The 57,671-nt window shown below is 51.8% G+C and carries 46 protein-coding genes, 1 pseudogene and 1 CRISPR repeat array (2 of these 48 running past the window's edge); of the genes and pseudogenes, 20 read left to right on the top strand and 27 right to left on the bottom strand.

All coding sequences use genetic code 11. The features are described 5' to 3' along the window. The 5 genes in view from cas6e to casA are tightly spaced (at most 22 nt apart) and all read right to left on the bottom strand, a layout consistent with a single transcriptional unit that may run on beyond the window. On the bottom strand, positions 1-485 hold the 5' portion of the coding sequence (gene cas6e, locus EOS98_RS04800; RefSeq protein WP_000281412.1) for a type I-E CRISPR-associated protein Cas6/Cse3/CasE. Its footprint begins 220 nt before the window's first position; the window shows 485 of its 705 coding nt (coding positions 1-485); its start codon is at positions 483-485; the stop codon falls past the left edge of the window. Beyond that, complete coding sequence (gene cas5e / locus EOS98_RS04795; protein ID WP_000666424.1) at positions 485-1,210, bottom strand: type I-E CRISPR-associated protein Cas5/CasD; 726 nt, start codon at positions 1,208-1,210, stop codon at positions 485-487. The genes cas6e and cas5e overlap by 1 nt, the downstream gene beginning before the upstream one ends. A gap of 9 nt (positions 1,211-1,219) precedes the next feature. After that, the gene (gene cas7e, locus EOS98_RS04790) at positions 1,220-2,278 is read right to left on the bottom strand and encodes a type I-E CRISPR-associated protein Cas7/Cse4/CasC (protein WP_164550766.1); all 1,059 of its coding nucleotides are present in this window, start codon (positions 2,276-2,278) and stop codon (positions 1,220-1,222) included. Positions 2,279-2,300: 22 nt separating this feature from the next. Next, positions 2,301-2,903, bottom strand: coding sequence for a type I-E CRISPR-associated protein Cse2/CasB (casB, locus tag EOS98_RS04785; RefSeq protein WP_126523872.1), 603 nt, complete (start codon positions 2,901-2,903; stop codon positions 2,301-2,303). Positions 2,904-2,919: 16 nt separating this feature from the next. Next, positions 2,920-4,455 (bottom strand): type I-E CRISPR-associated protein Cse1/CasA, encoded by a 1,536-nt coding sequence (gene casA / locus EOS98_RS04780; protein WP_126523871.1) that lies wholly within the window; start codon positions 4,453-4,455, stop codon positions 2,920-2,922. A gap of 357 nt (positions 4,456-4,812) precedes the next feature. On the opposite strand from casA, the gene cas3 reads away from it, so the two are divergent. Next, positions 4,813-7,512 (top strand): CRISPR-associated helicase Cas3', encoded by a 2,700-nt coding sequence (gene cas3 / locus EOS98_RS04775; protein ID WP_126523870.1) that lies wholly within the window; start codon positions 4,813-4,815, stop codon positions 7,510-7,512. Between the two features lie 383 nt (positions 7,513-7,895). Next, a complete protein-coding gene (gene sopD / locus EOS98_RS04770) occupies positions 7,896-8,849 on the top strand; it encodes an SPI-1 type III secretion system effector SopD (RefSeq protein WP_127821143.1) in 954 nt (317 codons plus the stop codon). 87 nt (positions 8,850-8,936) lie between these two features. Here sopD and cysH read toward each other — a convergent pair whose 3' ends face one another. The 3 genes from cysH to cysJ all read right to left on the bottom strand — a co-directional run bounded on the left by cysH (position 8,937) and on the right by cysJ (position 13,284). After that, positions 8,937-9,671: a phosphoadenosine phosphosulfate reductase gene (cysH, locus tag EOS98_RS04765; protein ID WP_126523869.1), complete on the bottom strand. Its 735-nt coding sequence runs from the start codon at positions 9,669-9,671 to the stop codon at positions 8,937-8,939. Between the two features lie 101 nt (positions 9,672-9,772). Beyond that, positions 9,773-11,485 (bottom strand): assimilatory sulfite reductase (NADPH) hemoprotein subunit, encoded by a 1,713-nt coding sequence (gene cysI, locus EOS98_RS04755; RefSeq protein ID WP_126523867.1) that lies wholly within the window; start codon positions 11,483-11,485, stop codon positions 9,773-9,775. Next, the gene (gene cysJ, locus EOS98_RS04750; RefSeq protein WP_126523866.1) at positions 11,485-13,284 is read right to left on the bottom strand and encodes an NADPH-dependent assimilatory sulfite reductase flavoprotein subunit; all 1,800 of its coding nucleotides are present in this window, start codon (positions 13,282-13,284) and stop codon (positions 11,485-11,487) included. The genes cysI and cysJ overlap by 1 nt, the downstream gene beginning before the upstream one ends. A gap of 435 nt (positions 13,285-13,719) precedes the next feature. Between cysJ and queD the strand changes: the two genes are divergently transcribed. Next, complete coding sequence (gene queD / locus EOS98_RS04740; RefSeq protein WP_000108313.1) at positions 13,720-14,082, top strand: 6-carboxytetrahydropterin synthase QueD; 363 nt, start codon at positions 13,720-13,722, stop codon at positions 14,080-14,082. A gap of 87 nt (positions 14,083-14,169) precedes the next feature. On the opposite strand, the gene EOS98_RS04735 is transcribed toward queD, so the two are convergent. The 5 genes from EOS98_RS04735 to mazG all read right to left on the bottom strand — a co-directional run bounded on the left by EOS98_RS04735 (position 14,170) and on the right by mazG (position 21,953). Beyond that, positions 14,170-14,967 (bottom strand): MBL fold metallo-hydrolase, encoded by a 798-nt coding sequence (locus tag EOS98_RS04735; RefSeq protein WP_126523865.1) that lies wholly within the window; start codon positions 14,965-14,967, stop codon positions 14,170-14,172. A gap of 158 nt (positions 14,968-15,125) precedes the next feature. Then, a CRISPR array of direct repeats spans positions 15,126-16,803; the repeat unit is 29 nt; unit sequence CGGTTTATCCCCGCTGGCGCGGGGAACAC. A gap of 296 nt (positions 16,804-17,099) precedes the next feature. Beyond that, positions 17,100-17,771, bottom strand: coding sequence for a 7-carboxy-7-deazaguanine synthase QueE (gene queE, locus EOS98_RS04730; RefSeq protein WP_001199961.1), 672 nt, complete (start codon positions 17,769-17,771; stop codon positions 17,100-17,102). A gap of 135 nt (positions 17,772-17,906) precedes the next feature. After that, positions 17,907-19,205 carry a phosphopyruvate hydratase gene (eno, locus tag EOS98_RS04725; protein WP_000036734.1) on the bottom strand — a complete coding sequence of 433 codons (1,299 nt, stop codon included), beginning with the start codon at positions 19,203-19,205 and terminating at the stop codon, positions 17,907-17,909. 82 nt (positions 19,206-19,287) lie between these two features. Beyond that, complete coding sequence (gene pyrG / locus EOS98_RS04720; protein WP_000210863.1) at positions 19,288-20,925, bottom strand: glutamine hydrolyzing CTP synthase; 1,638 nt, start codon at positions 20,923-20,925, stop codon at positions 19,288-19,290. 227 nt (positions 20,926-21,152) lie between these two features. Then, positions 21,153-21,953 (bottom strand): nucleoside triphosphate pyrophosphohydrolase, encoded by an 801-nt coding sequence (mazG, locus tag EOS98_RS04715; protein WP_000210454.1) that lies wholly within the window; start codon positions 21,951-21,953, stop codon positions 21,153-21,155. A gap of 605 nt (positions 21,954-22,558) precedes the next feature. On the opposite strand from mazG, the gene EOS98_RS04710 reads away from it, so the two are divergent. The 8 genes from EOS98_RS04710 (at position 22,559) to EOS98_RS04675 (ending at position 30,430) form a co-directional block, all read left to right on the top strand. Continuing rightward, on the top strand, positions 22,559-23,146 hold the full coding sequence (locus EOS98_RS04710; RefSeq protein ID WP_000842512.1) for a fimbrial protein: 588 nt from the start codon (positions 22,559-22,561) through the stop codon (positions 23,144-23,146). 82 nt (positions 23,147-23,228) lie between these two features. Then, positions 23,229-25,925 (top strand): fimbrial biogenesis outer membrane usher protein, encoded by a 2,697-nt coding sequence (locus EOS98_RS04705; protein ID WP_225872847.1) that lies wholly within the window; start codon positions 23,229-23,231, stop codon positions 25,923-25,925. 12 nt (positions 25,926-25,937) lie between these two features. Next, positions 25,938-26,711, top strand: coding sequence for a fimbria/pilus periplasmic chaperone (locus EOS98_RS04700; protein ID WP_001044459.1), 774 nt, complete (start codon positions 25,938-25,940; stop codon positions 26,709-26,711). Positions 26,712-26,730: 19 nt separating this feature from the next. Next, complete coding sequence (locus tag EOS98_RS04695) at positions 26,731-27,237, top strand: fimbrial protein (RefSeq protein WP_000178267.1); 507 nt, start codon at positions 26,731-26,733, stop codon at positions 27,235-27,237. Between the two features lie 14 nt (positions 27,238-27,251). Next, entirely contained in the window at positions 27,252-27,722 is a 471-nt protein-coding gene (locus EOS98_RS04690) for a fimbrial protein (protein WP_000832396.1), read from the top strand. Beyond that, the gene (locus tag EOS98_RS04685; RefSeq protein ID WP_126523863.1) at positions 27,719-28,255 is read left to right on the top strand and encodes a fimbrial protein; all 537 of its coding nucleotides are present in this window, start codon (positions 27,719-27,721) and stop codon (positions 28,253-28,255) included. Before EOS98_RS04690 ends, EOS98_RS04685 begins: the two co-directional genes overlap by 4 nt. Positions 28,256-28,283: 28 nt before the next feature. After that, positions 28,284-29,369, top strand: coding sequence for a hypothetical protein (locus EOS98_RS04680; RefSeq protein ID WP_023250491.1), 1,086 nt, complete (start codon positions 28,284-28,286; stop codon positions 29,367-29,369). An 11-nt stretch (positions 29,370-29,380) separates the two neighbouring features. Next, positions 29,381-30,430: a hypothetical protein gene (locus EOS98_RS04675; RefSeq protein WP_225872846.1), complete on the top strand. Its 1,050-nt coding sequence runs from the start codon at positions 29,381-29,383 to the stop codon at positions 30,428-30,430. A gap of 119 nt (positions 30,431-30,549) precedes the next feature. Here the strand turns inward: EOS98_RS04675 and EOS98_RS04670 are convergent. The 4 genes and pseudogenes from EOS98_RS04670 to rlmD form a co-directional block, all read right to left on the bottom strand. Further along, positions 30,550-30,669, bottom strand: a pseudogene (locus tag EOS98_RS04670) (type II toxin-antitoxin system RelE/ParE family toxin); the annotation flags it as partial. Then, on the bottom strand, positions 30,635-30,991 hold the full coding sequence (locus tag EOS98_RS04665) for a type II toxin-antitoxin system ParD family antitoxin (RefSeq protein ID WP_074182566.1): 357 nt from the start codon (positions 30,989-30,991) through the stop codon (positions 30,635-30,637). The pseudogene EOS98_RS04670 and the gene EOS98_RS04665, both read right to left, overlap by 35 nt. An 84-nt stretch (positions 30,992-31,075) precedes the next feature. Further along, on the bottom strand, positions 31,076-33,310 hold the full coding sequence (relA, locus tag EOS98_RS04660) for a GTP diphosphokinase (protein WP_000226841.1): 2,235 nt from the start codon (positions 33,308-33,310) through the stop codon (positions 31,076-31,078). 51 nt (positions 33,311-33,361) lie between these two features. Next, positions 33,362-34,657, bottom strand: coding sequence for a 23S rRNA (uracil(1939)-C(5))-methyltransferase RlmD (gene rlmD / locus EOS98_RS04655; protein ID WP_061424623.1), 1,296 nt, complete (start codon positions 34,655-34,657; stop codon positions 33,362-33,364). Between the two features lie 57 nt (positions 34,658-34,714). Here rlmD and barA point away from each other — a divergent pair, with 57 nt between their 5' ends. After that, positions 34,715-37,471, top strand: coding sequence for a two-component sensor histidine kinase BarA (gene barA, locus EOS98_RS04650; RefSeq protein ID WP_000186400.1), 2,757 nt, complete (start codon positions 34,715-34,717; stop codon positions 37,469-37,471). Positions 37,472-37,514: 43 nt separating this feature from the next. Here the strand turns inward: barA and EOS98_RS04645 are convergent, their stop codons facing one another. From EOS98_RS04645 to gudP, 4 genes are all read right to left on the bottom strand, one after another. Further along, positions 37,515-38,657 carry a glycerate kinase gene (locus tag EOS98_RS04645; protein WP_000706477.1) on the bottom strand — a complete coding sequence of 381 codons (1,143 nt, stop codon included), beginning with the start codon at positions 38,655-38,657 and terminating at the stop codon, positions 37,515-37,517. 77 nt (positions 38,658-38,734) lie between these two features. Beyond that, on the bottom strand, positions 38,735-40,075 hold the full coding sequence (gudD, locus tag EOS98_RS04640) for a glucarate dehydratase (RefSeq protein WP_000107113.1): 1,341 nt from the start codon (positions 40,073-40,075) through the stop codon (positions 38,735-38,737). 20 nt (positions 40,076-40,095) lie between these two features. After that, on the bottom strand, positions 40,096-41,436 hold the full coding sequence (locus EOS98_RS04635) for an enolase C-terminal domain-like protein (RefSeq protein ID WP_000211801.1): 1,341 nt from the start codon (positions 41,434-41,436) through the stop codon (positions 40,096-40,098). Next, positions 41,433-42,791 (bottom strand): galactarate/glucarate/glycerate transporter GudP, encoded by a 1,359-nt coding sequence (gene gudP, locus EOS98_RS04630; protein ID WP_000097015.1) that lies wholly within the window; start codon positions 42,789-42,791, stop codon positions 41,433-41,435. Before gudP ends, EOS98_RS04635 begins: the two co-directional genes overlap by 4 nt. 82 nt (positions 42,792-42,873) lie before the next feature. On the opposite strand from gudP, the gene EOS98_RS04625 reads away from it, so the two are divergent. Beyond that, complete coding sequence (locus EOS98_RS04625) at positions 42,874-43,122, top strand: hypothetical protein (protein ID WP_001531815.1); 249 nt, start codon at positions 42,874-42,876, stop codon at positions 43,120-43,122. A 148-nt stretch (positions 43,123-43,270) separates the two neighbouring features. Here the strand turns inward: EOS98_RS04625 and EOS98_RS04620 are convergent, their stop codons facing one another. The 4 genes from EOS98_RS04620 to syd all read right to left on the bottom strand — a co-directional run bounded on the left by EOS98_RS04620 (position 43,271) and on the right by syd (position 46,007). After that, a complete protein-coding gene (locus EOS98_RS04620; RefSeq protein ID WP_000807738.1) occupies positions 43,271-43,720 on the bottom strand; it encodes a flavodoxin in 450 nt (149 codons plus the stop codon). An 18-nt stretch (positions 43,721-43,738) separates the two neighbouring features. Next, complete coding sequence (gene truC, locus EOS98_RS04615; RefSeq protein WP_080231998.1) at positions 43,739-44,521, bottom strand: tRNA pseudouridine(65) synthase TruC; 783 nt, start codon at positions 44,519-44,521, stop codon at positions 43,739-43,741. After that, the gene (locus EOS98_RS04610) at positions 44,521-44,850 is read right to left on the bottom strand and encodes a YqcC family protein (protein WP_001804977.1); all 330 of its coding nucleotides are present in this window, start codon (positions 44,848-44,850) and stop codon (positions 44,521-44,523) included. The genes truC and EOS98_RS04610 overlap by 1 nt, the downstream gene beginning before the upstream one ends. 611 nt (positions 44,851-45,461) lie before the next feature. Continuing rightward, positions 45,462-46,007 carry a SecY-interacting protein gene (syd, locus tag EOS98_RS04600; protein WP_000343990.1) on the bottom strand — a complete coding sequence of 182 codons (546 nt, stop codon included), beginning with the start codon at positions 46,005-46,007 and terminating at the stop codon, positions 45,462-45,464. Positions 46,008-46,075: 68 nt separating this feature from the next. Between syd and queF the strand changes: the two genes are divergently transcribed. The 5 genes from queF (at position 46,076) to xni (ending at position 52,606) form a co-directional block, all read left to right on the top strand. Then, positions 46,076-46,924: an NADPH-dependent 7-cyano-7-deazaguanine reductase QueF gene (gene queF / locus EOS98_RS04595; protein ID WP_126523862.1), complete on the top strand. Its 849-nt coding sequence runs from the start codon at positions 46,076-46,078 to the stop codon at positions 46,922-46,924. Between the two features lie 112 nt (positions 46,925-47,036). Next, the gene (gene ppnN / locus EOS98_RS04590; RefSeq protein WP_000627973.1) at positions 47,037-48,401 is read left to right on the top strand and encodes a nucleotide 5'-monophosphate nucleosidase PpnN; all 1,365 of its coding nucleotides are present in this window, start codon (positions 47,037-47,039) and stop codon (positions 48,399-48,401) included. Positions 48,402-48,965: 564 nt separating this feature from the next. Further along, positions 48,966-50,255 carry an HAAAP family serine/threonine permease SdaC gene (gene sdaC, locus EOS98_RS04585; protein WP_000450462.1) on the top strand — a complete coding sequence of 430 codons (1,290 nt, stop codon included), beginning with the start codon at positions 48,966-48,968 and terminating at the stop codon, positions 50,253-50,255. 58 nt (positions 50,256-50,313) lie between these two features. Further along, a complete protein-coding gene (sdaB, locus tag EOS98_RS04580; RefSeq protein ID WP_126523861.1) occupies positions 50,314-51,681 on the top strand; it encodes an L-serine ammonia-lyase II in 1,368 nt (455 codons plus the stop codon). Between the two features lie 169 nt (positions 51,682-51,850). Then, positions 51,851-52,606 carry a flap endonuclease Xni gene (xni, locus tag EOS98_RS04570; RefSeq protein WP_167760996.1) on the top strand — a complete coding sequence of 252 codons (756 nt, stop codon included), beginning with the start codon at positions 51,851-51,853 and terminating at the stop codon, positions 52,604-52,606. Between the two features lie 91 nt (positions 52,607-52,697). Here the strand turns inward: xni and fucO are convergent, their stop codons facing one another. Both fucO and fucA read right to left on the bottom strand, forming a co-directional pair. Then, positions 52,698-53,846 carry a lactaldehyde reductase gene (gene fucO, locus EOS98_RS04565; protein WP_000013562.1) on the bottom strand — a complete coding sequence of 383 codons (1,149 nt, stop codon included), beginning with the start codon at positions 53,844-53,846 and terminating at the stop codon, positions 52,698-52,700. Positions 53,847-53,862: 16 nt separating this feature from the next. Beyond that, positions 53,863-54,510 (bottom strand): L-fuculose-phosphate aldolase, encoded by a 648-nt coding sequence (fucA, locus tag EOS98_RS04560; protein WP_000440828.1) that lies wholly within the window; start codon positions 54,508-54,510, stop codon positions 53,863-53,865. 555 nt (positions 54,511-55,065) lie between these two features. Here fucA and fucP point away from each other — a divergent pair. After that, entirely contained in the window at positions 55,066-56,382 is a 1,317-nt protein-coding gene (fucP, locus tag EOS98_RS04555) for an L-fucose:H+ symporter permease (RefSeq protein ID WP_000528622.1), read from the top strand. A 31-nt stretch (positions 56,383-56,413) separates the two neighbouring features. Beyond that, positions 56,414-57,671, top strand: partial view of an L-fucose isomerase gene (gene fucI / locus EOS98_RS04550; RefSeq protein WP_000724126.1) — the 5' portion only. It continues 518 nt past the right edge of the window; only the first 1,258 of its 1,776 coding nucleotides appear in the window; the start codon lies at positions 56,414-56,416; the stop codon falls past the right edge of the window.

The raw sequence follows: 57,671 nt of genomic DNA, 5'->3' as shown, positions 1-57,671 counted from the left end.
TCGTCACCAGCCCACATAGCGAAATCATCAGGTTCCGGTGCAATCAACCGGAAACCATGCTGCTGCCCTTGTTGTTCCAGCCACGCCTGCGCGGCCTGCTGTTGAAGCTCCCACCACCGCTCTTTCTCCACACCATTCGCCTTCGCCTGATGTTTCGCGTTCATCATCACGTCACTGCGCTTACCGTTACGGGTTATCACCGGGTTAGCTCGTAGTTGAAAATCAAGCTCAAGACCATTTGTCAGTTGCGGATTAAATGGTTTGGTTTCAATAAGAAACAGGGAGTGCTGCAATAACGGCGGTATTGCCGAGAGCATAAAAAAGCCGCCATGCGCCTCTTCGCGAAACAGAAACTGACGCAATTCCTGTTCCGGAAAGAGCTGCCATAACCACTGGTGGCTGGCATAAGGCCTGGCTGAATTCCACTTTGCCAACATCTCCGGTCGCAAATTATTAAACCGGAGTTGAATACGAGAAAGATACATTATGTTCTCTCCTGCAACGGCCCATTGAAGCGGGTGTAGCCGCCAAACTGCCAGCGTTGGCGGCTAACTGGCTGGTTATTGCTATGCTGCTTTTGTTGCCAGACCAGACTCTCCTCATCAGGATCATCCCAATAACAAATACCCTCACGCAGGGTAAATCCACTTAATTCCGCTGCGGAAATCTCCTCCACAGCATGGGTGAATACCTCTTTTAAGGTGCCGGTCATTAAACGCGCCGCTAACGGTAACGCCAGCGGGCAGGATTTTCTCCCCAGATAGAGCGGAAAATGCGGTGTCAGCAGCGCCTCTCGCAATTCGCTAAGCGAATGTGGTGCATCAGGCGTGGCGCTTATTGCCACATGCCAGTAGCCGTCGCAGCGATATTCTCGCTGCGAGATAAGCGTCCCCACTTCATCCGGCGCGAGAGTCAGTTCATCCCGGCGCGTGTAGTAACGATACTTTTTGTTTTCTCGCGGCGCGCTAACCGTGTGATAATCCCGCAGCCAACGATCTTGTGAAGCCAACGCGTGCACCGCCAGATGATAGTGCCGGTTAAAGTTATTCAGCCGCGCTTCTTCGTCGCGTCGAATTCCTAACGCTGCGGCAAGCAGACCCAATAGCGCAGAGCGCGTGGGAACCGTAGCTGAGTGGCGAATCTCGCCAGACGCTTCTTCCCCCCACGACGCCAGCGGCGCATAGAGCTGAAAAACCAGATATTCCTTCATTATTCATCCTTACTGGCTAACAAAGGCCAGTAATTCCGCCAGAGATCCCGTACCTTCCTGAACGTTCAACTCGCGATAATCGTCTGCACAGTTTCCGTATACGCTATCGAAGCTGGCGCGCTGCTGTTTTAAACGGGTTATTGCCGCAGGAATTTGATCGGTATCGCGTACCGGCTGGAAAAATGCCGCCGCCAGAGAACGCGGTTGTTTTTGCCCGACTTCGGCCAACGCATAGGTGGCATAGGCACGAGAAGCGAAGCTGTTTTGTTTACCGGTTGGCGAGACGGTTAACGCTGTTTCAGTGAGTGCCGCGATAGTACGCTTCGCCAGTTCTTCGTTACCACCCAGGTTTTCCACCAGCAGATCGCGGCTGATACAGACATAGGTATAGAAAAGCGCCGAGGCAAAACCCTGCTCGCCCATATGCCCGGAACCTGCGTCTTCCTCTTTATTATTCAGATCGTCAACGGCGGTGAAAAAATCAGACTCAACGGTCACGGCACTTACGCCCAACGCATGGGATACCTGACAAGCAGCCTCGACGTTGAACTCAGGCGATGACGCCAGCATACGGCCAAACAGCGCCATATCTACGCTACGCTGCTCTTTGCGCAGAAGCTTCACTTCTTCATCGTTAGGTTCGCGTTTGTCGGCAATTAGCGTATCAACCAGTTGTTTAATCAAACTAATTTCATGGTTACTGACGTGAACGATCTGCTCAATTTCGAGATTTTTTTCCAGTTTCGCATCTTTATCACTTTTAAGCTTGCCAAATTGCTTAGCGATTAAATCAGACGAACTCTTAGCAATTTTTTCTTCAATTCCGGCATCTTTCATCGGACGATAAACATAATCCACGCCAATTCGACGAGTACGCTTACCCATAAAACCATCCATTGCCGCTTCAAAAGTTTCCGACACCCGCCAGGCACGCTTCAGACTTTGCGACGATACGCGTAAACGCTCAACTCCTCCCATAAACGCGGTCTTCGGTCTGCCAGACTCATCACGATTCAGGTTAGCGGGCGCATAAGCAGTCAATAAATGCAGTTGAATAAAAGTTGTCATTATCAAATCCTTCTAAAAATGATTATTTGCCACGCGACGTGGAAAGATATTCGTTCGCCCAACGGATGCGATTTCGTTCAAAGGGGTTACGGAATTCCGGCTGATGGTTTTCGCGTCGTTGCCACTCTTCCATCCACAGGAAAATGCCATCGGCAAGTGAAAGAACATTCACCCCCTCCGTACCGCGAATCTTCACTGCCTGAATCAACAACTGGCAAAATGTTTCCGGGTCGGACGCTTTTTGCAAACGTTCAAAACGCAGACCAGAAACGCACGACGTGGAACCTTTAAGCTTTTCCCCTAACTGCGCAGCGAAACTAATATTCGCCTTATGACTCTTAATATGCACAGCGACGCTGACAAACAGAGCCAGAGCCATCTCATCAAGAGGTTGCAGTCGCATATGTTTAAGCAGAGCCTGGCGGAGAGCGTCATGCCCTTCACATATCATTACGCCATATGGCGGCACCATTCTTTTCAACTCAGCCCGCCAGGCGCGACCGTTGACTCGTTTACCATCCTTGCGCTCATAACGCTCAGACAACGTAGCAAACCAGTCAAGTAGTGCCTTCTGCGCATCGGGGTGGAGAATTCTGCATAACACTGCTGTATTGCTATTCAGCATATTTGGCTTCCTTCTGTTATTCGACCAGCGCCAACACATCCTTGCGCGCTTTATGTTTACGATAGCTGCTGGCTAAATCCTGTCGGGCCGTCAGCTGGCGCTGCAGGATATCGTCCGGGCAGTCGGGGTTGGTCAGGGCATCACGGTCAAAAACGTGAAATAGATAGTGTGCTAATTCCGCCTCCCACTGACTTACTGCGTGACGAGTCTGTGTATCCTGCCGAAGCGGATCGACAGCCAGCGCCTCTTGCAACGTCCGAAAAGCGGGTTCGGTTTCCTGCCAGAAGGCGATATCCACCATACTAAAATCCATTTTGGCTTCTTTCGGACAATCGAATTTGGCGCTCTTTAACGCGTTCCGTAACAGCGACAGCGACTCACTAGCCAGCACCAGCACAATGTTAAGCACAGTGAGAAATTGCTCTTCATGGGAAACGCTAATGAGCGGAATTCGGTGCTGATACCAGCAGCGGACCTTGGCCTTATCCATATCCCAGGCAAAGCACCACAGGCTCATTTTGTTCCGCTGACCAGCGGCACGAACGACCTTTGCAGGCTGCATTTTGTTGAACTTATCCTCACGATTGAGCATCAGCCCCAACCAGTCTTTATAACTTAACCCGCCCGGCTGCCCTTTAAACGCCAGCCAGGGTGCGGATGGATCTTTCAATGCCTGCCGATATGGGGAGAAGGGATGTAGCCAACTGTCGTACTGAACGCCATAATTTTTACTGCGCATTTGCAGTAGCAGTGATTCGTGATGCTCCCCGCACAAATCGCAGATACCTGCCACAGTGTGGGTGAAATCCAGTTCTATGCGCCGCGGCATCCCCCAGTAGGCTTGCAAGGGGTGCGCATTATCCGGTGTGACCACATTCCCCGCTTTTTCGCTGGTTTTCGTCGGCGCAAGCCAGGGAAAAATGAGTGGATGCTGTGTAACATTCGGCGGCTCTTCCTGCGGCAAAACGTTAAGCCAAAGTTTTTTCCATAGTGGATATTTATCTTCTTCCTGCGGTACCACCAGCGTAGTCAGCGGACCACCGCCGCGCATCCCTACCCGGTAACCCGCCCCGCCGGCAGGTGAATTGGTTTGAATCGCAAATAGCGCTATCGCCGCGCAGTGAGGACATATTTGTTCTACGTTGCCACGTTTTACAAAATGATCTTTATTGAGCTTGAGCGCATTCCCGCCCGGCGCATCCACCAGCAGCCCGGCAATAGAACCATATTCACTATCGAGAGGATCAAAACTTTGCAGGAAGGAAGGTTTTTGCTCGCCGAACTGTAGAGCCAAAGAAATCGTATTTAACGCCTTCTCCCATTGTTCGAATTCGATACCGTCATGCCAGATATCCGCCCATTCTTCTTTATCTTCCGGCGCGACGGTACATTGTAAAATACCAATCAGCATTTGCCATGCTGCCCCCTGGAAATCGGGCCGGGGGTATGCAAGATCCTGAATGCGGTTATCCAGAAGATCGCGTAATGATATTTTCTTTTTATCGCCGTTTGAGAATATGACGGGAAGCCATTTCTCTTTGGTTAAATCCATACCTTTACTCCTGCAGGGCTATTTATTAAGCCAATTTGGAATATTACCTACCTATAGGTAAGTTCCGTCCTGAGGTATCTCTTAAATGCTGTCATCGGAGTTATACTACATTTTCTCGAAGACGAAAATACAAATAAAAAGTAGATACAGTCTTAAATCAGACTATTTATTTTTTATAGTTATCTGTTATCTTTAATACGTTCCCTAAAATTATGGGATAAACCGTAGATACAGTCTTAATAGCGCAGCGTTCCCCGCGCCAGCGGGGATAACCTAATCCAGACAAAAAAACTGGCCAATTACCCGTCTCCCAATTTATTATCGATTTCATTGTAATCCCCCTGCTACAGGAAAAAGATGACACAGATAGAATATCTGGACTACCTCTGCTATTGGGGGAAAACTGATAAATCAACAAAAAACATAATCTGTAATTATCATTTACTGGCATACCATTGCCTGGACGTTGCTGCATGCGGGAAATACATAATAAAAAACAATATATTCAATTCATGTAATATATTAAAGGAATGTAATATCTCAGGTACAAATGCAGAAAACTGGATAATCTGGTTTCTTGCCAGCCACGATATCGGAAAATTCGCCAGAGGATTTCAAAAATACGCCGAATTCCCAGACTCTCCCTTAGTCTCTCCCGTTAGCGGTGTTTCCGCATTTGAGAGACATGATTCCTTAGGCTTCTATTTATGGGGTAAATTATTTGAAGCGTGGAGTTCAGGCAGTAATGAAATTATCGCAGGCATTGAACCAGAAAATCGCGCCAGGTTTGAAAGCGCTTTAAATAGCTGGATGCTTATTAGCACCGGGCACCATGGCATCCCACCGGACACCATGAAAAACAGAAGCTCGCTGGCATTCACCGATGAAGACATTGTCGCAGCAACGCATTATCTGGAAGCATTAAGTGAATTATTTCCTTTCACTCTACCTCAGGAGTGGAAAACCAAAGCAGGGAGAAAATGTTTAAAACAGCACAGTTGGTTTTTCGCTGGGCTTGTCACCCTTGCCGACTGGATGGGCTCGGATGAAAGCCAGTTTCCACTGCTCAGCAGCGCCATGCCATTGAAAGATTATTGGCCTCTCGCTTGTGAAAAAGCCCAACAGGCCATCCTCCGAATGCCGCCGTTATCTCAGCACAGCCATTATCAAGATCACCGGGCATTATTTCCGTTCATTCAGACGCTCACCCCTCTTCAGCAACGGACAAGCGAACTGGATATTTCAGCACCCGGTGCACAGCTGGTTGTCCTGGAAGACGTTACCGGAGCAGGCAAAACAGAGGCCGCGCTGATTCTGACTCACCGTTTAATGTCAGCCAATAAAGGCCACGGTCTCTACGTTGGGTTGCCGACAATGGCCACCGCAAACGCCATGTATCAGCGCCTGGCATCGGCTTATCATGCGCTATTTACCGATGAGTCCAGGCCATCGCTCATCCTGGCACACGGTGGGCGAGAAATGTCGGACTCTTTCCGACAATCCATCTGGCAGCCAACAGAAAATATAGCTGAAGATTATGCCCGTGATGATGGCAACGCGACTACTGAGTGCCATACCTGGTTTGCAGATTCACGCAAAAAAGCGCTGCTGGCGGAAGTCGGCGTAGGTACGCTGGATCAACTCTTAATGGCGGTGATGCCTTTTCGCCATCAATCGCTCCGATTGCTAGGGATGCGCGACAAAATCCTGCTGCTGGATGAAGTGCACGCCTATGATGGTTATATGGTTAAATTGCTGGAAGGTTTATTGCGCTTCCATGCCGCCCAGGGCGGTAGCGCTATTATTCTGAGCGCCACTCTTCCCGCCGCTTTACGGGAAAAATTACTTAATGCGTTTAGCGATGGCGCGGGATTTATGAGCGCTGGTGGTAGCGATAACGCGGGTTATCCATGGTTAAGCCACCTCACTTCCTCCGGTCTGTTAGAGCAACCACTGGCCACACGTCCCGAAGTCCAAAGGACTGTAGTCGTGAATTGGATACAGCAGCGCCAGGAAGCACTGGACATTATTTATCGCGTTGTGGCAACCGGACAGTGCATTTGTTGGATCCGCAACACGGTTGATGATGCGCTGGATACTTACCAGCAGTTGCTACACGAGGGAATCGTTCCACAGCAGGATCTTTTGCTTTTCCACAGCCGTTTTGCTTTTATCGATCGTATTGCTATTGAAAATAAAACGTTAAACTGGTTTGGTAACAATGCCCCCGTTTCTGAACGACGTGGTAAGGTATTAATCGCCACACAAGTCGTTGAACAAAGTCTCGATCTGGACTTTGACTGGATGATCACCGATCTGGCGCCGATTGATTTATTGATCCAGCGCGCCGGTCGCCTGCAACGCCATATCCGCGATGCCCATGGGCAACGAAAATCTACGCTTCCGGATGAACGCCAGCCACCAGTATTGCATATTCTGGCCCCTCACTGGCAGGAGCAGGCAGAAGAGGGCTGGTTGGGGCAAGAGCTAAAAGGTACCGGCTTTGTTTACGCCGATCATGCCTGCCTGTGGCGTACACAGGCGCTGCTGCGTCAACATGGTGAGATCCGTATGCCGGATAATGCCAGAGCACTCGTTGACGGCGTATACGAGCAGAAAATTGCTGCGCCAGCAGGCTTGCAGACGATCTCTGACGTTGCCTTTGGCAAAGTCCTTAGCCAACGTTCAGTGGCTGCGCAAAATTTATTACGTTACGATCTCGGTTACGATCGGGAAGCCAGCGACTTTTTATGGGATAAAGATAGAGAATTTTCTACCCGTCTGGGTGAAGAGAGTGTTGATGTTTATCTCGCCAGAAAAGACATTGATGGACAGCTACGCCCTTTAGTTGATGAAATAGATTTCTGCTGGGAAAAAAGTCGCTTATCCGTCCGAAAATCATGGTGGCAAAAAAATTCTGGTACATTCCAATGTCCAGATGAGGAAACATTAGCCTGTTTCAGAAAACGCCACCATCGCCCTTCCGGACAGGTTGTGCTGGTATCTGATGCCGGAGAAGCTAGCTATTATAGTAAACGTTTTGGATTGGTTGGATAACGGGTATTATTCTAACTCCGTTGTATAGAGAAGTTAGTACATTAGATTCACTAAAATCTTTGCAGCTTCTCTATCTACATCCATTTCCATGAATACCCTTAATTAATTAAATTTAACTACTTCATTTCATCATACTTTATCTCTCAGCATCAACACCATTCATGACAAACCAAAATTTAAAAAAATGACCATTTGCGGCGAATCATCTACCTTTTGTCTGAATTATCGTCACCACAAAGGATTACCAACCATAAATGTGCTGTATTAATAATGTCGTTCAAATTCTCTCCTGTAGTAAACTTTATCTGTTTAATAAAAAAGAGAGAATTGAACGATATATTTTACTCCGGATATTGAATAATATAAATTTGAAGGAAAATATTATGCCAGTCACTTTAAGCTTCGGTAATCATCAAAATTATACGCTTAATGAAAGTCGGCTTGCTCATCTGTTAAGCGCAGATAAAGAAAAAGCAATCCATATGGGGGGTTGGGATAAAGTCCAGGATCATTTTAGAGCGGAAAAAAAGGACCATGCGCTGGAAGTGTTACACTCCATCATTCACGGGCAGGGCCGTGGTGAACCTGGAGAGATGGAAGTTAACGTAGAGGATATAAATAAAATTTACGCCTTTAAACGGCTACAACATCTGGCCTGCCCGGCTCATCAGGATCTGTTTACTATCAAGATGGACGCTTCTCAGACACAATTTTTACTTATGGTCGGCGACACGGTGATCAGCCAAAGCAATATTAAGGACATCCTTAATATATCAGATGATACAGTGATAGAATCTATGAGTAGAGAGGAGAGACAATTATTTTTACAAATATGCGAGGTGATTGGTTCGAAGATGACCTGGCACCCGGAATTACTTCAAGAGTCGATTTCAACTCTACGAAAAGAAGTGACGGGCAATGCACAAATCAAAGCGACGGTTTATGAGATGATGCGTCCCGCAGAGGCTCCAGACCACCCCCTTGTCGAATGGCAGGACTCACTTACTGCAGATGAAAAATCGATGCTGGCCTGTATTAATGCCGGTAACTTTGAGCCTACAACTCAGTTTTGCAAAATAGGTTATCAGGAGGTACAAGGTGAAGTCGCTTTTAGCATGATGCATCCGTGCATCTCCTATTTACTACACAGCTATTCACCGTTTGCAGAGTTTAAACCAACAAATTCTGGTTTTTTAAAAAAACTTAATCAGGATTATAACGACTATCATGCAAAAAAAATGTTTATTGATGTAATTCTTGAAAAACTATATCTAACCCATGAACGTTCTTTGCACATTGGTAAAGATGGGTGCAGTCGTAATATATTACTGACATAAAGATAGTCAGTAATATAACTAATTTAAAATCCGGCTACCTGCCGGATTTTTCATAACAGCAAGTATAATCATACCGCGTAAGGACAATTACCCTTCGTGCAGCCCGCACTCGCGCTTCAGCCCGAAGAAGCGTGTCTCTTCTTCCGCCATACCCGGCTCCCATTTGCGGGTGGTGTGCGTATCGCCCACCGACAGATAGCCCTGATCCCACAGCGGATGGTATTTCAGGCCGTGCTTTTGCAGGTACTGGTAAACGGTACGGTTATCCCAGTCGATAATCGGTAGCACTTTAAACACGCCGCGCTGGATAGCGAGAACGGGTAAATGCGCGCGGCTGCCGGACTGCTCGCGACGCAGACCCGCAAACCACGTCTGCGCTTTCAGCTCTTTTAGCGCCCGGTTCATCGGCTCGACTTTGTTGATCTCATTGTATTTCTCAATGCCCTCAACGCCCTGCTCCCACAGCTTGCCGTAGCGCGCTTCCTGCCAGGCCGGACTTTCGCCCGCGCGGTAAACTTTCAGGTTGAGTTTGAGTTTGTCCGTTAACTCATCAATAAACTGGTAGGTTTCCGGGAACAAATAGCCGGTATCGGTGAGGATCACCGGGATATCCGGGCGAATCTGGTTCACCAGGTGCAGGCTCACCGCCGCCTGGATGCCAAAGCTTGAGGAGAGCACATATTCGCCGGGCAGATTTTCCAGCGCCCATGCCACGCGTTCTTCGGCAGTCAGCGTTTCCAGTTGAGCGTTGGTTTCCGCCAACGCCAGTACGCGATCGACTTTTGACAGGTCGTTCAGGGCATTTAGATCGAGTTTGGACATAAGTTCCTCGCGGTATACCTTGCCTGATGGCGCTTCGCTTATCAGGCCTACGCGGGCGGTAGGCCGGATAAGGCATTTATGCTGCCATCCGGCAATTCAGGTTATTCCCAGAAATCACGCGCGGGATCGAGCACCGGGCGAATGATGCCCGCACGCACCGTAAAGTCGCCGAAGCCTTCACCCGCTTCACGCTCTTTCGCCCAGCGCCCAATCAGTTCATCCAGCGAGGCCAGAATATCCGGCTCGGTGATATTTTCTTGATACATCCGTGGGATACGACTCCCGATGCGGTTGCCGCCAAGATGCAGGTTATAACGACCAGGCGCTTTCCCTACTAAGCCAATTTCCGCCAGCATCGCACGGCCACAGCCGTTCGGGCAGCCGGTCACGCGCATCACGATATGCTCATCAGGAATGCCGTGTTTTTCCAGAATCGCTTCCACTTTGTCCGTGAACGACGGCAGGAAACGCTCGGCTTCCGCCATTGCCAGCGGGCAGGTCGGGAACGACACGCAGGCCATTGAGTTTTCACGCTGCGGTTTCACCGCATTCATCAACCCGTGGTCGCGCGCCAGCGTCTCGATCTTCGCTTTCTGGCTTTCCGGCACGCTGGCAATAATCAGGTTCTGGTTAGCGGTGATACGGAACTCGCCCTGATGAATCTTCGCGATCTCCAGCAGGCCGGTTTTCAGCGGACGCCCCGGGTAGTCCAGAATGCGGCCACTTTCGATAAACAGCGTCAGGTGCCAGTTGTTGTCGATCCCTTTCACCCAACCAATGCGATCGCCGCGACCGGTAAACTCATACGGGCGGATCGGCTCGAATTTGATCCCCGCGCGACGCTCAACTTCTTCTTTGAACGTGTCGACACCGACGCGCTCAAGCGTGTATTTGGTTTTGGCATTTTTACGGTCGGTACGGTTACCCCAGTCACGTTGGGTCGTCACCACCGCTTCGGCTACCGCCAGGGTATGCTCCAGCGGCAGGAAGCCGAACTCGCTGGCCGTACGCGCGTAGGTTTTCTTATTACCGTGCTCAATAGACAGACCACCGCCGACCAGCAGGTTAAAGCCCACCAGCTTGCCGTTTTCGGCAATCGCCACGAAGTTCATGTCGTTGGCGTGCAAATCGATATCGTTTTGCGGCGGGATCACTACCGTGGTTTTGAACTTACGCGGCAGATAGGTCTGACCGAGGATCGGCTCTTCATCGGTGGTCGCCACCTTCTCCTGATCGAGCCAGATCTCCGCATACGCGCGAGTGCGCGGCAGCAGATGTTCAGAGATCTTCTTCGCCCACTCGTAGGCTTCCGCGTGCAGCTCGGACTCATACGGATTCGAGGTGCACAGCACGTTACGGTTCATGTCGTTGGCGGTTGCCAGCGCGTCCAGCCCGACCGAATGCAGCATCTGGTGCACCGGCTTGACGTTCTTCTTCAGAATGCCGTGGAACTGGAAGGTCTGGCGGTTGGTCAGACGGATACTGCCGTAAATCGTGTTATCCGCCGCGAATTTATCGATCGCTTGCCATTGCGTCGTAGTAATCACCCCGCCCGGCAGGCGGCAGCGCAGCAGCATCGCATGACGCGGCTCCAGCTTCTGCGCCGCACGCTCGGCGCGAATATCGCGGTCATCCTGCTGATACATGCCATGAAAGCGTATTAGCAGGAAGTTGTCGCCTTTAAAACCGCCGGTGAGACCGTCGTTCAGATCTTCCGCAATGGTGCCGCGCAGATAGTTGCTTTCCAGCTTCATGCGCTCGGCATCGGACAGTTTACCTTCGACCACCAGTGGGCCTGGATGTTTTTCGCTCATTAGTAGACATCTCGCTGATAACGGCGCTCTACGCGCAGCTCACTTAAATATTCATCTGCCGATTCGAGGTCCATACCGCCGAATTCAGCGATCACTTCCAGCAATGCTTTTTCGACATCTGCGGCCATGCGTCTGGCGTCGCCGCAGACATAAATATGCGCGCCATCATTGATCCAGCGCCACAGCTCGGCGCCCTGTTCACGCAGCTTGTCTTGTACGTAAATTTTTTCTTTTTGATCGCGTGACCAGGCGAGATCGATACGGCTTAACAACCCCTCTTTCACGTAGCGCTGCCACTCCACCTGATAGAGGAAATCTTCGGTAAAGTGCGGGTTGCCGAAGAACAACCAGTTCTTGCCTTCCGCCCCTTCCGCCGCACGCTGTTGCATAAAGGCGCGGAACGGCGCGATGCCGGTACCGGGGCCAATCATAATGACCGGCGTCTGCGGGTTAGCTGGCAGGCGGAAGTTATCGTTATGCTCAATAAAGACGCGAACTTCGCCCTCTTCTTCCACGCGGTCGGCGAGGAAGCTGGAAGCACCACCGGCGCGGGCGCGGCCTTCAATATCGTAGCGCACGACGCCGACGGTTACGTGTACTTCGCTTTCGACTTCCGCCTGCGCGGAGGCGATGGAGTACAGACGCGGCGTCAGCGGACGCAGCAGGCCGATTAATGCTTCAGCGTCGAGCTGCGCCGGAGAGAAACGCACCATATCAACAATGGGCGTGGTCGCGGCGTAGTGCTGGAGCTGCGCTTTGTCGCCCACTAATGGCAACAGCGACTCACTGCGCGTCAGGGTCGCGTAGTTCTCAACAATGTTGGCGGTATTCACCGTCAGCTCGAAGTGCCACTCCAGCGCTTCGGCGAGCGGCAGGGTTTTACCATCAACCGTCACCGGTTCATCGCCTTTCAGCCACAGCAACTCAACCAGCTCCTTCACCAGAGCCGGATCGTTCTGATACCAGACGCCCAGCGCATCGCCCGGCTGATAGCGCAGATCGGAGTCGCCTAAATCAATCTCAATATGACGAACGTCTTTTTCCGAGTTGCGACCGGTGATTTTCTGATTCACGGAGAGGGTCGCGGTCAGCGGCGCGTCTTTGGTATAGGGGCTGGTGTGGATATCGTTTACCGCGCCAGTAGCGACGGATTGCGAAGGTGCCGCGACAGGTGCGCGGGACTTCAGAACATCAACCACGCGGGCGCGCCATTCGCTGGCAGCTGCCTGATATTCAACGTCAGCATCGACACGGTCGAGCAGACGTTCACCGCCCAGTTCCGCCAGTTTGCTGTCGAAATCTTTTCCGGACTGGCAGAAAAATTCATAAGAGGTGTCGCCGAGGCTAAACACGGCAAAAGCGGTGTTTTCCAGTTTCGGCGCTTTTTTCGAGAACAGGAACTTATGCAGCGCGACGGCCTCTTCCGGCGGCTCGCCTTCTCCCTGGGTGGATGTCACTATCACCAGTAGTTTTTCACTGGCAATCTGTTTGAATTTGTAGTCGCCGGCGTTCACCAGTGTCACATTAAGGTTGGCCGCCAGCAGATCATCACGCAGCGCTTCCGCCACACGACGCGCATTGCCGGTTTGCGAAGCGGAGATAAGCGTAACCCCCGGCATCTTCCCCTCAGGAGCAGGCGTGACGGCAACAGCGCCTGAGCGCGGGTTCAGTACGCCCCAAAAATAGCCGGAGACCCAGGCAAGCTGTTCGGGAGTAAGGTCGGTTGTCGCGGCCTGAAGGCGCGCCAGTTGCTCCGGATTAAGCGGAAGCAACCCAGTCAGTGGAGCCGGTGTCGTCATGCGTCGTTATGTTCCAGTAAGCAAAGCGGATCTATACACAAAATCATTCAAGTTCGCTGTAGCTCAGACTGTAAGCTGAGCGCGCCCCAGAAGCGTACATAAATACGTGACTGGGGTGAGTAAACGCAGTCAACACAGATGCGGCTTGAAGGATGAAATGTATAAGCGATAAATCCCAAACTAAGGATAAGGTTAACGGCGAGAGGAATAACAATTAAAGAAGGGTTGGAAATAACAAATAACCAAATGAACTAACCTGTTTTAGTTATCGTGATTAACTCCAAAATCGATTTTATAATTGATTGATAATTATTAAATTTTCTGGAAATTCTTAAATTAATTGCCCGTCACAAGGCGGAGAATGGTTTTAGTTAATGATAAAAAATGCGCTTTCCGGTACCCTACGGCGGTTTTTTTATTGCCTGAGAGTTCATCATGTCCACCACGTTGTATAAAGATTTCACCTTTGAAGCCGCTCACCGCCTGCCACACGTGCCTGAAGGGCATAAGTGCGGCCGCCTGCACGGACACTCGTTTATGGTGCGTCTCGAAATTACCGGTGAAGTCGATCCGCATACCGGTTGGATTATGGATTTCGCGGATCTCAAAGCGGCGTTTAAACCGACTTACGATCGTCTTGATCACTACTATCTGAATGATATTCCAGGGCTGTCCAATCCCACCAGCGAAGTGCTGGCAAAATGGATTTGGGATCAGGTTAAGCCCGTCGTGCCGCTACTGAGCGCCGTGATGGTGAAAGAGACCTGTACAGCCGGCTGCGTCTATCGCGGCGAATAAGGTTTATTAACGCGTGGGCTGGATGGCAGATTGATTCCAGCCTATCCACACGACGTTTTATCAGTGAAAACATTGTCCAGCGCGGTGTTAAAAGCACAGCACATCACCGGTTGCAGGTGCGGTTATTTCCGGTAGCCACAACCGCCCCCAGGCCCCTGTACAGTGACAACCGCATAGTTTTTCAGGTTTGTGTTCTTGCAGAAAGCGCCTGACTCGCCACAGCGTGAACGGTGATGCGCAGCGGAGATGAAATCCGCCGACAAGCGCGTAAATCTGCTTTATACCGGTAATGTTCTGACAGTGCCGGACAATATTTGCGATCCCCCGATGCCCGCATCCCGTAATGATGACTAATCCTTTTGTCGATTGGTAAATCAGTACGCCCTCATCCAAAATAGAGTCCGGCTCCGCATCGTGGCCGCCAAAAATGCCGTAGGCTTCAGGCGCGACCACCGGTATTTCCCCTGACCAGATAAAGTTTTCGCCAATCGGCAGGGGGTCACGCGTGTACATCATTCGATAGCGTGAATAGTCCACCTCACGCGACAATTTTTTTATTTTCCGGGTAATACCGAGAAAAGTCATTGCCGAATAACGTTCGCGCGCAATATCGGGATGGCAGATGATTCGACTGTTATCAGGAAGCCATGGCACGCCTCCGCAATGATCGTAATGACCATGCGAAAGCACCACAGCAGACACATCGGACAGGTCGATCCCCATCGCCAACGCGTTTTGCATAAAACTGCCATCAGGGCCGGTATCGAACAAGATCGACGTAGACTCATCCTCGACCAACAGGCTTAACCCTGGCCGGGCCTTCAACGATTTATCCGCTCCAGCTCCCTTATGATTTTCGAGCAATACCCTGATCCTTAACGCCATGGCCTTCTCCTGTATAAAAGCCTCCCCGGAAAAACGCGGCCTTTTTACTTTACAGGTTTGTACCAGCCATTACTGGTACACAGATTATGATTATGCAACGGCTATCCTTGTTGGCGCGGGGAACACGGCTACACGCAAAAATTCCAGTCGTTGGCGCACGGTTTATCCCCGCTGGCGCGGGGAACACATGACATGACCGTGACTAGCGAGAATGTCCCACGGTTTATCCCCGCTGGCGCGGGGAACACGCGATTATCGAGACGTTGAAAAAACGTAATTACGGTTTATCCCCGCTGGCGCGGGGAACACACTCCAACTTAACCAGGCCATTGTCAAAGCCTCGGTTTATCCCCGCTGGCGCGGGGAACACATTAACACCGTCGCAAACTCATTAATAAGCAACGGTTTATCCCCGCTGGCGCGGGGAACACATTTAATGCCAGTACCAATTGTCAAATAACTGCGGTTTATCCCCGCTGGCGCGGGGAACACTGGTAAAGCAGATAAGGCTGCCGTTAACAACGCGGTTTATCCCCGCTGGCGCGGGGAACACGGCGTCGGCGCTCCGCACAAAAGAGACAGAATCGGTTTATCCCCGCTGGCGCGGGGAACACTAAAATTCACCGGGTGGCGGCGTTGTTACGAGCGGTTTATCCCCGCTGGCGCGGGGAACACGTTATCAGAATCGTAATGCTATTGGTGCACTGCGGTTTATCCCCGCTGGCGCGGGGAACACGTGAATTATATGACCAGACGTGAACAATTCGACGGTTTATCCCCGCTGGCGCGGGGAACACGCAGCACAGACGAGTAGTGCAGATCACGCTCTTCCGGTTTATCCCCGCTGGCGCGGGGAACACACTGCGGGGGTGAACGACAGACCGGACACCACCGGTTTATCCCCGCTGGCGCGGGGAACACACCCTGAAGGCGCTGCTTTCCTGAAGAGTGCCCGGTTTATCCCCGCTGGCGCGGGGAACACGTCTGTGCTGATGAATTATCAGTATAGCTACGCGGTTTATCCCCGCTGGCGCGGGGAACACTGTGTACCAGGACGCCACGCGCAGTGGATCCCCGGTTTATCCCCGCTGGCGCGGGGAACACTGTGGCTGGCGCCCATCAGCCCGATTTTTACGCGGTTTATCCCCGCTGGCGCGGGGAACACACCTGGTGTATCAGCAACGTGATCGGGAAACACGGTTTATCCCCGCTGGCGCGGGGAACACACGTGCAGCAGCTCAACGAGCGCGTAAATCTCAGGTTTATCCCCGCTGGCGCGGGGAACACTTTTATCAGCGTGGCGTACTGATGGGTGGTAGCGGTTTATCCCCGCTGGCGCGGGGAACACAACCCCTCAATAGACGGCGCTGATTCCGGGCGCGGTTTATCCCCGCTGGCGCGGGGAACACACGAGCACCAGGATCAAGCTGTCTCACAATCTCGGTTTATCCCCGCTGGCGCGGGGAACACACGAATTCACCCAGGGCGATCGCGCAGCCGGTCGGTTTATCCCCGCTGGCGCGGGGAACACTCTGGTTGGTGCCGTGGAGATTTATCAATAACCGGTTTATCCCCGCTGGCGCGGGGAACACCCAGCCACTTTAAAACTGGCAGACATTTTTTCCGGTTTATCCCCGCTGGCGCGGGGAACACGTCCATAAGATGCCAGTGAGTCACGATCCCATCGGTTTATCCCCGCTGGCGCGGGGAACACTCAATGACCGCAGGGGGCCCGGATGGCCTGGCCGGTTTATCCCCGCTGGCGCGGGGAACACCCGCAAATAACTCTCCGGGACGTCGAAAAAAACGGTTTATCCCCGCTGGCGCGGGGAACACACTAATCGTATATCATTGTTTATAAACTACTTTTTGTCAGCACCACATTCTACCAACATAATCGCAACAATTTAAATTATTAAAGAACAGCTAATTTGCTGATTTTGATGCAAAAAAGTTCATAGAATGATTTTTTCTTTAAATTTACCAAAATAGCGTGATCCGTGCATCGCTATGGAAAAATTTATCAGCGCTTTTATACACTCATCGAAATTCACATAGAGAAAATAAACAATGCAAGGTAATGAATGAGTCACAGACGGCATCGGCAGGCCGTCCGTAAAATTGATAGAGCATCAGGCGATATTTAAATATTTATGCGTTTGCATAGACAGCCGCCAGTTACGCGCAATACACGTTTCAATACACAGACGCGTCGCGTCTTCTTTCTGGCTAATGGGCTGCAAAGCAATCACGCGCGGTTTATCATCGCTCAACGTGGCTAACAGTTCATCCAGCGCCTCAATATCACGAACTCGCCCAACGGGATGCTTGATTTCATTGGCGCGCTCCAGCGCCTGGGAAAGCACGTCATATCCTCCGCGCATATTCACTTTTGGTGAAACCGTGACCCAGGTGTTAGGCGTACAGCGCACTTCGTGCGTCCCGCTGGTTTCAATCTGACAACTAAAACCACTCTTTTCAAGCAGATCGGTGAGCGGCATGAGGTCGTGAATACAGGGTTCGCCACCGGTGATGACAACGTGACGCGCGGTATAGCCCTGACGATTAATTACTGCCAGCAAGTCTTCACTGCTCGCAGCACCCCATTTGTCGCTCTCTTTGGTTTTTGCCAGAATGCTGAACAGAGACACTTCCCGATCGCTCAGTTTATCCCAGGTATGCTTAGTATCACACCAGGCACAGCCGACCGGACATCCCTGTAAACGAATAAAAATAGCGGGGACGCCGGTAAAGTAACCCTCGCCTTGTAGGGTCTGGAACATCTCGTTAATCGGGTACTGCATAGCGTTCTCTGTTAAGGGGATAATCGTTAATTATTGCAGATTTCGTCTGCCCGGTCATGCACAGCGGCTGCGCTATTGAACAGATACAAAAAAACCCGCCGAAGCGGGTTTATACGTTAAGAGGTAAAAGCAGGATTACGCCTGGCCTTTGATCTCTTTACGACCGTTGTATGGTGCTTTTTCGCCCAGAGCTTCTTCGATACGAATCAGCTGGTTGTATTTAGCAACGCGGTCAGAACGGCTCATAGAACCGGTTTTGATCTGGCCTGCAGCGGTACCAACAGCCAGGTCAGCGATGGTAGCGTCTTCAGTTTCACCAGAACGGTGAGAGATGACAGCAGTGTAGCCAGCGTCTTTCGCCATCTTGATTGCAGCCAGAGTTTCGGTCAGAGAACCGATCTGGTTGAATTTGATCAGGATGGAGTTAGCGATGCCTTTCTCGATGCCTTCTTTCAGGATTTTGGTGTTGGTTACGAACAGGTCGTCACCAACCAGCTGGATTTTGTCGCCCAGTACTTTGGTCTGGTATGCAAAACCGTCCCAGTCAGACTCGTCCAGACCATCTTCGATGGAAACGATCGGGTACTGTTTGGTCAGTTCTTCCAGGAAGTGGGTGAATTCTTCGGAGGTGAACGCTTTGTTGCCTTCGCCAGCCAGAACGTATTTACCGTCTTTGTAGAATTCAGATGCTGCGCAGTCCATCGCCAGGGTGATGTCTTTACCCAGCTCGTAACCAGCCGCTTTAACCGCTTCAGCGATAACAGCCAGTGCTTCCGCGTTGGAGCCCAGGTTCGGCGCATAGCCGCCTTCGTCACCCACAGCGGTGTTCATGCCTTTGCCTTTCAGCACTTTTGCCAGGTGATGGAAAACTTCAGAACCCATACGGATGGCTTCTTTAACCGTTTTCGCGCCAACCGGCTGGATCATGAATTCCTGGATGTCGACGTTGTTGTCAGCGTGCTCGCCGCCGTTGATGATGTTCATCATCGGAACCGGCATGGAGTATTTGCCCGGAGTGCCGTTCAGTTCAGCAATGTGCTCGTACAGCGGCATACCTTTAGCGGCAGCAGCAGCTTTGGCGTTAGCCAGAGAGACAGCCAGAATGGCGTTTGCACCGAAGTTAGATTTGTTTTCAGTACCGTCCAGGTCGATCATGATTTTGTCGATGCCAGCCTGGTCTTTAGCGTCTTTGCCAAGAATAGCCTGAGCGATCGGGCCGTTAACCGCGCCAACAGCTTTGGTTACGCCTTTACCCAGGAAACGGGATTTGTCGCCATCGCGCAGTTCCAGCGCTTCGCGGGAACCAGTAGAAGCACCTGACGGAGCCGCCGCCATACCTACGAAACCACCTTCCAGGTGTACTTCAGCTTCAACAGTCGGGTTACCACGGGAGTCGATGATTTCACGACCGATGACTTTAACGATTTTGGACATTAGGTTTTCCTCAAGTCACTAGTTAAACTAAAACTTCAGACAAACGGTGCACCGCTGAGGGTGCACCGCCGTTCTAACTTTTTTACTTCGCCTGACGTTTCTGATGCTCGTTGGCGGCTTTAACAAAGCCAGCGAACAACGGATGTCCATCACGCGGCGTGGAAGTAAATTCCGGATGGAACTGACAGGCCACGAACCACGGATGATTCGGTACCTCAATGATCTCGACTAACTGATCATCACCGGAACGGCCTGCGACACGCAGACCCGCTGCTTCAATTTGTTTCAACAACATATTGTTGACTTCGTAACGATGGCGATGACGTTCAACAATCGTCGACGCGCCGTACAACTGACGTACCAGACTGTCATCGCTAAGCTGGCACTGCTGCGCGCCCAGGCGCATGGTGCCGCCCAGATCGCTTTTCTCGCTACGGACTTCAACGTTACCGTCTTCATCGCGCCACTCGGTAATTAACGCCACAACCGGGTACTTACAGTCTGGCACAAATTCCGTTGAGTTGGCGTTGTCCATGCCGGCCACGTTACGAGCGAACTCAATCAACGCAACCTGCATCCCCAGGCAAATGCCCAGATAAGGAATATTGTTTTCACGCGCATAGCGCGCAGTGGCGATTTTACCTTCAACGCCACGATAGCCGAAGCCGCCGGGGATCAGGATAGCGTCCAAATCTTTCAGAATTTCGACGCCGCGCGTTTCAACATCTTGCGAATCGATCAATTTGATGTTGACGGTAACGCGGTTTTTCAGACCACCGTGTTTCAGCGCTTCGATCACCGACTTATAGGCATCCGGCAGTTCAATATATTTGCCGACCATGCCGATAGTCACTTCGCCTGCCGGGTTCGCTTCTTCGTAAATGACCTGTTCCCATTCAGACAGGTTAGCTTCCGGACAGTTCAAGCTGAATCGTTTACAAATATAATCATCAAGCCCCTGAGATTTCAACAGGCCTGGAATTTTATAAATGGAATCGACATCTTTCATTGAAATAACGGCTTTTTCCGGCACATTACAGAACAATGCAATTTTTGCACGCTCGTTGGCAGGAACCGCGCGATCGGAACGACAAATCAGAATATCGGGCTGAATACCGATAGACAGCAGCTCTTTCACGGAGTGCTGAGTCGGTTTAGTTTTCACTTCGCCCGCAGCCGCCAGGTAAGGTACCAGCGTCAGGTGCATAAACAGCGCGTGTTCACGACCGATATCTACCGCCAATTGACGAATCGCCTCAAGAAACGGCAGCGATTCGATATCACCGACGGTACCGCCGATTTCCACCAGTACCACATCGTGGCCTTCGCCACCTTCCAGCACGCGCTCTTTAATCGCGTTAGTGATGTGAGGGATTACCTGTACGGTTGCGCCCAGATAGTCGCCACGGCGTTCTTTACGCAGAACGTCGGAGTAGATGCGGCCAGTCGTGAAGTTGTTGCGGCGAGACATCTTGGTGCGGATGAAACGCTCGTAGTGCCCCAGGTCCAGGTCGGTTTCAGCGCCGTCTTCAGTAACGAACACTTCCCCGTGTTGGATTGGGCTCATAGTACCCGGATCGACGTTGATGTACGGATCCAGTTTCATGATGGTCACGTTGAGACCACGGGCTTCCAGAATGGCTGCGAGGGAGGCTGCGGCAATGCCTTTACCCAGAGAGGATACGACCCCGCCGGTCACAAAAATATAGTTCGTTGTCATGCGGAACCTGAGAAGTTAGGTTTAAAAGACGATGGAATAACCAGGACGGGAAAGCAGTATACCCGAACATGACCTACGCCACAAACTTTCATTATTCCTCCTCTTCGTCAGGCTGACGTTCACACAGGGAGGGAGAAAATAGCCCCTTTGAGGTAAATGTTTTTGACGTAAATCAAGCGCTTGTTATTTAAAAAATCACACAAATCGCTCTTGACCGCCTAAAACCTTTAGAGATCAATTTCCTGGCGTTTTACTTCCTGCCAAACTTCTTCCATTGTTTCCAGGTCCACCCCGGTCATTTCCAGGCCTCTGGCTGCGACAATACGTTCAACTTCGCGAAAACGACGTTCAAATTTATCGTTCGCTTTTTGCAAAGCGAGCTCCGCTTTCGTACCTAAATGACGCGCCATGTTGACCGTGGCAAAGAGCAAATCGCCCATTTCCTCTTCCAGTTTAGCCTGATCAACAACCGCCTGCCGCGCCTCGAACATCACCTCATCGATCTCTTCATAGACCTTATCGACGACCGGTCCCAGCGTCGTCCAGTCAAAGCCCACGTTTGAACACCGTTTCTGGATTTTTTGCGCGCGCATTAAGGCCGGTAAGCTGCGCGGAATATCGTCCAGCGCGGAATGCTGCGCTTTTTGCGCGCGCTCTTCCGTTTTGATTTGCTCCCAGCGAGCTAAGACTTCTTCGCTATTATCCGCGGAAAGCTCGCCAAAAACATGCGGATGGCGGCGCTCCAGCTTGTCGCTGATGGCAGCGCAGATATCATTAAAATCGAAGCGGCCTTCTTCCTGCGCCATCTGCGCGTAAAACACCACCTGGAACAACAGGTCGCCCAGTTCGCCGCGCAAATCGTCAAAATCCTCACGCGCAATCGCATCCAGTACTTCATAGGTTTCTTCCAGCGTATAAGGCGCGATGCTGGCGAAGGTCTGCTCTTTATCCCACGGGCAGCCGTTTTCCGGGTCACGCAGGCGCTGCATGAGGGTGAGAAGACGGTCAATTTGATGGTTAGTTGTCATGGTTTTTAATCGGTTGTAAATACCAGCGACAATTGTAACGTATTATTCTTAACCATTCACGCACAGAGACACTACGGCAACGCCTATATAATAAAATATATTGTTAACAGGTGTTGAATGCTACCTTTCCCGTATAACTTTAAAATTATTAATCGATACACAACAATATAATAATCATATAACTAATTTATTAAAAAAACAGATATTTGCACCAGACATTATAAATAACATCAATTAAGTAAAAAAATCATGCAAACACTATAAGCACCCCACCCAAAGAGCCTTCCCTTTCAAAAAAAATAAATTATTTCACTTTTACGGAAAAACGAGTAGCATGCACGCCAGTTTAATATTCAAAAAAGACCGCTTTTTTGTTTTTTCTGGAACATACATGAAATAAATATATTGAAAGTATTACATATAATATTCTATGAGCAGGTACGATCATTCAGCTCATAAGAATATACTCATAAAAATGTAGAAATATAATATTTTTATTATGACCTATTTTTTACCCAAAGCCCGCAGCATGGCTCTATGCCGCATATCCCTTGGTATACGCGTACAAAATGTTGCCATAAAACACGTTAATTAAGGATAACACGATGAAGTCATCTCATTTTTGTAAACTGGCAGTAACTGCATCTTTAGTTATGGGAATTGTCTCCGGCGCTCAAGCCGCGGGTAGCAACACAGCGAAGGTCACTTTCCTTGGTAATATTGTTGATTCCCCCTGCTCTGTCACATTGGATACGGAAGATCAAACAGTCAATATGGGTTCAAGTATCGGTAATGGCACGCTGAGTAATGGTAAAACGACCATCAACAATGCCCGTACCTTTCATATCGATCTTGAGGGTTGTACCTGGGCTACCGAGAAAAATATGAATGTGGTATTCACTACAGGTAGTGGAACCACAGCGGCTACAGGCGCCACGGATAATCTCGCGCTGATGAAGACTGACGGCACTGGCGCTATTAGCAACGTAAGCCTGGCAATCGGCGATGCTGGCAAAAATAATATCAAACTGGGCGATACCTATACACAGGCCATTGCGGACCTGGACGGAGATACCATTCTTGATGAGAAGCAAAGCCTGAATTTCACCGCCTGGCTGGTTGGCGCAGCAACCGGCACCGTAGGCACAGGTGAATTCAGCAGCGCCGCCAACGTCACTATCTCTTACCTGTAATTCAGTTAACAGAGTCACGACGATAATACCCTGCCGCTTTAGGTAGGGTATTCCTGTTGAGTTTTATTGCGGAATATATTTGATGAATAACACATGGAAAAGTGTTCTTTGCCCAATAGCGTGCGGAGTGGGAATGCTTCTAAGCGTCTCCCCTTATAGCGCGTCAGGCAAAGACATCGAATTTAATACCGATTTCCTCGATGTAAAAAATCGCGATAACGTTAACATTGCACAGTTTTCTCGTAAGGGTTTTATCCTGCCAGGCGTCTACCTTTTACAAATTAAAATTAACGGACAGACTCTGCCGCAGGAATTTCCTGTTAACTGGATTATTCCAGAACATGATCCACAAGGAAGTGAGGTTTGCGCAGAACCAGAATTAGTTACGCAATTGGGTATAAAGCCGGAACTCGCGGAAAAACTCGTCTGGATAACGCACGGTGAACGACAATGCCTGGCGCCAGATTCACTGAAAGGCATGGATTTTCAGGCCGACCTGGGACACTCCACGCTGCTGGTGAATTTACCCCAGGCGTATATGGAATACAGCGATGTCGACTGGGACCCACCCGCCCGCTGGGATAATGGTATTCCCGGCATCATTCTGGATTACAACATTAATAATCAGCTCCGCCACGATCAAGAAAGCGGCAGCGAAGAGCAAAGCATCAGCGGCAACGGGACATTAGGCGCGAACCTGGGCGCATGGCGACTGCGGGCCGACTGGCAGGCCAGCTACGACCATCATGACGATGACGAGAACACTTCCACCCTCCACGATCAGAGCTGGAGCCGCTACTACGCCTATCGCGCACTACCGACGCTCGGGGCCAAACTTACGCTGGGCGAAAGCTATCTCCAGTCCGATGTTTTCGACAGCTTTAACTATATCGGTGCCAGCGTCGTTTCTGACGATCAGATGCTGCCGCCGAAACTGCGCGGCTATGCGCCGGAGATCGTGGGCATTGCGCGTTCTAACGCAAAAGTCAAAGTCTCCTGGCAGGGGCGCGTACTGTATGAAACGCAGGTGCCCGCAGGACCGTTCCGTATTCAGGATCTCAACCAGTCCGTTTCCGGTACGTTGCACGTCACCGTGGAAGAGCAGAACGGTCAGACCCAGGAGTTTGACGTTAACACCGCATCGGTTCCCTTCCTGACGCGCCCCGGCATGGTGCGCTACAAGATGGCGCTGGGCCGCCCGCAGGACTGGGATCATCATCCCATTACCGGCACATTCGCCTCGGCGGAAGCTTCGTGGGGGGTCACCAACGGCTGGTCGCTATATGGCGGCGCAATTGGAGAAAGCAACTATCAGGCCGTGGCGCTGGGAAGCGGTAAGGATCTTGGCGTGGTGGGCGCGGTGGCGGTCGACATTACGCACTCCATCGCCCACATGCCGCAAGACGACGGGTTTGACGGCGAAACGCTGCAGGGTAACTCATATCGCATCAGCTATTCCCGTGACTTTGATGAAATCGACAGCCGACTAACCTTTGCCGGATACCGCTTCTCAGAAAAGAACTTTATGAGCATGAGCGACTATCTGGATGCGAAAACCTACCATCATCTCAATGCCGGTCACGAAAAAGAACGCTATACGGTCACCTATAACCAGAACTTCCGTGAACAGGGCATGAGCGCCTATTTCAGCTACTCACGCAGTACCTTCTGGGACAGCCCGGATCAGAGTAACTATAACCTGTCTCTTTCCTGGTACTTCGACTTAGGGTCGATAAAAAATCTCAGTGCGTCGCTGAACGGCTATCGCAGCGAATACAACGGTGATAAAGATGATGGCGTCTATATCTCGCTGTCTGTTCCCTGGGGCAATGATTCCATCAGCTACAACGGTACGTTTAACGGTAGTCAACACCGTAATCAGCTCGGCTATTCCGGCCACAGCCAGAACGGCGATAACTGGCAGCTTCACGTCGGGCAGGATGAACAAGGCGCGCAGGCAGACGGTTATTACAGCCATCAGGGCGCGCTGACGGACATCGATCTGAGCGCGGATTATGAAGAAGGATCGTACCGTTCGCTGGGCATGTCGCTGCGCGGCGGCATGACGCTGACCACCCAGGGCGGCGCGCTGCACCGGGGAAGTTTAGCGGGCAGCACACGTTTGCTGGTTGATACCGACGGCATTGCGGACGTCCCCGTTAGCGGTAACGGCTCGCCAACCTCAACCAACATTTTCGGCAAGGCCGTGATTGCGGATGTCGGAAGCTATTCGCGCAGCCTGGCGCGTATCGATCTGAACAAATTGCCGGAGAAGGCGGAAGCTACTAAGTCGGTTGTGCAGATCACGCTCACCGAAGGCGCCATCGGCTACCGTCACTTTGACGTGGTCAGCGGCGAGAAAATGATGGCGGTTTTCCGGCTGGCAGACGGCGACTTCCCACCGTTCGGCGCCGAAGTGAAAAACGAACGCCAGCAGCAGTTGGGCCTGGTGGCCGATGATGGCAACGCCTGGCTGGCGGGCGTAAAAGCCGGGGAAACATTGAAAGTCTTCTGGGATGGCGCGGCGCAGTGTGAAGCATCACTCCCGCCCACGTTTACACCAGAGCTATTGGCCAACGCGCTATTGCTGCCGTGCAAAATGCTGGAAGGTCAGCCCACCACCGCACCGCAGAAAAGTTCTCCGCTGCCTGCGCAACCGCTAATCCAGGAACATACGCAAACCGATGGCCAACCGGCCGCGCCGGTGGCGACAACCACTCAAACCCCGCCCATACCGCTGGCTGACAACCATGCGGTGAATCGCAAGGATATGGAATAAAGGGAACCCGTAATGAATAAGACCAACCATTTTAAGCGCCAGGCGCTTATCGCTTCGGTATTACTGGCTGCGCCGCTGGTATCGCACAGCGCGATTGTGCCGGATCGTACCCGCGTTATTTTTAACGGCAATGAAAATTCAATCACCGTCACGCTGAAAAACGGCAACGCCACTCTGCCCTACCTCGCACAGGCGTGGCTGGAAGACGATAAGTTCGCCAAAGATACCCGCTATTTTACCGCCCTGCCGCCGCTGCAGCGTATTGAGCCAAAATCCGACGGGCAGGTTAAAGTCCAGCCGTTACCAGCCGCGGCTAGCCTACCGCAGGACCGGGAAAGTCTGTTTTATTTCAACGTGCGGGAAATTCCGCCGAAAAGCGATAAGCCTAATACGCTCCAGCTGGCGCTGCAAACGCGTATTAAGTTTTTCTACCGCCCGGTAGCCGTAGCCCGGCAGGTGGATAAGACGCACCCGTGGCAGACGAAGCTCACGCTGACCTACCAGGGCGATGGTGTGATTTTCGACAACCCCACACCGTTTTACCTCGTCATCAGCAATGCCGGTAGCAAAGAGAACGAGACCGCCTCCGGCTTTAAAAACCTGCTGATTGCCCCGCGTGAAAAAGTGACCTCTCCCATCAAAGGTGCCTCGCTCGGCAGCTCACCGGTGGTGGGCTACGTCGATGATTACGGCGGCCATCGCCTGCTGGTTTTTACCTGCTCAGGGAATACCTGCAAGGTCAATGAGGAAAAAACCCGTGACGCTGAGAAGAAAGCGAATAAGTAATCCTGTGCGAAAGAGATCCATGACGATGTTGACTCGCTGGAAAATGCTGGTGCTGCTGTGCGGTGGATTCGTTGCCGGCACCGAGGCTGCCGGCACAAAAACCGTGCAACTGGAGCTGCATCTGGTCGTCACTCAACCACCGCCCTGTACGGTAGGCGGCGCTTCCGTAGAGTTTGGCGATGTCCTGACCACCAAAGTTGGCGATGCTTCTCAAACGAAACCTGTGGGCTACAGCCTGAACTGCGATGGCAGAGCGAGCGACTATCTGAAGCTACAAATTCAGGGGACCACTACCACCATCAGCGGGGAGCAGGTTCTGCAAACTTCGGTTCAGGGGTTAGGCATCCGTATTCAGCAGGCGGGCAATAAGCAACTGGTTCCGGTTGGCATAACGGATTGGCTGAACTTCACCCTGAGCGGCAGCAATGGGCCGGAGCTGGAAGCCGTACCGGTTAAAGAGCCCACCACGCAGTTAGCGGGTGGCGATTTTAACGCCAGTGCGACGTTAGTCGTGGATTACCAGTGATGGAGAGATTCATAGTGAAAAGGGTGCTTATCCTGACGCTTTTAATCACCCAGTTTGCCTGCGCCGACAATTTGACCTTTCACGGCAAACTGATAAACCCGCCCGCCTGTACTATCAATAATGGTGAAACGCTGGAGGTCAGTTTTGGTAGCGTGATTATTGATAATATTGACGGCGTCAATTACCTGACCGAGATCCCGTGGACCCTTACCTGCGACAGCAGCTTTCGCGATGACGCATTAACTTTTACGTTGAGCTATCTGGGCACGGCGACGCCTTACTCCGCAAATGCCTTAACCACCAATGTCCCTGAGCTGGGCATTGAACTTCAGCAGAACGGCACGGTGTTTCCTCCCGGCACGTCGCTAACCATCGATGAATCATCGCTTCCCACACTAAAAGCCGTGCCGGTAAAACAGCCCGGTAAAGAGCCTGCCGAAGGCGATTTTGAGGCTTTTGCCACGTTACAGGTGGATTACCAATGAACCGTATTTTTCAAACTGCCGGGCATTTGATCGGAGGCGTAATGTTATGGGCGGTTTGCAATACGCTACCTGCCGCCACGCCTAATGTGCACTACAGCGGTAAGCTGGTTGCCGGCGCCTGTAACCTGGTAGTGGATAATGACACGATGGCAACGGTGGATTTTCATACTATTGGCAGTGACAATTTCGACGCCAGCGGGCAAACGACTCCTGTTCCATTCACACTTAGCCTCCAGGATTGCAAAACAGTGCTAGCCAACGGCGTGCTGGTGACCTTTCAGGGCGTTGAAGACAGTACTCTGCCCGGACTGCTGGCGCTGGAGCCCTCGTCGGAAGCCAGTGGTTTTGCAATTGGCGTGGAAACGGCTGCACAGCAACCAGTGAGTATCAATGCAACAGAGGGTACAGCTTTTGTGCTGAAGGAAGGGATTACCACCATCAACTTGCAGGCCAGGCTGCAAAAATACGCTGGTGAAGATGTTATGCCGGGGGAATTTAAGGGTACTGCTACCGTGAGCTTTGAATATCAGTAAGCTATAGGTAAAATTATAAGGATATAAAATGCAGCGAATTTTATTACAGCTAATACTGGTAATAATATCTGGTTTTTGGTGTATTGCGCTACAATGCGCTGAAGTAAGAACGGATATAGAATATAATTCTCAAATTATTTCACAGTTTGATAGCCTTGGTGCACTGACTGGCGATCCTACACTCGATACCATCCATACCCCATTACCAACAAACATTCATATCCTTTCATCGTGCACTAAGTCAGGTGGAGGCGATGGGGGTGGTTGTGCTACTCAAGGTACAATTCCCTATGGTCTTGAATCCACCCTTGAGTTTGATCCATCAACTTCTTTCATCAATACAACCGCTGTCGATAACGGTATCACTTATAGTTTTACTGGTGAAGCGGTAAAAGCGACGGCACATGCCGACTGTACGGGTAATCAGGCAACTAACAGCGCAATTTGTGTATGGGATAAATCATTTTCACTTCCCCTCACCTTACTTACCAAACAGAATGGAATAACAATTAACCAGCAAAATCTTACAGTTTCGGTAATACCCGGAGGAGGAAATAATGACACTAATCAATATTCATCCCTTTCCGGCCATATTATTATTGATGAATCGGTAAGCAGTTACGCTAGTTATGAACCGGAAACATCGGGCATTGAGAATCTGAAATTCAAATGGACTGTGACAGTGACAGAAGATACCGAGGGTGATTTCGGTATATGGAACGGATCACTTGTACTTAATGGCTCTCCAGCGTCCACCCTACATCGTTATTTGCCTCCAGAAATATTAGATGCTTCATTTTCTGAAAATACGATAGTGCACAGTACAGAAGTCGCCATGACTGGCGCAAAAAATAATGTCGAGCTAGCCTCTGTATATCTCTACCATGGCAATACGCCATGCGACGATACATCCTTGTGTAACTACAGTCTTAATAAGACGTCAGTTGCTCTTGTATGTCACGATCTGAATGCGCAGCTTGCCTTTAGCAGCACTTGTAATGCTTCAGACACAACACATTGCCTGAACGGCAAAGTAGGTACGATAAATGGTACCTGGGGGAAAGTCAGCATTGATACAACTTGTGCAATTACCGTTTTGATACCCTACGAATAAACACAGGAAAAATGATGACCATAAGCAAAAGAATCATAATTTCATTTATTCTATTTATGTGCTTCACCAACAATACATTTGGATCTGGATACGTTAAGATCAATGCCGAATTGAATAATATGGCAGGCAGAGGGGCAGGTACAGCTGATTTAAATAGTGACCTACGGGTTAGAACATCATTATTACCAGAGAATATTGAGATGTTATGTACTGGTGGAAAACTACGTGGCAGTCAGGTAACGTGCGGTCCTGGACTATGGGTCGATATTGAATCAGCGATAACAATGGATTCCAGTATAAGAATGATCATTGGCAGCACTTTTTTCACACTTCCCAATATGACTGAAACCCGCCGGGCCCGCTGTACATCACATGATAACTCCACACTTGATTGTGTCTGGACCAGCAATATCGATGCACAATTAAATATATCACCACTATACGATGCACAAATAATCAAACAAGATTTAAAATTACATATCGAACCATCTTCATATGATTACGCACAATCGCAATATATTGATGGGGAAATAACTTACAACACCAAAAAACATCAAGTATCCTATGACGCTTATAGTATAACAGATTACGGCTTTACAGACCATAATATAAAAACGGAAATTTCGATTATTGACGCCAATTTTGGGACCAGCATTACCACCATTAATGATAAAATGTCATTTTATAGTGACAGCGTACAAATTATCGCTTCAATCGATCCTGAAAATTTAGCTGCTTCTTTTGATAAATACTCAGAAGTAACCTCAATAAATAAAGAATTTAGTGGACCAAAAACCAATGAGCTCATTGCAAATATTTTTTTAAGACATGGAAATATGCCCTGTGATGTCTATGAATCAGATTCAATTTGTGCACAAATAATAGATAATGCAACAGTATCAATAGCATGTGATGATAAAAACATGCAGATTGAGGCTATTCCCTGTGATCAAAACAATACTGAATGTGCCCGTTCACAGATGGTAGAACTTCGTGGTACCTGGGGACGAGTCAACATTGACACCGATTGTGCGGTAACCGTATTACTGCCATACGAATAGAAATTTGAACAAAACCGATTTTCATGGAACCATACCAGATATCTGGTAAGCAGATAGCTACCAGATATCTTTATAAAACATCAAGCCGTAGCCCTCGAGTATCTCCCTACATCCCGAATAATATCTGATAGATGATTAATATATCGATCGGCCTGTATTTCGCCAAAATGCTGCCAGCCGTAATGCCAGATATTTTCCAGATCTTCACTGGCCTTTGGCGTTAATTTTACCGTTCTCATCGGGTTTGATCATCCCTGTTTTGACCTTCCGTAAAAAGGCATCCTTTTCCCAGGCCTGCGGCTCTCCGCTGTTCAGACCTTCAGCCAGAAGTTCACGTAACGCCTGAAGTCGTGACTCGGCCTGTTTTTCCCTCAGCAGACGAAGAGACTCTCTGATCACTTCACTTTGTGTTCTGTAATCACCTGATTCTATGAGCGATTCAACAAACTCACGCAGCTCATCGCCAGGATCAACGGTCATTGTTCTGGCCATAACAGCCTCCACTGTAAGTATAAATCTTACATAAGAGTACACCGGAAATGAAATATACGTCGAAAACATACCCCATATCTCATGCTTATGGGGTTGGCTAATGCGGCTTTGCTGAACGAGTAGCAAAGCCGCTACATGATTACTGTCTGGGGTTTACCCCCCGTGCAGTCGCCGTGCATCAATCACATCCGGCACCTGGTTCAGCTTACCGAGCACGCGGCCCAGCACCTGCAGGTTGTAGATCTCGATGGTCATATCAATGGTGGCGATCTGCTGTTTAATGTCGCTGCGGCTGGCGACGCCCAGCACGTTGACTTTTTCGTTAGCCAGAATGGTGGTGATATCGCGTAGCAAGCCGCTGCGATCGTTGGCCTGGACGCGCACCACCAGCGAATATCCCGCCGAGTAGCTCTCGCCCCATACCGCCTCTACGATCCGCTCCGGCGCATGGGAGCGCAGTTCCGCCAGCTGTTCGCAGTCGGCCCGGTGCACGGAAATCCCTCGCCCCTGAGTAATGAAGCCGACAATTTCATCCCCCGGAATCGGCTGGCAGCAGCGGGCAATGTGGTGCATCAAATTACCCACGCCTTCTACCACCACGCGCCCGTCGTCTTTACGACGATTTTGCGGCGCGTATGTTTTTTGTTGAAGCTGTTTCAGCGCCGCTGCATCCTGCTCCTCTGCACTCGGCTTATTGAACTGCGATTGCAGGAAATTCACCATCTGATTAAGACGGATATCGCCGCCGCCTATCGCCGCCAGCAACTCTTCCAGCTCATTAAAGTTGTAGCGCGGCAGTAGATGTTTTTCGGCCTCTTTCAGGCTAATCCCCAAATGCGCCAGCTCATCGTCGAGGATCTGCCGTCCAGCCAGGATATTTTTGTCACGGTCCTGTTTACGGAACCAGGCGTGAATTTTCGAGCGTCCGCGGCTGGTCGTCACATAGCCCAGGTTTGGATTCAGCCAGTCGCGGCTGGGATTCGGCTGCTTCTGAGTGATAATTTCAACCTGATCGCCCATCTGCAACTGATAGGTGAATGGCACAATACGCCCGCCGATTTTCGCGCCAATGCAGCGATGCCCGACATCGCTGTGGATGTGGTAAGCAAAATCGAGCGGCGTAGATCCGGCAGGCAAGTCAACCACGTCGCCTTTTGGCGTAAAAACGTAGACCCGATCGTCAAACACCTGACTGCGCACTTCATCCAGCATTTCGCCGGAATCGGCCATCTCTTCCTGCCAGGCGATCAGCTTACGCAGCCACGCAATTCTGTCTTCATGACCGGAACGCACGCCGCCGGACGCGGCGCCTTCTTTATACTTCCAGTGCGCCGCCACGCCCAGTTCGGCGTCTTCATGCATCTGTTTGGTACGGATCTGGATCTCAACGGTTTTACCGCCCGGTCCCAGGACCACGGTGTGGATAGACTGGTAACCGTTCGGTTTCGGGTTAGCGACATAATCATCGAATTCATCCGGCAGGTGACGATAGTGCGTATGCACTATCCCCAACGCGGCGTAGCAGTCCTGCAGACGTTCAGCGACGATACGCACGGCGCGCACGTCAAAGAGTTCATCAAACGCCAGATGCTTTTTCTGCATTTTGCGCCAGATGCTATAAATATGTTTTGGTCGTCCGTAGACTTCCGCCTGCACGCCTTCGTTTTTCATTTCGGCGCGCAGATGTCCAACAAACTCTTCGATGTAATGTTCGCGATCGAGACGGCGCTCATGCAGCAGTTTGGCGATGCGTTTGTATTCCGCCGGATGCAGGTAGCGGAAACAGTAGTCTTCCAGTTCCCACTTCAGTTGCCCGATGCCCAGACGATTAGCGAGCGGCGCATAGATGTTGGTACATTCTTTCGCCGCCAGCACGCGCTCATCTTCCGGCGCCTCTTTCACTTCGCGCAAATGAGCGATTCGCTCGGCCAGTTTGATCACCACGCAGCGGAAATCATCCACCATCGCCAATAACATTCGACGGACGTTATCAACCTGCTCCGAAGAAACAGAGTCGTTATGAGTGGCGTTTAGCTGACGGATCGCCGCCATATCGCGCACGCCATGAATCAGGGTAACGATAGATTTGCCAACGCTTTCGCGCAGTACATCTTCGCTGACTACGTTGGCGTCGGCCAGAGGGAACAGTAGCGCCGCCCGCAGCGTGTCGATATCCATACTCAGCGTGGAAAGAATTTCTACCATCTCCACGCCACGCCACAGCAACAGATCCGCATCCGGATGTCCTTGTGTCTGTTGCAGGCAATACGCCCAGGTTTCGGCTAAGCGCTCACACGACTGCTGGCTGGAAATTCCCAGGCTTGCGATCCACTTCTTCGGATCAAATTCACCAGCTTTATTAATATGTGCACTTCTTACCGCGACCATCGTCCTCTCCTTAAGGGACCAGGCCTACCGAAGTCGGTAAGCCGGTAATCATTACATGCGCTCGAACAGAACCATTGATTCCAGATGTCCTGTGTGCGGGAACATGTCGAGCATCGCTAAACGCGTAACCTCATATCCCGCATTGACCAGCGCTTCACTATCGCGCGCCAGCGTCGCCGGATTACAGGATACATAAACAATGCGAATAGGTTTTAATTTTATAATATGTCGCATCACTCCTGTAGCCCCCGCACGCGCAGGATCGAGTAAGACTTTGTCAAAGCCGTTTTTCGCCCACGGCTGCTTCGTGACATCTTCCTCCAGGTTCTCATGGAAGAATGTCACATTATGTAAACCATTGCGGATGGCGTTTTCACGGCCTTTTTCTACCAGCGCCGGAACGCCCTCAACCCCTATCACGCTTGCCGCACGCGTTGCCAGCGGCAGCGTAAAATTCCCCATTCCGCAGAACAGATCCAGGACACGATCCTCGGCGCGCACATCAAGCCACTCCAGCGCGCGGGCGACCATTTGCTGGTTTACCGCCTCATTAACCTGAATAAAGTCTCGCGGACTGAAGGCTAAACGTAAGCCGTGCGAATCATACCAGGGCGCCTCGCCAGATACCGTTTCCAGTATCTCGCTAAACGGCGCCAGAAACAGAGACAATCCCTCAGAATGCGAAAAGCGTTCCAGTTTTTCTTTATCCGCCGCACTTAATGGCGCGGTATGGCGCAGAATCATCAGCGTACCGCTTCCCGCCTGTACCAGCTCAACATGCCCAAGATGTCGGGTGCCGTGTAAACTCGCCAGACACGCCCTGATTCGGGGCAGCAATGCTTCAAGCTGGGGCGCCAAAACGGGGCACTGTTCGACATTGACGATATCGCTGGAACCCGCTTTGCGAAATCCCATTTGCAGCGGTTTATCCGGCGGGCAATTCAGACTTAACCGCGCACGACGCCGATAACCCCAGGGCGCGCCGGCGATGATGTCATTCACCTCGTGTTTCATCAAACGCGCCAGCGCCGCGCTTTTGCTGCGTTGTTGCAGGGTGATGCTGACATGCTGTTGCTGACAACCGCCGCAGACGCCAAAATGCGGGCAGCGCGGCGTTTCTCGTTCCGGGCTATCATTCAAACGGCGCGAAACGCGTGCGCGGGCAAATTGCTTTTTATCTTCTGTAATAATGACTTCTGCGCTTTCCTCAGGCAATAAACCGGGGATAAACAGCGCCTTTCCGTTATGACGGGCTACGCCCTGACCAAATGAATCGAGGTCATTGACTTTAACGGTTATGATCTGACGCGTCGTCACGCGCCGTTTTGCAGAGTAGAATTGCGCCATCGACCAGCTTTTTCTCAATTTAACAGTGTGACCCTAATTGTCCCATAACGGAACTCCATGACCAACTACAGCCTGCGCGCACGCATGATGATTCTGATCCTGGCCCCGACCGTCCTGATAGGTTTGCTGCTCAGTATCTTTTTTGTAGTGCACCGCTATAACGACCTGCAGCGTCAACTGGAAGATGCCGGCGCCAGTATTATTGAACCGCTCGCCGTCTCCAGCGAATATGGTATGAACTTACAAAACCGGGAGTCTATCGGCCAACTTATCAGCGTTCTGCACCGCAGACACTCTGATATTGTGCGGGCGATTTCCGTTTATGACGATCATAACCGCCTGTTTGTAACGTCTAATTTCCATCTGGACCCCTCACAGATGCAGCTTCCCGCCGGAGCGCCGTTTCCACGTCGTCTGAGTGTCGATCGCCACGGCGATATTATGATTCTGCGCACCCCGATTATCTCGGAGAGCTATTCGCCGGACGAGTCAGCGATTGCCGACGCGAAAAATACCAAAAATATGCTGGGGTATGTGGCACTTGAACTGGATCTCAAGTCGGTCAGGCTACAGCAATACAAAGAGATTTTTATCTCCAGCGTGATGATGCTTTTTTGTATAGGCATTGCGCTGATCTTTGGCTGGCGGCTTATGCGCGATGTCACCGGGCCTATCCGTAATATGGTGAATACCGTTGACCGCATTCGCCGCGGACAACTGGATAGCCGGGTGGAAGGATTTATGCTGGGCGAGCTGGACATGCTGAAAAACGGCATTAATTCCATGGCGATGTCGCTTGCCGCCTATCACGAAGAGATGCAGCATAATATCGATCAGGCCACTTCAGACCTGCGTGAAACCCTTGAGCAGATGGAAATCCAAAACGTTGAGCTGGATCTGGCGAAAAAGCGCGCCCAGGAAGCGGCGCGTATTAAGTCGGAGTTCCTGGCGAACATGTCGCACGAACTGCGAACGCCGCTGAACGGCGTCATTGGCTTTACCCGCCTGACATTAAAAACGGAGCTGAATCCCACCCAGCGCGACCATCTGAACACCATTGAGCGTTCCGCGAATAATCTGCTGGCGATCATTAATGACGTGCTTGATTTCTCCAAGCTGGAAGCCGGTAAGCTCATTCTGGAAAGTATCCCTTTTCCACTGCGCAACACGCTGGATGAAGTGGTTACGCTGCTGGCCCACTCGTCGCATGATAAAGGGCTGGAGTTGACGTTAAATATTAAAAACGACGTCCCGGATAATGTGATTGGCGACCCGCTGCGCCTGCAACAGGTCATTACTAATCTGGTGGGCAATGCCATTAAGTTCACCGAGAGTGGCAATATCGACATTCTGGTAGAAAAGCGGGCGCTCAGTAACACCAAAGTACAGATTGAAGTGCAGATCCGCGATACGGGGATCGGCATTCCGGAACGCGACCAGTCTCGACTGTTTCAGGCGTTTCGCCAGGCCGATGCCAGTATTTCTCGCCGTCACGGCGGCACCGGGCTTGGGCTGGTGATTACGCAAAAGCTGGTCAACGAAATGGGCGGGGATATCTCTTTCCACAGCCAGCCTAATCGCGGCTCGACCTTCTGGTTTCATATTAATCTTGATCTTAACCCAAATGTCATTATTGACGGGCCGTCGACCGCGTGTCTGGCCGGGAAACGGCTGGCTTATGTCGAACCGAATGCTACCGCCGCGCAATGTACCCTGGATCTACTGAGCGACACGCCAGTGGAAGTGGTTTACAGCCCGACCTTTTCCGCGCTGCCGTTAGCGCACTACGATATTATGATTTTGAGCGTTCCGGTGACCTTCCGTGAGCCGCTCACCATGCAGCATGAACGTCTGGCGAAAGCGGCATCAATGACGGACTTTCTACTGCTGGCGCTACCTTGCCATGCGCAAATTAACGCCGAAAAGCTGAAACAAGGAGGCGCGGCGGCCTGTCTGTTAAAACCATTGACGTCAACGCGCCTGTTGCCAGCGCTGACGGAATATTGCCAGTTGAATCACCATCCTGAACCGCTGCTAATGGATACCAGTAAAATCACCATGACGGTTATGGCGGTTGATGATAATCCCGCCAATCTGAAACTTATCGGCGCGTTACTGGAAGATAAAGTCCAGCACGTAGAGCTTTGTGATAGCGGACATCAGGCGGTGGATCGGGCGAAACAAATGCAGTTTGATCTGATTTTGATGGATATTCAGATGCCGGATATGGACGGCATACGCGCCTGCGAATTGATTCACCAGCTTCCTCATCAGCAGCAAACACCGGTTATTGCCGTTACGGCACATGCGATGGCCGGGCAAAAAGAGAAGTTGCTCAGCGCGGGCATGAACGACTATCTGGCTAAACCGATAGAAGAAGAGAAGTTGCATAATCTGTTGCTGCGCTATAAACCTGGCGCCAACGTAGCAGCGCGCCTGATGGCGCCGGAACCGGCTGAGTTTATCTTCAATCCAAATGCGACGCTCGACTGGCAGCTTGCGCTCCGCCAGGCTGCCGGTAAGCCCGATCTGGCGCGGGATATGCTGCAAATGCTGATTGATTTTCTGCCGGAAGTGCGCAACAAAATTGAAGAACAACTGGTGGGAGAAAATCCCAACGGCCTGGTCGATCTGGTCCATAAGCTACACGGGAGCTGCGGCTATAGCGGCGTACCGCGGATGAAGAACCTTTGCCAGCTTATTGAGCAACAGCTTCGCAGCGGCGTCCACGAAGAGGAGCTGGAGCCTGAGTTTCTGGAGCTGCTGGATGAGATGGATAATGTCGCGCGTGAAGCGAAGAAGATATTAGGCTGATATTCGCCGGATGGCGGCGTGACCGCCTTATCCGGCCTATAACTCAGCGTAACTGTTGCCCCGCTTTCAGCGTTGCAGCCACGTTGCGCGCGGTCATTCGTACGTTTTCACTCGCATTCTTCAGCGCGTCCTCCAGCGTGCAGATGGTATAAATCACGCTGAAAACGGCATCAAGCCCATGTTCATGAACCACGCCAACGTCCGCCGTCAGGCTACCCGCTATACCAATTACCGGCTTGTTATACCGTTTGGCGATGTTTGCCACGCCAATAGGGACTTTACCGTGAATGGTCTGGCTGTCGATGCGTCCCTCGCCGGTGATGACTAAATCAGCATCCGCAAGACACGCTTCCAGATGAAGCGCATCGGTGACAATCTCAATGCCACGCCGTAGCTGCGCGCCGCAAAACGCGTATAACGCCGCCCCCATGCCGCCTGCCGCTCCGCCGCCTGCCAGATCCAACACATCGACATGCAGATCGCGGGCAATCAAATGCGCATAGCGAGTCAATGCCGTATCCAGGCGTTCAATCATTTCCGGCGTCGCCCCTTTTTGCGGACCAAAAACCGCAGACGCGCCCTCTTTGCCGGTAAGGGGATTCGTGACATCGCAGGCGACCTCTATATGGCACGCCGACAAACGCTTATCCAGGCCGCTGATATCAATGCTGGCGAGTGTTTCCAGCCCAATGCCGCCTTGCGCAATATCATTGCCCTGCGCATCCCGTAGCCTGGCACCCAGCGCCTGTACCATCCCCGCGCCGCCATCGTTGGTGGCGCTACCGCCGATACCAATAATGATATGCTCAACGCCCGCATCCAGCGCATGACGGATCAGCTCGCCGGTTCCCCATGATGTGGTCTTCAACGGATCGCGTTGCGCGGGCGGCACCTGCTCCAGCCCGCTGGCGGCCGCCATTTCAATGAACGCGGAACGCGCATCGCCGGAAAGCCCATAAAACGCATTGACGCGATGCCCCAACGGCCCGGTGACCTCAACATGCACGATTCGACCCGCCGTCGCTTCAACCATCGCTTCGACAGTACCTTCTCCGCCATCAGCCAGCGGCAATTTCAGGTAATCGGCGTCAGGCCAGATCTCGCGAAATCCTTGTTCAATGGCGGTCGCTACCTCAAGAGCACTCAAACTTTCCTTATACGAGTCTGGTGCGATCACTATTTTCATAAGTCGTCCTTACGCATGTTGATCCTGTTAAGCATACACTCAGAGAAGAACCGGTTCCTTACGGAACCGGCTCTGACTTAACGCACCATGCAAGGACGCTTATTATCAAACGTCCAGCCAGGAATTAAGTACTGCATTCCCATCGCGTCGTCACGCGCGCCTAAGCCATGTTTTTGATAGAGCTCATGCGCTTTCATCACCTGATCCATATCGAGCTCAACGCCCAGCCCCGGTTTGGTCGGTACTTGCACCATGCCGCCTTTAATTTCAAACGGTTCTTTAGTCAGACGTTGGTTGCCTTCCTGCCAGATCCAGTGGGTATCGATCGCGGTGATCTTGCCCGGCGCCGCCGCGGCAACATGGGTAAACATCGCCAACGAAATATCAAAGTGGTTGTTAGAGTGCGAGCCCCAGGTCAGACCGAACTCATGACACATTTGCGCCACGCGTACAGAGCCTTGCATAGTCCAGAAGTGCGGGTCCGCCAGCGGGATATCGACGGATTGCAGCGACAGCGTATGCCCCATTTGACGCCAGTCGGTCGCTATCATATTGGTGGCCGTCGGTAATCCGGTCGCGCGACGGAATTCCGCCATCACTTCACGTCCGGAAAAACCCTGCTCCGCGCCGCACGGATCTTCTGCATAGGCCAGAGAACCTTTCAGGTATTTACCAATGCTGATCGCTTCGTTCAGCGACCAGGCACCGTTTGGATCGAGCGTGACGCGCGCTTGTGGGAAACGTTTCGCCAGCGCCACGATTGACTCGGCCTCTTCTTCGCCCGCCAGCACGCCGCCTTTCAGTTTGAAGTCGTTGAAGCCGTATTTTTCATAGGCGGCTTCCGCCAGACGCACTACCGTTTCCGGCGTCATCGCCTCTTCATGGCGCAGACGATACCAGTCGCATTGCTCATCCGGCTGGCTCTGATACGGCAGCGGCGTAGCCTTGCGATTACCGACAAAGAACAGATAACCCAGCATTTCGACTTCGCTGCGCTGCTGACCGTCGCCTAACAGCGAAGCGACGTTGACGCCCAGGTGTTGGCCCAAAAGGTCAAGCATTGCCGCTTCAATGCCAGTCACCACATGGATAGTGGTACGGAGATCGAACGTTTGTAAACCGCGTCCGCCCGCATCGCGATCGGCAAACTGGTTGCGAACGGCGGTCAGGACATTTTTATATTCACCCAGCGTTTTTCCCACCACCAGAGGGATCGCATCTTCCAGCGTTTTGCGAATTTTTTCGCCGCCCGGAATCTCGCCGACCCCGGTATGGCCGGAGTTATCTTTAATAATGACGATGTTGCGCGTGAAGAACGGGGCGTGCGCGCCGCTCAGGTTCATCAGCATACTGTCATGACCCGCAACCGGGATAACCTGCATTTCAGTCACTACAGGCGTCGTAAATTGAGTACTCATAACTGTGTCCTTATTCAGAATTAGTGACGACCAAAAACAGGGCGTTTGCGGTCAAAAGTCCAGCCGGGGATCAGGTATTGCATCGGGCCTGCATCATTACGCGCGCCGCCTGGCAGCTTTTTATACGCGTCATGCGCTTTTCGCACCTGTTCCCAGTCAAGCTCCACGCCCAGTCCTGGCGCATCCGGAACGGCAATTTTGCCGTTTTTAATTTCCAGCGGATTTTTAGTCAGGCGGCAATCGCCCTCCTGCCAGATCCAGTGCGTATCAATAGCGGTGGGTTTGCCTGGCGCCGCCGCGCCGACATGGGTAAACATCGCCAGTGAAATATCAAAATGGTTATTCGAATGGCAGCCCCAGGTTAGCCCCCAGTCATCGCACAGTTGCGCCACGCGAACGGCGCCGGTGAGGGTCCAGAAATGCGGGTCGGCAAGAGGAATGTCTACCGCGTTGAGCATCACCGCATGCCCCATTTCACGCCAGTTGGTGGCAATCATATTGGTCGCCACCGGCAGTCCTGTAGCGCGACGGAACTCCGCCATGACTTCACGACCAGAGAATCCTTGCTCCGCGCCGCACGGATCTTCCGCGTAGGTCAGTACATCTTTCAGCCCTTTGCACAACGCAATGGCTTCATCCAGTAGCCAGGCGCCGTTCGGATCCACGGTAATACGCGCGTCCGGGAAGCGTTTTTTTAGCGCGCGAACGGTATCAATCTCTTGTTCGCCCGGCAGCACGCCGCCCTTGAGTTTAAAATCTTTAAAACCGTAGCGATCCTGAGACGCTTCCGCCAGCCGCACGACCGCGTCGCTGTTCAGCGCTTCCTGATGGCGCAGACGGTACCATTCATGACTGCCCGGCGTGCTTTCCAGATACGGCAGATCGGTTTTAGTACGATCGCCAATATAGAAGAGATAGCCTAACACGGTGACGGCATCGCGCTGTTTACCGGGTCCTAACAGTTCACAGACCGGCACATTAAGCGCCTGTCCCAGTAGATCAAGCAGCGCCGCTTCCAAAGCCGCCACCGCGTTAACCCGCAGTTCAAACGTCCATGCGCCTTTACCAAAGGTGTCAAAATCAGCGGCCTGGTTGCCTTTATGCACCTGCTGCACCACTTTGTTCAGGCGGGCGACTTCCTGGCCTAATACCATCGGAATAGCATCGACCAGCGTCTGATAAATCACTTCTCCGCCCGGCGCCTCACCGACGCCAGTATGCCCGGCGTTATCGGTGAGGACGACGATGTTACGGGTGAAGTACGCGTTATGCGCGCCGCCGATGTTGAGTAGCATACTGTCATGTCCGGCAACCGGAATGACCTTCATGTCCGTAATAACGGGACTGGATTGCGTTGTCATGATAATTGTCCTGCGACAGGTTTCAGTTCAATACGCTTAATATCACCTACCAGCACCAGATAGCTGATGATGGCCACCAGGGCATGTACGCCGACATAGATCAACGCGCCGTTGAAGGAACCGGTGGTGCCAACGATGTAACCAATCGCGATTGGCGTCACAATACCGGAGATATTGCCGAACATATTAAACAAGCCGCCGGAAAGACCGCTGATCTCTTTCGGCGCGGTATCCGCCATTACTGCCCAGCCCAACGCGCCGATACCTTTACCGAAGAAGGCCAACGCCATAAAGCCGATGATCATCCATTCCACGTTCACATAGTTACAGAACACCATAACCATTGACAGCAACATCCCCAGCACAATCGGCGTCTTGCGCGCGATATTCAGGGAGCCAGTACGACGCATCAGCCAGTCGGAAATGATGCCGCCCAACACGCCGCCGATAAAGCCGCAGACTGCAGGAACCGAGGCGACAAAGCCCGCTTTGAGAATCGACATGCCGCGCGCCTGGACCAAATAGACCGGGAACCAGGTAATAAAGAAATAGGTCAATGCGTTAATACAGTACTGACCGATGTAAACGCCAATCATCATACGAGAGCCCAGCAGCTGTTTGATCTGGCCCCATTTGACGCTAAACGGTACTTTCGCTTTGGTGTCTTTCTGATCCATATTGATCAGCGCGCCGCCTTCTGCGATGTACTCCAATTCTTTCTTATTTACGCCCGGATGGTTATTTGGTTCATGGATAACTTTCAACCAGATAAAGCTGATGATGATCCCTAACCCGCCCATAAAGAAGAAGACATGCGACCAGCCCACTTCGTGCGTCAGCCAGCCCATAATCGGCGCGAAAATAACCGTGGCAAAGTATTGCGCGGAGTTAAAGATGGCCACCGCCGTTCCCCTCTCCTGCGCCGGGAACCAGGCTGCAACAATGCGACTGTTGCCCGGGAAAGAAGGCGATTCCGCCAGACCAACCAGGAAACGAAGCGTAAAGAGGGCGACAATAATGCCGAAACCACTAAAGATATCGACAAAACCCTGCAACAGGGTGAAGACTGACCAAATGAAAATAGACCAGAAATAGACGCGTTTGGAACCAAAGCGGTCCAGCAGCCAGCCGCCCGGGATCTGCCCGATAACATAGGCCCATGAAAAAGCAGAAAAAACATAGCCCATGCCTACCGGATCAAGGCCGATATCTTTGGCCATTTCTGAGCCGGCAATGGACAATGTGGCGCGGTCGCCGTAGTTGAAGGATGTGACGATAAACAGCATCACCACTATCCAGTAGCGGGCGTTCGTGCGTTTCTCCGCACTGCTCGCCGCGTGACTTAATGAACTCATTGTTGCACTCCTGAAATTTCGCGTTAGCTACGCTCACTCTGAACTGCACAACCGGTAGGGAATCAGAGATAACGTTTCCTTGTTGCAGCTTTTATTAGGTCGTTTGCTTTGCACGCTGCATGCTTTTATTCACTGGCAGGAGAAGTATAAAAAGCGCGCCACACACACTCACCGTGCAACAACACAGTATTTTGGCGATGAATTACGCCTGTTTATGGCAAAAGCCCAGGACAGTGGAAGCCACTTCACGGAAATGAAATCAGAAGGCGTCGGCGTCGACGCAGGAGGAATAAAAAGAGAAGAATGTGAAACAGGTCGCTTGATTACATGAAAACGCCCGTAAAAAACTGCCGCTTTTGCGGGCATATGCCCAAAGCTAACACGATTCAGTTACTTTACACTGTATACAGGTCGTGATTTTGCTTACTGGCAACGCAAGCAAACGAAAAGGTACCCTCCCGTAGGGGGAGGGATTTACCTCAGGAAAGTAAAGTTCCCCAGTTTTCAACCCAGGGATTGGACTGGCTCTCCGGCTCCGGATGTTCGCTGGCGTCAATGAATAATATCTCCCCCACCCGCTGCGCGCTTTGCTCTTGCAACAGGGCATCAAACTGTTTGCCGCCATTACAGAAATTGGGGTAGCTGCTATCACCTAACGCAATCACCCCGTAACGCAGGTTTGGTTGAAAACCGACTGTATCTTTAATGCCGTGAAAGAGCGGCGCAATGCTATCCGGTAGATCGCCCTGCCCGGTCGTCGAGGTAACGACCAGCGCAACCTTATCCTGATATTGCTGCCAGTCGGACAGTTCAGGATCTTCAAACACGGTCGCGCTGTGGCCCTGTCTGGCGAGGATCGCTTCCGCTTCTTCCGCCACCAGCAGTGAGTTGCCATACATGGTCCCGACAAAAATACCAATTTCCGCCATTATGCGTATCTCCCTGAATTATGCCTGATGAGTCTCATCCTGCCGGGACGCCGCCGTAAACTCAACCCTTTCATTGTCAGGGAGAAGTCCACACCAGCCAAACTGCGTCAGCGCCTGCATCCAGGTTTCATCCAACCCGGCCTGAATTATCAACGGCTGTCCGGTGAAGGGGTGCGTCAGCTCAAGCCGACTGGCATGAAGCATCAGGCGACGACAGGCAAAATGCTCTGCGGCGCTGCGGTTTTGTCGCAAATCGCCATGTTTACTGTCGCCGATGATAGGATGACGCAGATGCGCCAGATGACGACGAAGCTGGTGCTTGCGTCCCGTTTTTGGTTCCAGCTCAACCAGACCATAACGCGTGGTGGGATAACGCCCGGTCGGCACCGCCATTTCGACCGTCGCCAGCCCGCGATACTGCGTTACAGCCGGCTGGGGCGCTTTATCTTCGCGGGCGAATTTATCGGCAATTTTATCGCGCTCTTCCACCAGCGGATAATCCAGTACCGCGTCATCCATCAGCCAGCCGCGCACAATGGCATGGTAGCGTTTACGGATGTGGTGCTGCTCGAACTGCTGCGCCAGACGGCGTCCCGCTTCGCTGGACAGCCCCATTAACAGTACGCCCGACGTGGGTCTGTCGAGACGGTGGGCGGTAAAAACATGCTGGCCGATTTGGTCGCGCACCGTTTGCATGACCACGACTTTTTCGTCGCGATCCAGCCAGCTCCGGTGAACAAGCCAGCCTGCGGGTTTATTCACGGCAACCAGCCACGGGTCTTGATAGAGGATCTCCAGCATCAGGATTTATCGCGGACGAATAGCGCATCCAGATCCTGCAAAACCGCCAGGATCGCCTCCCGCTGCGGATGATCCGCCGCCAGCGCCATTTCATAATAAGGGGCGACGGCAAATGCCTCGGGCAGCGGCTGCGCATTATCAAGTAGGGTATGCATACGTGGGATCAATACCCATTGCAGCCATTCCAGCGGTTCCATGGTATCCATAAAAAATGGTTGGGTGCTGGTAAACAGGTGCGCCTGCGGCGCATCCTGCCGCCAGTGGCGATGCTCGCGCAGCAGCGTTTCAAGCGTATGTAACTGCTGACGCACACGGTCATGAGTCGTCATGTTAAAAACCTCAATGATGAAAATCTGGCGCGAAGAATAACAAAAAAAAGGGAGCACTGTATAAACAGTGCTCCCGGTTCGTTTCGCAGCATTCCAGCTACTTTTCGTGCTCCCTGCTCATCCGTGACAACTTTTCCTGTGACCTTACGGCCTGTTCATCCTGAACGTTTGCATCCTGCGCACATCGCCCGATGTGATAGCTTCTTCCTGAAGCGTCCCTGGTCATCCAGACCCGCCGAACATCCTGATCGGCTCTCGTTCTCCGTCCTGGAGGTGTCCTTTAACGCATCCTGCGCTTTCCACTTTGCTTCATCCTGAAGCCTTTCCTTGTAACACCATCCTGGCGTGTCCTGCTGAAGCGTCATCATCCTGACGTTCGCTTCGTTGTACGACTCCCTGTCGACGAAGATAGAATCGCCTGTTTCACCTTGTCTTACAAGACGCTTACAGACAATACCTTAAGTAAATTTTCATATGAAAGTGCGCAAAAACATTTTAATTAGTTGTTTTATATAGACTTACATAAAAAAACGGGACTCAGTATCCGCTGATATCCTGGCGATCTCCTACAGACTTTGTAAGAGATCTCTCACACCCGTTAGGGCAAACGATTACAGAAGAGGATTAAGTTGCGTAAGGAATTCCGCAAGCGTTGCGGCAAGAACGGTACGATTGCGGGTGCCCAGCGTTTCTTTAATCACCTCGCCGGACAGATTACAGACCGAAATGACCTCAAGCTCATTTTCCTGCGTCGCAATAAAAAGCGTGGGAGGAAGCTTGAGCCGCTTTTGCGTGACCAGGTGGCCTATCAGATTTTCCTGCACGCGCCGAAAGTCATCCTGACTCCAGGTTTGCAGTAGCGTAAGCTTTTCATCCGCAAACTGCGCGGGCATGTCGCCAGCAAACTGCGTGGTGTAAAACGCGTGGAGCGCAGGTTGTACCATAATATCAAAGGCGCGTTCAACCGCGTTTACATTTTCTTCGCCTTCAAAAGGCTGCGGCTGCCAGTAAACGGCATCGCGGGTTGAAGAAATAATGCACGGAGAAGGTACGCCATACAGTTCTTCGCTCAACGGCCAGCTACCGTGTTTTTCTTGCCACGCGTCGCAGTAACGCGTCGTAAAGGCTTTCAATGCCTGCGCTGTCAGTTCGTCCACCAGTTTCTCTCTTCATAAAAGCCAGGATACACTTGGCGCATAGTGTATCTGGTTTATGACGGTGAAACATGTCTTCTTATGAAAAGCATCAGGCTCTTGATGGCCTGACTCTCGGAAAATCAACGGATTACCGGGACAATTATGACGCCAGCCTGCTGCAGGGCGTACCGCGCAGTTTGAATCGTGACCCGCTCGGATTAACAGCCGATAATTTGCCGTTCCACGGCGCGGATATCTGGACGTTGTATGAACTTTCCTGGCTTAACAGCCAGGGTCTTCCGCAGGTCGCCGTCGGGCATGTCGAACTGGATTACACCAGCGTTAATTTAATCGAATCCAAAAGTTTTAAACTGTATCTGAACAGCTTTAACCAGACGCGCTTTGACACCTGGGAGACGGTGCGCCAGACGCTGGAGCGCGATCTGCGCGCCTGCGCGCAGGGCAACGTTAGCGTGAAGCTTCATCGTCTTGATGAGCTGGAAGGACAGCCTGTCGCCCATTTCCACGGCGCCTGTATTGACGATCAGGATATCAGTATCGACAACTACCAGTTTACTACCGACTATCTGCAACATGCGGTCAGCGGCGAGAAGCAAGTAGAGGAGACGCTGGTCAGTCATCTGTTGAAATCCAACTGCCTGATCACCCACCAACCGGACTGGGGCTCGATACAAATTCAGTATCGCGGGCGCAAAATCGACAGGAAAAAACTGCTGCGTTATCTGGTCTCCTTCCGTCACCATAATGAATTTCACGAGCAGTGCGTAGAGCGTATTTTTAATGACATTCTGCGCTTCTGCCAGCCGGAAACGTTAAGCGTTTATGCGCGCTATACCCGCCGCGGCGGGCTGGACATTAATCCCTGGCGCAGCAATACCGATTTTGTGCCCGCCACGGGCAGGCTGGCGCGACAGTAATTTTTTTGTCAATTTTGCGTGCCGGATTGCGCATGTAAGGTTGTGAAAGGTCATCAGCCAGGGCTATTGTAATCAACAGGGAATGGCGTGTTGCGTCCCATAAGGAGTTTACTTGATTACACATATTAGCCCGCTTGGCTCAATGGATATGTTGTCGCAACTGGAAGTGGACATGCTGAAACGCACGGCCAGTAGCGACCTGTATCAACTGTTTCGTAACTGTTCACTTGCCGTTCTTAACTCCGGCAGCCTGACCGACAACAGCAAAGAGCTGCTGTCCCGCTTTGAAAATTTCGATATTAACGTGCTGCGCCGCGAGCGCGGCGTGAAGCTGGAATTGATTAATCCGCCTGAAGACGCCTTTGTTGACGGGCGGATTATTCGTGCGCTACAGGCTAACCTGTTCGCGGTGCTGCGCGACATTCTCTTTGTGAATGGGCAGATCCACAATGCCGGCCGTTTCCAGCATCTGGATCTTGAAAGCTCAACACATATCACCAATCTGGTGTTCTCCATTTTGCGCAACGCCCGGGCGCTGCACGTCGGCGAAGCGCCAAACATGGTGGTATGCTGGGGCGGCCACTCAATTAACGAAAACGAGTACCTGTATGCCCGTCGCGTCGGCACGCAGTTGGGATTACGCGAGCTGAACATCTGCACCGGCTGCGGCCCTGGGGCGATGGAAGCCCCCATGAAGGGCGCGGCGGTCGGTCACGCGCAACAGCGTTATAAAGACAGCCGCTTTATCGGCATGACTGAACCTTCCATTATTGCGGCTGAACCGCCTAATCCGCTGGTGAACGAACTGATCATCATGCCGGATATCGAAAAACGCCTGGAAGCGTTCGTCCGTATCGCACACGGTATCATCATCTTCCCGGGCGGCGTGGGTACGGCGGAAGAGCTGCTTTATTTGCTGGGGATTCTGATGAACCCAGCCAATAAAAATCAGGTGCTGCCGCTGATCCTGACCGGACCAAAAGAGAGCGCCGATTACTTCCGCGTGCTGGATGAGTTTATTACCCATACGCTGGGCGAAGCGGCCCGCCGTCATTACCGCATCATCATTGACGATGCGGCGGAGGTAGCGCGGCTGATGAAGAAAGCGATGCCGCAAGTGAAAGAGAATCGCCGCGATACCGGCGACGCCTATAGTTTTAACTGGTCGATGCGTATTGCACCGGATCTGCAGGTGCCGTTTGAGCCGTCGCATGAGAATATGGCCAACCTGAAACTGTACCCGGATCAGCCGGTTGAGATTCTGGCGGCGGATCTGCGGCGCGCCTTCTCCGGTATTGTCGCGGGGAACGTGAAGGAGGTCGGGATACGCGCCATTGAAGCTAATGGCCCGTATAAAATCCACGGCGATCGAGAGATGATGCGTCGCATGGACGATCTGCTGCAGGGATTCGTCGCGCAGCATCGTATGAAATTGCCAGGTTCCGCCTACATCCCCTGTTACGAGATCTGCGCTTAACGCTTATGCCCGGTTGCCGCCAGCAGCCGGGCGCTTCTCCCATTCCTTTCATTGCTGTATGGCAATTAACGCATGCCTTCATTTTTTATGATGATCATCAGAGGCATAGCCCGCATTGTTTTATAAACACCATTTATAATTCATCATAAATAGATTGCCAGGCAAACGTTTACTTCACTCCTCTTACCGTGATTTATCGGTCCAAACTCTTATTCTTCGCCAGAATCCACTAAAAACCTTGATTTTTATAGTCAAACCTCCGTATCTTGCGCCCCAATCTTTCCGGCCTTATATCGTTAATGGTAGCCTTCGCGCCCGGAAATTCGTTATGACGTTTTTTTAATAGATTAATGGTCCAAATTTATCCATGTAAGAAGCGGATTATTGCATTTGAGATCGGGATCACTGATAGATTCATCACTTAAATGTATCTTTCCGCCCGAAAATTATTACGGCGAAAAATTATATAAAAAGCGTCCCTAAGCAGATTTCATTTTACGATCAGGTCTTTTTTCATTGGATTAGACCAGCAACCTGATTTTTAGCATCCTCCAGGAGAAATAGATGGAAACCACTCAGACCAGCACGATTGCTTCGATTGACTCTCGAAGCGCATGGCGCAAAACGGATACCATGTGGATGCTGGGCCTTTACGGCACGGCAATCGGCGCGGGCGTTCTGTTCCTGCCGATCAACGCAGGCGTCGGCGGCATGATTCCGCTCATCATCATGGCGATTCTCGCTTTCCCGATGACCTTTTTCGCACACCGTGGTTTAACCCGCTTCGTGCTGTCCGGTAAAAACCCGGGTGAAGACATCACTGAAGTCGTTGAGGAACACTTCGGTATCGGCGCAGGTAAACTGATTACCCTGCTCTACTTCTTCGCGATTTACCCTATCCTGCTGGTTTACAGCGTGGCGATTACTAATACCGTGGAAAGCTTCCTGACCCACCAGTTAGCGATTAATCCGCCGCCGCGGGCGATTCTTTCCCTGATCCTGATTGTTGGCATGATGACCATCGTGCGCTTCGGCGAGCAAATGATCGTTAAGGCGATGAGTATCCTGGTATTCCCGTTCGTCGCTGCGCTGATGCTGCTGGCCTTGTACCTGATCCCGCAGTGGAACGGCGCGGCGCTGGAAACGCTGTCCTTTGATTCCGCCGCGTCTACCGGTAACGGTCTGTGGATGACGCTGTGGCTGGCGATTCCGGTGATGGTTTTCTCTTTCAACCACTCCCCGATCATCTCCTCCTTCGCGGTTGCGAAGCGTGAAGAGTACGGTGAAGGCGCTGAGAAGAAATGTTCTAAAATTCTGGCCTTCGCCCACATCATGATGGTGCTGACCGTGATGTTCTTCGTCTTCAGCTGCGTGCTGAGCCTGACGCCGGCAGATCTGGCAGCGGCAAAAGAGCAGAACATCTCTATTCTGTCTTACCTGGCGAACCACTTTAACGCGCCGATCATCGCCTGGATGGCGCCGATCATTGCGATGATTGCTATCACCAAATCCTTCCTCGGCCACTACCTGGGCGCGCGTGAAGGCTTTAACGGGATGGTGATTAAATCGCTGCGTGGTAAAGGTAAATCCATCGAAATCAACAAACTGAATAAAATTACCGCGCTGTTCATGCTGGTCACCACCTGGATTGTGGCGACGCTGAACCCCAGCATCCTGGGCATGATTGAAACCCTGGGCGGCCCGATCATCGCGATGATTCTGTTCCTGATGCCGATGTATGCCATCCAGAAAGTACCGGCAATGCGTAAGTACAGCGGTCATATCAGCAACGTATTCGTTGTGATTATGGGCCTGATTGCCATCTCCGCTATTTTCTACTCACTGTTCAGCTAAGTCCTTTAGCGCCGCTTACCGCGGCGCTTCTCTATGATACAACCGCAATGGATGCCCTATGATTAGCGTATTCGATATTTTTAAAATCGGCATTGGCCCTTCCAGTTCTCACACCGTCGGACCAATGAAAGCAGGCAAGCAGTTCACGGACGATCTGATTGCCCGCCATATCCTTATAGATGTCACCCGCGTCGTGGTGGATGTCTACGGCTCTCTGTCATTGACGGGTAAAGGCCACCACACTGATATCGCCATTATTATGGGCCTGGCGGGGAATCTGCCGGACACCGTCGATATCGACGCCATTCCGTCCTTTATCCAGGATGTGAACACCCATGGGCGTTTACTACTGGCTAATGGGCAGCATGAAGTCGAATTTCCGGTCGATAAGTGCATGAATTTCCACGCCGACAACCTGTCTCTGCATGAAAACGGGATGCGTATTACCGCGCTGGCGGGCGATAAGGTGCTCTACAGCCAAACCTACTACTCCATTGGCGGCGGCTTTATCGTCGATGAAGAGCACTTTGGTTTGACGAATAGCGAACCCGTTAACGTACCGTACCCTTACAAAACCGCCGCGGATTTACAGCGCCATTGCCAGGAGACGGGTCTGTCGCTCTCCGGTCTGATGATGCAAAACGAACTGGCCCTGCACAGTAAAGAAGCGCTGGAGCAGCACTTCGCCAGGGTCTGGGAGGTGATGCGCAGCGGTATTGAGCGCGGTATCACCACCGAGGGCGTATTGCCGGGCAAACTGCGCGTTCCGCGTCGCGCGGCGGCGCTGCGTCGGGTGCTGGTCAGTCAGGATAAGACCACCACCGATCCGATGGCGGTCGTCGACTGGATCAATATGTTCGCGCTGGCGGTGAACGAAGAGAATGCCGCAGGCGGACGAGTAGTCACTGCGCCGACTAACGGCGCATGTGGTATTGTTCCGGCGGTGCTGGCGTACTATGACAAGTTTATCCGCGAAGTAAATGCTAACTCACTTGCTCGCTATATGCTGGTCGCCAGCGCGATTGGCTCGCTGTATAAGATGAACGCCTCTATTTCCGGCGCCGAAGTGGGTTGTCAGGGAGAAGTCGGCGTGGCCTGTTCCATGGCGGCAGCGGGTCTGGCCGAGCTGCTGGGCGGTAGTCCGGCGCAGGTGTGTATCGCCGCAGAAATCGCCATGGAGCACAATCTGGGGTTAACTTGCGATCCGGTTGCCGGCCAGGTCCAGGTTCCCTGCATTGAGCGTAACGCGATTGCTTCAGTCAAAGCAGTCAACGCCGCGCGTATGGCGCTGCGCCGTACCAGCGAACCGCGCGTATGCCTCGATAAAGTGATTGAGACCATGTACGAAACCGGTAAAGACATGAACGCTAAGTACCGCGAAACTTCGCGCGGCGGCCTGGCGATGAAGATCGTTACCTGCGATTAATTCTCAGCACATTTTAGGATCTGTAGGCCGGATAAGGCGCTCGCCGCCATCCGGCTTTGTTGCCTGATATCGCTTCGCTTATCAGGCCTACGGATAGCGCTATTTCGCAATGCTCGCCTCCCCCCGCCGTGAATGTTACCCTACGCGCAGGTTTGTAAGGGAGAACACCGTGGCTGCTCATCTGCTTATCGTCGACGCGCTCAATTTGATTCGCCGTATTCACGCCGTTCAGGGATCGCCCTGTGTGGAAACCTGCCAACACGCGCTCGATCAATTGATTATTCACAGCCAGCCAACCCATGCCGTAGCGGTATTTGATGACGACGCGCGCAGCAGCGGCTGGCGTCATCAGCGTTTGCCGGACTACAAAGCAGGACGTCCGCCGATGCCTAACGATTTACATAACGAAATGCCCGCCCTACGCGCCGCATTTGAACAGCGCGGCGTACGCTGTTGGGCATCAGACGGTAACGAAGCGGACGATCTGGCGGCGACGCTGGCGCTAAAAGTTACCGAAGCCGGACACCAGGCAACCATTGTGTCAACCGATAAAGGCTATTGCCAGTTGCTCTCTCCGGGATTGCGCATTCGCGACTACTTCCAGAAACGCTGGCTGGACGCGCCGTTTATTGAAAAAGAGTTTGGCGTACTTCCCCGGCAGTTGCCGGATTACTGGGGTCTGGCAGGAATCAGCAGTTCGAAAGTCCCCGGCGTTGCCGGTATCGGCCCCAAAAGCGCGACCCAGCTGTTGATTCAGTTTCAAAATCTGGAGGGAATTTACGCCCATCTGGACGAGGTGCCGGAAAAGTGGCGCAAAAAGCTTGAGACGCATAAAGAAATGGCATTTCTTTGCCGCGATATTGCACGTCTGCAAACCGATTTACATATCGACGGAAACTTACAGCAGCTACGGCTGGCGCGGTAGTTTTGTTGCCGGATGGCGGCGTGAACGCCTTATCCTGCCTACAGGACTGCACGAAATGTAGAGCGGATAAGCGCAGCGCCATCCGGCAAAATTACCAGGCGATATGATACAGTTCGACAATGTCCGCCAGACTCGCTTCACGCGGATTGCCGCCCGTACAGACATCATCGAACGCCGCCTGCGCCAGCGCCGGGATATCCTCTTTTCGAACGCCGACATCACGCAAATGCAGCGGAATTCCCACATCGCGATTTAACGCAAATACGGCTTCCACTGCGGCATTACGCGCCTCTTCAAGACTCAATCCTTCTACCTTCACCCCCATCGCCCGGGCGATATCACGAAATTTCTCGTTGGTAGACCCGGCATTGAAACGCATCACATGCGGAAGCAAAATAGCATTCGCGACGCCGTGTGGCGTGTTGTAAAACGCGCCCAACGGATGCGCCATCCCATGCACCAGTCCCAGCCCCACATTGGAAAACCCCATCCCGGCAACGTATTGCCCCAGCGCCATCGCCTCACCGGCCTCTTTTTCTCCGGCTACGGCGCCGCGCAGCGCGCCAGCAATAATCTCAATGGCTTTGATATGTAATGCATCCGTCAGCGCCCATGCGGCCCGGGTAATATAGCCTTCAATAGCATGGGTTAGCGCATCCACGCCCGTTGCCGCTTTCAGCGCGGGCGGCATACCGTCCATCATATCGGCATCGATAAATGCCGCCTGCGGAATATCATGTGGATCGACACAAACGAATTTGCGCCGTTTCTCTTCATCGGTAATCACATAATTGATAGTGACTTCCGCCGCGGTTCCCGCCGTTGTCGGGATCGCCATAATCGGCACGCTGGGTTTACGGGTCGGCGATAGCCCTTCCAGACTGCGCACATCGGCAAATTCCGGATTGTTACTGATAATACCGATCGCTTTGCAGGTATCCTGCGGAGAACCGCCGCCAATGGCGATAAGATAGTCCGCACCACTTTGGGTAAAGACTTTAAGCCCTTCCTGAACAACGGAAATCGTAGGATTAGGGATCACGCCCGCATAGATCTCCCACGCCAGCCCTGCGGCATCCATTCTGCTTGTCACTTTATCGACCACACCGCATTGCACCAGCGTTTTATCGGTAACAATCAGCGCTTTATGATAACCGCGGCGCGTCACCTCATCGGTTAATGCGTCCACCGCTCCCCGGCCAAACCATGCCGTTTCATTCAGAATCATTCTGTTCGCCATCGCCTGTCTCCTGACATCACTCTTCAATACGTAACCCGTAAGTTTTAAATTTCTCCAGTACGATAGCGATCGCCTCGTCATCCAGTACCGGTACCGGATCGACAATGGCCAGCGTACTTAAATAGAGCTGCGCCAGCACTTCCACTTCATGCGCCAGCCACAACGCTTTGTCTAAATTTTCTTCACAAGCGATAAGCCCGTGATGCTGTAACAGCGTCGCTTTACGATTTTTAAGCGCCACGGCAACATGGTCAGAAAGTTCGCGGGTGCCAAAAGTGGCGTAGGGCGCGCAGGGAATAGAGTTTCCTCCTGCGGCGGCAATCATGTAGTGAATCGCCGGAATCGGGCGATTGAGGATCGAGACTGCCGTACAATGGACCGCGTGGTTATGTACCACGGCATTGGCATCAGGGCGCGTCTGGTATGCCGCCATATGAAAACGCCACTCGCTGGAAGGCAGCTTGCCCTGCTCATGCTGACCGTCTGCATCAATAAAGACAATGTGCGACTCTGTCAGCTTCTCGTAGGGGATCCCCGTCGGCGTAATCAGCATTCCGCCCTGATAACGTACGCTCACGTTACCTGCCGTCCCCTGATTTAACCCTAACCGCGTCATTTCCAGACAGGTATCAATAATCTGCCGCGCCAGTCTATTTCGTTCCATTATTTACCTCTCTCTGTGATTCAAAATGAGACAACAAAACCGCCTTTCGCATCGCGCTGCTGTCCTGTTGAAATAATCGAATAGTTAGCAACTATCATCATACTGAATAAAGAGAAGGGAATTTAAATAACGATATTTTGTGATTCACATCAATTAATTCGCCACGATAAACCAGACGACTACCGTTTCTCTCGCCGATAAATGCCCGCTCTTAATAATATTTTTTAAAACGGGCAAAGATGAAGAATAAGTTACTACTGCCCGTTTTCGTGGCAATAATTTAATTCGGGCATTCAGTCTGTGGTTTTTTAAATTAAACATCTCAAACGGTCATTTTTTTATGAAAATTAAAGTGATGATAATCACAGAACGCTCTGCTCTCAGGTATAAATGTGACCGCCATCATATTAAAAGGCCTTTTTTATTTGAAAATGACTCCATGAGTTCATTCCGGACGCCAATTTATTACCGGTAAGAAAAGCGAACTCACCTAATTTTACGGTCTGGTGACCAGAACCGACCGCACGCAAAAGCTTCTGAACCGATGAGGATGCTATGGGAAACACAACAATACAAACGCAGAGTTTTCGTGCTGTGGATGCAGAGCAAAGCAAGAGCAAGCGCTACATTATTCCATTCGCCTTACTTTGCTCGCTATTTTTTCTGTGGGCCGTCGCCAATAATCTGAATGACATTTTATTACCGCAGTTTCAACAAGCTTTTACGCTAACTAACTTTCAGGCTGGGCTTATTCAGTCAGCCTTTTATTTCGGTTATTTCGTCATTCCAATCCCCGCTGGGATTTTGATGAAAAAACTCAGTTATAAAGCAGGGATTATCACCGGGCTTTTTTTGTATGCTGTTGGCGCCGCATTATTCTGGCCCGCCGCCGAGATAATGAATTACACATTATTTTTAATTGGCCTGTTTATCATCGCCGCCGGTTTAGGCTGCCTTGAAACTGCGGCCAACCCTTTTGTTACGGTATTAGGTCCAGAAAGCGGCGGACATTTCCGGCTTAATCTGGCGCAAACTTTTAACTCCTTTGGCGCTATTATCGCCGTTGTGTTTGGGCAAAGCCTTATTTTGTCTAACGTGCCGCATCAATCGCAAGAAGCGCTTGATAAAATGACGCCGGATCAGCTTAGCGCCTATAAACACAGCCTGGTGTTATCGGTACAAACGCCATACATGATTATCGTCGCCATCGTATTAGTAGTTGCGCTGCTGATTATGCTGACCAAATTTCCGGCCCTGCAAAGTGACGATCATAGCGATGCGAAACAAAGCTCTTTCTTATCTTCTCTCTCCCGACTCATCCGTATCCGCCACTGGCGCTGGGCGGTGCTGGCGCAGTTCTGCTACGTGGGGGCGCAAACCGCCTGCTGGAGCTATCTGATCCGCTACGCCATTGAGGAGATCCCTGGAATGACGCCCGGTTTCGCCGCCAATTACCTGACCGGCACGATGGTGTGCTTCTTTATCGGCCGTTTCACCGGGACCTGGCTTATCAGCCGCTTCGCGCCGCATAAAGTGCTGGCCGCCTACGCCCTGTTTGCCATGCTCCTGTGTCTGATTTCCGCCTTTAGCGGCGGACATATCGGCCTGCTGGCGCTGACGTTGTGTAGCGCATTTATGTCAATCCAGTACCCGACCATCTTCTCGCTGGGTATCAAAAATCTGGGACAGGACACTAAGTACGGCTCGTCTTTTATCGTCATGACCATCATTGGCGGCGGTATTGTCACGCCAGTAATGGGCTTCGTTAGCGACGCCGCAGGCAAAATCCCGACCGCCGAACTGGTTCCGGCATTGTGCTTTGCCGTCATCTTCATTTTTGCCCGTTTCCGTTCACAAGCGGCGACAAACTGAACATTTATCCGAATAACGTGAGGAATCTGTCATGAAAAAAATCAGCTTACCGAAAATCGGTATCCGCCCGGTGATTGATGGACGTCGTATGGGCGTACGCGAGTCGCTCGAAGAGCAAACCATGAACATGGCGAAAGCGACGGCGGCGCTCATCACCGAGAAAATCCGCCACGCCTGTGGGGCTCAGGTGGAGTGCGTCATTGCGGATACCTGTATTGCCGGAATGGCGGAATCCGCCGCCTGTGAAGAAAAATTCAGCAGCCAAAACGTGGGCGTGACCATTACCGTTACGCCATGCTGGTGCTATGGCAGCGAAACCATTGATATGGACCCGATGCGTCCAAAAGCCATCTGGGGCTTTAACGGCACAGAGCGTCCTGGGGCGGTTTACCTTGCCGCGGCGCTGGCGGCGCACAGCCAGAAAGGCATTCCGGCGTTCTCCATTTATGGCCATGATGTGCAGGATGCCGACGATACCTCCATTCCCGCCGACGTCGAAGAAAAACTGCTGCGTTTTGCGCGGGCAGGGTTAGCGGTAGCCAGCATGAAAGGCAAAAGCTACCTCTCCGTCGGCGGCGTGTCGATGGGGATCGCGGGTTCCATTGTCGATCATAACTTCTTTGAATCCTGGCTGGGCATGAAGGTGCAAGCGGTAGATATGACCGAACTGCGCCGCCGTATCGATCAAAAAATTTATGATGAGGCCGAACTGGAGATGGCGCTGGCGTGGGCGGATAAAAACTTCCGCTACGGCGAAGATCAAAACGCCTCGCAGTATAAGCGCAATGAAGCTCAGAACCGCGCGGTGCTAAAAGAGAGCCTGCTGATGGCAATGTGTATTCGCGACATGATGCAGGGCAACAAGACGCTGGCGGACAAAGGGTTAGTTGAAGAATCGCTGGGCTACAACGCCATTGCCGCCGGCTTCCAGGGCCAGCGCCACTGGACCGATCAATACCCGAACGGCGATACCGCCGAAGCGCTGCTCAATAGTTCTTTTGACTGGAACGGCGTACGCGAACCGTTTGTCGTCGCCACCGAAAATGACAGTCTGAACGGCGTAGCGATGCTGTTCGGCCATCAACTCACTGGTACCGCGCAGATATTCGCCGACGTGCGAACCTACTGGTCGCCGGAAGCCGTAGAACGCGTCACCGGCCAGGCGCTTAGCGGCCTGGCGGAACACGGCATTATTCACCTGATTAACTCCGGTTCTGCCGCTCTGGACGGTGCCTGTAAACAGCGCGACAGCGAAGGCAAGCCGACCATGAAACCACACTGGGAAATCA

Origin of the sequence: Salmonella sp. SSDFZ69 (assembly GCF_004010755.1) — a bacterium.
In the GTDB taxonomy this organism is placed as follows: Bacteria; Pseudomonadota; Gammaproteobacteria; order Enterobacterales; family Enterobacteriaceae; genus Salmonella; species Salmonella enterica.
Note: the sequence above shows the minus strand (reverse complement) of the source record. Positions and strands in the feature narration are given on the sequence as shown.

Bases quoted from the DNA above. Each gene is read 5' to 3' on its own strand.
- cas5e (WP_000666424.1), bottom strand. From the start codon at position 1,210: ATGAAGGAATATCTGGTTTTTCAGCTCTATGCGCCGCTGGCGTCGTGG.
- cas7e (WP_164550766.1), bottom strand. From the start codon at position 2,278: ATGACAACTTTTATTCAACTGCATTTATTGACTGCTTATGCGCCCGCT.
- casB (WP_126523872.1), bottom strand. From the start codon at position 2,903: ATGCTGAATAGCAATACAGCAGTGTTATGCAGAATTCTCCACCCCGAT.
- casA (WP_126523871.1), bottom strand. From the start codon at position 4,455: ATGGATTTAACCAAAGAGAAATGGCTTCCCGTCATATTCTCAAACGGC.
- cas3 (WP_126523870.1), top strand. From the start codon at position 4,813: ATGACACAGATAGAATATCTGGACTACCTCTGCTATTGGGGGAAAACT.
- sopD (WP_127821143.1), top strand. From the start codon at position 7,896: ATGCCAGTCACTTTAAGCTTCGGTAATCATCAAAATTATACGCTTAAT.
- cysH (WP_126523869.1), bottom strand. From the start codon at position 9,671: ATGTCCAAACTCGATCTAAATGCCCTGAACGACCTGTCAAAAGTCGAT.
- cysI (WP_126523867.1), bottom strand. From the start codon at position 11,485: ATGAGCGAAAAACATCCAGGCCCACTGGTGGTCGAAGGTAAACTGTCC.
- cysJ (WP_126523866.1), bottom strand. From the start codon at position 13,284: ATGACGACACCGGCTCCACTGACTGGGTTGCTTCCGCTTAATCCGGAG.
- queD (WP_000108313.1), top strand. From the start codon at position 13,720: ATGTCCACCACGTTGTATAAAGATTTCACCTTTGAAGCCGCTCACCGC.
- EOS98_RS04735 (WP_126523865.1), bottom strand. From the start codon at position 14,967: ATGGCGTTAAGGATCAGGGTATTGCTCGAAAATCATAAGGGAGCTGGA.
- queE (WP_001199961.1), bottom strand. From the start codon at position 17,771: ATGCAGTACCCGATTAACGAGATGTTCCAGACCCTACAAGGCGAGGGT.
- eno (WP_000036734.1), bottom strand. From the start codon at position 19,205: ATGTCCAAAATCGTTAAAGTCATCGGTCGTGAAATCATCGACTCCCGT.
- pyrG (WP_000210863.1), bottom strand. From the start codon at position 20,925: ATGACAACGAACTATATTTTTGTGACCGGCGGGGTCGTATCCTCTCTG.
- mazG (WP_000210454.1), bottom strand. From the start codon at position 21,953: ATGACAACTAACCATCAAATTGACCGTCTTCTCACCCTCATGCAGCGC.
- EOS98_RS04710 (WP_000842512.1), top strand. From the start codon at position 22,559: ATGAAGTCATCTCATTTTTGTAAACTGGCAGTAACTGCATCTTTAGTT.
- EOS98_RS04705 (WP_225872847.1), top strand. From the start codon at position 23,229: ATGAATAACACATGGAAAAGTGTTCTTTGCCCAATAGCGTGCGGAGTG.
- EOS98_RS04700 (WP_001044459.1), top strand. From the start codon at position 25,938: ATGAATAAGACCAACCATTTTAAGCGCCAGGCGCTTATCGCTTCGGTA.
- EOS98_RS04695 (WP_000178267.1), top strand. From the start codon at position 26,731: ATGACGATGTTGACTCGCTGGAAAATGCTGGTGCTGCTGTGCGGTGGA.
- EOS98_RS04685 (WP_126523863.1), top strand. From the start codon at position 27,719: ATGAACCGTATTTTTCAAACTGCCGGGCATTTGATCGGAGGCGTAATG.
- EOS98_RS04680 (WP_023250491.1), top strand. From the start codon at position 28,284: ATGCAGCGAATTTTATTACAGCTAATACTGGTAATAATATCTGGTTTT.
- EOS98_RS04675 (WP_225872846.1), top strand. From the start codon at position 29,381: ATGATGACCATAAGCAAAAGAATCATAATTTCATTTATTCTATTTATG.
- EOS98_RS04665 (WP_074182566.1), bottom strand. From the start codon at position 30,991: ATGTTTTCGACGTATATTTCATTTCCGGTGTACTCTTATGTAAGATTT.
- relA (WP_000226841.1), bottom strand. From the start codon at position 33,310: ATGGTCGCGGTAAGAAGTGCACATATTAATAAAGCTGGTGAATTTGAT.
- rlmD (WP_061424623.1), bottom strand. From the start codon at position 34,657: ATGGCGCAATTCTACTCTGCAAAACGGCGCGTGACGACGCGTCAGATC.
- barA (WP_000186400.1), top strand. From the start codon at position 34,715: ATGACCAACTACAGCCTGCGCGCACGCATGATGATTCTGATCCTGGCC.
- EOS98_RS04645 (WP_000706477.1), bottom strand. From the start codon at position 38,657: ATGAAAATAGTGATCGCACCAGACTCGTATAAGGAAAGTTTGAGTGCT.
- gudD (WP_000107113.1), bottom strand. From the start codon at position 40,075: ATGAGTACTCAATTTACGACGCCTGTAGTGACTGAAATGCAGGTTATC.
- EOS98_RS04635 (WP_000211801.1), bottom strand. From the start codon at position 41,436: ATGACAACGCAATCCAGTCCCGTTATTACGGACATGAAGGTCATTCCG.
- gudP (WP_000097015.1), bottom strand. From the start codon at position 42,791: ATGAGTTCATTAAGTCACGCGGCGAGCAGTGCGGAGAAACGCACGAAC.
- EOS98_RS04620 (WP_000807738.1), bottom strand. From the start codon at position 43,720: ATGGCGGAAATTGGTATTTTTGTCGGGACCATGTATGGCAACTCACTG.
- truC (WP_080231998.1), bottom strand. From the start codon at position 44,521: ATGCTGGAGATCCTCTATCAAGACCCGTGGCTGGTTGCCGTGAATAAA.
- EOS98_RS04610 (WP_001804977.1), bottom strand. From the start codon at position 44,850: ATGACGACTCATGACCGTGTGCGTCAGCAGTTACATACGCTTGAAACG.
- queF (WP_126523862.1), top strand. From the start codon at position 46,076: ATGTCTTCTTATGAAAAGCATCAGGCTCTTGATGGCCTGACTCTCGGA.
- sdaC (WP_000450462.1), top strand. From the start codon at position 48,966: ATGGAAACCACTCAGACCAGCACGATTGCTTCGATTGACTCTCGAAGC.
- sdaB (WP_126523861.1), top strand. From the start codon at position 50,314: ATGATTAGCGTATTCGATATTTTTAAAATCGGCATTGGCCCTTCCAGT.
- fucO (WP_000013562.1), bottom strand. From the start codon at position 53,846: ATGGCGAACAGAATGATTCTGAATGAAACGGCATGGTTTGGCCGGGGA.
- fucA (WP_000440828.1), bottom strand. From the start codon at position 54,510: ATGGAACGAAATAGACTGGCGCGGCAGATTATTGATACCTGTCTGGAA.
- fucP (WP_000528622.1), top strand. From the start codon at position 55,066: ATGGGAAACACAACAATACAAACGCAGAGTTTTCGTGCTGTGGATGCA.